We start from the raw sequence: 43,741 nt of genomic DNA, 5'->3' as shown, positions 1-43,741 counted from the left end.
AGCCCAACGCGGGGCAAGCCCGCTCGCCACAGGTGACTGTTTGCTCGTTCTATCTTTTAACTGACAAGTATTAGGGCTTGCCCCTCACTACTGTTGCGATTTCGGCAACAGTCATTATCTTGTTACACTCTGTATCGTACCGCTCGCCTGCGTTAATTTGACGCATCGATGAGCGCGACGGCAAAGACAGCTGACCCGCTTACCCGAATTTCCCTCGACATATTTCCAGGGCTCTACACTGGGAATCTGTCTTAAAGCCGCTGACTTCAGCGGCTTTTTTTTGCCGTAAAAAAAAGGCCAGGCACACCCCCACGACATTGGCCGTTTCCGATTGACCCAAGGAGCTCCACCGGTGAAGAACTCGCTGACGTTCACCCCGTTATTTCTCGCGATTACCGCAACGATCGTCCCTCTTGCCCATGCAGCAGACGCGCCCCCCGCCGACGGTTTTGTCGAAGGCGCCCACCTCAATATCAACACCCGCAACTACTACATGAACCGCGACCGTCGCGATCTTCATACCGATGACAGCAAGGAGTGGGGCCAAGGCTTTCTCGGCACCTTCGAATCCGGCTACACCCAGGGCACCGTTGGTTTCGGCCTGGACGCCCACGCCATGCTCGGCCTCAAGCTCGACGGGGGTGGCGGCACCGACGGTTCCAGCATCCTTCCGTATGGCAGCGGCAACGGCAAGGCACCCGGCTCGTTCTCCACGGCGGGCGGTACCTTGAAGATACGGGCGTTCGACACCGAGGTGAAAGCGGGCGACCTGTTCCTCAACAACCCGGTGATTGCCGGCGGCATGACCCGCATGCTGCCGCAGACCTTCCGCGGCGTGAGCCTGGTCAACCACAGTTTCGACGGCTGGATGCTCGAAGGTGGCCGGGCCAGTTTCACCAAGCTCTACAACCAGAGCGGCCATCAGCGCATCGGCACCAGCTACGGCGCACTGCCGGACCACGCCGATAGCCAGCACCTGGATTGGGCCGGTGTGTCGTTCAGCGCCATCCCGGGCCTGACCAGCAATCTCTACGCCTCTGAACTCAAGGACGTGTGGCACCAGTACTACTACGACCTGGACTACACCTACGCGTTGAACGACCTGATTAGCCTCAACCCGGGCCTGCACTATTACCACACCCAGGACACCGGCCAGTCGCTGCTCGGAGCCATCGACAACAACACCTACAGCCTGCATTTCACCGTGGGCGTGGGCAACCACAGCGTCACCGCCGCCTACCAGCGGGTCAACGGCAACACGCCGTTCGACTACATCACCCAGGGCGACAGCGTGTACCTGGACAACTCCCAGCAGTACTCGGACTTCAACGGCCCCAACGAACGCTCGTGGAAGCTCAAGTACGCCTATGACTTCGTCGGCCTCGGCATGCCGGGCCTGACCTCGGCGGTGTCCTACATCAGCGGCAAGACCGACCTGACCAAGGTCGACCCGCAAAGTCGTGGCTACAGCGCCTGGTACAGCGCAGACGGCAAAGACGCCAGGCACTGGGAACGGGATGTCGACCTGAAGTATGTGGTGCAAGGCGGCAAGGCCAAGGACCTGGCGGTGCGCCTGCAATGGGCGACCAACCGTGGCGGCCGGGGTTACTCGGCGGTGGATCGGGATGTGGATGAGTACCGCGTGATCGTCGACTATCCGATCAACGTGTTTTGACGCGCACAGTTTCTTTTTAACCAAGTATTTAATTTTCATCGGGTAGAACTAAACTGCCAGCATCGTCACCGCTGAAGTCTGCCCGATGAGCCCACGCCCTACTCGCACCTCACCTGCACACCCCGAACTTTTGCTGATGCTGGGCAGCGGCCTCACCGTCGTCCTGATTGTGATCATCGTCGCCGTCCTGTTGATACGCGAACACGCCAGCACCCTGCAGGCGGCCACGCGCTCAACCACCAACATTGCCCAACTGATCAATGCCGATGTGCTGCGAAACGTCGAGTTATACGACCTGGCCCTCAAGGGACTGATTGCCGCCACACAACGCAAGGACCTGTCACAGGTTGCCGCGAATATCCAACACCTGGTGCAGTTTGACTTGTCCACGGCGGCCCCTTTCAAGGGTGAGGTGCTTTTGTTGGACGCCACCGGAGCGGTGATCGCCGACTCCTCGACCCTGCAGCCCACTCCGCGCAATTTTGCCAACCGAGATTATTTCCAGGTGCATGCCAAGGACGCCCAGGCGGGCTTGTTTATCAGCCGACCGTTCCAGATCCATTGCGACTGCGACCAGGTCTGGCGCATGGCATTCAGCCGGCGCGTGTCGGGGCCCAATGGTGAGTTCGCCGGCGTTGCGGTCGCCACCATGCGCCTGGCGTATTTCGACCAGTTGTTCAGCACCCTGACGATCGGCAACGGCAGCAGCGTCAACCTGCTGAACAACAAAGGCATCCTGCTGGCTCAGCAACCGTTGCTTGAACGCGACATGATCGACAAAGACCTGAGCGAGCGACCGAACTTCAAACGCATGCTGCGCGATGGAAGCGGCAGCTTCCAGGCCGTCTCCACCGTCAGCGGCAAGGAGCGCCTGTACACGTTCACCAATGTCGGCGAACTGCCGCTGATCGTGGTGGTGGCGCTCCCCAGTGAAGACGTATTCGCCCCCTGGAAACGCGCCGCACTGCTCACCAGTGGCGCCACAGGCATCCTGTGTATCGGCTTGTTGTGGCTCACCTGGATGCTGCGCCGGGAACTGCGCCGGCGCTATCGTGCGGAGAGAGTGCTGTCAGAACAAGCAGCCACCGATGCCCTGACGGGCCTGCCCAACCGCCGCGTCCTTGACGAGCGCCTGCGTCTGGAATGGGATCGCGCCCAACGCTCCACAGAACCGCTGACACTGCTGATGATCGACGTGGACCACTTCAAGGCGTTCAACGACCGCCATGGCCACAGTGGCGGCGACGAAGCGTTGCGCACCGTGGCCCAGGTGATCGGCAACAATATCCGCCGCCCGGCTGACCTGGCGGCGCGCTATGGCGGGGAGGAATTCGCGGTGGTGCTGCCCGACACCGACGCCAAGGGCGCCTGGCTGATCGCCGAGCATATCCGCAGCAGCGTCGAGCACTTGCCACGGGTGGCGGAAGATGAACGGCCGATTACCGTCAGCATCGGCATGAGCACTTGGGACAAACGCAGCCGCATGTCATTGGAGGCGTTGATGCTGAGTGCGGACCAGGCGCTGTATGAAGCCAAGCACAGTGGCCGAAACTGCATTGTCGATGCCGCAACCTAGCCCCTGTAGGAGCGAGCTTGCTCGCGAAGAACGTCAACGATAACGCGGGCACCAGGTTTATTGCGGCGCACTCAGGTTTTTCGCGAGCAAGCTCGCTCCTACAGGGGGCGGCGCTGTTGCAACGGACATAAAAAAAGGCCACCCGAAGGCAGCCTTTCAAAACTAAAGAAAGAGAGTTGTTACTTACACCGCCGCAACGGGACGCATGTAAGAGATCGGTGCGGTGCTGGCATCTTCGAAGGTCACGACTTCCCAAGCGTCTGTCTGCTCAATCAACTTGCGCAGCAGCTGGTTGTTAAGGGCGTGGCCCGACTTGAAGCCTTTGAACTCGCCTATCAGGCTATTGCCCAGCAGGTAGAGGTCACCGATTGCATCGAGGATCTTGTGCTTCACGAATTCGTCTTCATAGCGAAGGCCGTCTTCGTTCAGTACACCATCCGCGTCGACCACAATGGCGTTTTCAACGCTGCCGCCGAGTGCGAGGTTGTGCTTGCGCAGGTACTCGATGTCACTCATGAAACCAAAGGTACGGGCGCGGCTGACTTCTTTTACGAACGAAGTGCTGGAAAAATCCACGCTTGCACTTTGGGTGCGGTCACGGAATACCGGGTGGTCGAAATCGATCTCAAAGCTCACTTTAAAGCCTTCGAACGGGACGAAGGTGGCGCGCTTGTCGCCGTCTTCTACTGTCACTTCCCGCAGAATGCGTATGAACTTCTTGGCTGCGTCCTGTTCTTCCAGGCCGGCAGATTGAATCAAGAATACGAAGGGTCCAGCGCTGCCATCCATGATCGGGACTTCGGACGCGGAGAGCTCGACGTAGGCGTTATCGATGCCCAAACCGGCCATGGCCGAGAGCAAGTGCTCCACCGTGTCCACTTTGACGTCACCGTTGACCAACGTGGTCGACATCGTGGTTTCGCCAACATTTTCCGCGCGAGCAGGAATCTGCACCACAGGGTCCAGGTCGGCACGCACAAACACGATGCCGGTGTCGACAGGTGCAGGCTTGAGGGTCAGGTATACCTTCTCCCCGGAGTGCAGACCTACACCTGTGGCACGAATAATATTCTTCAGGGTGCGTTGTTTAATCATGGCTTGGACCGCTTCAGCGCAAATTGCGAACTGGTATCAACAAAGGCTGGCGATAATAGCAGACCAGACCTTTGCTGAACACCAATCACCTTCATAGCCCTGATACATTCCATTAATCGGCCTGACGACGCAGGAAAGCCGGGATGTCCAGGTAGTCCAGATCATCTTGCGGATTCGGGCTACGGGACGCCGCAGCACCGGCCTGAGCCTGGTTGCGCATCACGGTCGGACGATCCAGGTCACGGTAGTTCACCGACGGCAGTTCCTGGCGCGAAGGCGCTGGAGCGGCAGCCGACTGGCTGGCGTGGCTGGTATGAACGGTATTGTCGATGACCTTCACAGGCTTCTCGATTTTCGCGCCCAGGCCAGTTGCAACCACGGTCACGTGCAGTTCATCGCGCATGTCCGGATCGATAACGGTACCGACCTTGACCATTGCGTGCTCGGAAGCGAAGGCTTCGATGATGCTACCCACGTCGGAGTACTCGCCCAGGGACAGGTCAGGACCGGCGGTGATGTTCACCAGGATGCCGCGTGCGCCTTGCAGGTTCACGTCTTCCAGCAGCGGGTTGCGGATGGCCGCTTCAGTGGCTTCGCGTGCACGGTTCGGACCGCTGGCGCAGCCAGTGCCCATCATCGCCATGCCCATTTCGCTCATGACAGTACGTACGTCGGCAAAGTCGACGTTGATCATCCCCGGGCGCTTGATGATGTCGGAAATACCGCGAACGGCACCGGCCAGTACATCGTCAGCCTTGGCAAACGCGGACAGCAGGCTCGCGTCCTTGCCCAGGATGGTCAGCAATTTCTCGTTGGGGATGGTGATCAACGAGTCAACGCTTTCAGACAGCAGACGGATACCTTCGTCGGCGATCTGCATGCGCTTGCGGCCTTCGAACGGGAACGGACGGGTCACGACGGCAACCGTCAGGATCCCCATTTCCTTGGCCACTTCGGCAATGATTGGCGCCGCACCGGTACCGGTACCGCCGCCCATGCCAGTGGTGATGAACACCATGTTGGTGCCTTGCAGCACTTCAGCAATACGCTCGCGGTCTTCCAGGGCGGCTTGACGGCCGACTTCCGGATTGGCGCCAGCGCCGAGGCCCTTGGTCACGGCTGTGCCCAATTGCAGGATGGTCCGCGCGCCGATGCTTTTCAGCGCCTGGGCATCAGTGTTGGCGCAGATGAATTCAACGCCTTCAATGTTGCTCTTGACCATATGGTTGACAGCGTTGCCGCCGCCACCGCCGACACCGATCACTTTGATGACCGGGCTGGCGGGGATGTTGTCTACGAGTTCGAACATGTTCCCTCTCCTTTCGTTTTCTCTAGTTTTTTCGCCTACTGCTTTTTTGCCGTGTTGCGGTGTTGCGGTAAATCGTTAGAAATTGCCTTTGATCCAAGCCTGCAACCGCTCGAACAACGGCGCTTTGGCTTCGTCGTCGCTGCGGTAGCTGTCTCGGTTGCTCGGGCCCGACAGGGAAATGCCATCGGTCTGCTTTTGCAGCCCGTACAACAGCAAACCCACACCGGTGGAATAAATCGGGTTGCGCACGACATCGCCCAGGCCCTTGACGCCATGGGGCACGCCCAGGCGCACCGGCATATGGAAGATTTCCTCGGCCAGTTCGACCGCGCCTTCCATCTTCGAGGTACCACCTGTCAGCACGATGCCGGCCGGGATCAAATCTTCGTAGCCGCTGCGGCGCAGTTCAGCCTGGATCAGGGTGAAGAGCTCGTCGTAGCGTGGTTCGACCACTTCGGCCAAGGCCTGGCGCGACAGTTCGCGCGGTGGACGGTCGCCCACGCTTGGCACCTTGATGGTCTCACCGGCACCCGCCAGCTTGGCCAGGGCGCAGGCGTAGCGAATCTTGATTTCTTCGGCGTACTGGGTCGGTGTACGCAGCGCCATGGCGATGTCGTTGGTGACCTGGTCGCCTGCAATCGGGATCACGGCGGTGTGACGGATCGCACCCTCGGTGAAGATCGCGATGTCGGTGGTGCCGCCGCCGATATCCACCAGGCATACGCCCAGTTCTTTTTCGTCGTCGGTCAGTACCGAGTAGGCCGAAGCCAGTTGCTCAAGGATGATGTCGTCGATTTCCAGGCCGCAGCGGCGCACGCACTTCTCAATGTTCTGCGCGGCGTTGACGGCGCAGGTCACCACGTGGACCTTGGCCTCCAGGCGTACGCCCGACATGCCCAGGGGCTCGCGCACGCCTTCCTGGTTGTCGATCACGTAGTCCTGCGGCAGGGTGTGCAACACGCGCTGGTCAGCCGGGATCGCCACGGCCTGGGCGGCGTCGAGCACGCGCTCGAGGTCGGCCGAGCTGACTTCACGGTCGCGGATCGCCACGATGCCGTGGGAGTTCAGGCTGCGGATATGGTTGCCGGCCACGCCGACGAACGCCGAGTGAATCCGGCAACCGGCCATCAGCTGCGCTTCTTCAATGGCGCGCTGGATCGATTGCACGGTGGACTCGATGTTCACCACCACGCCCTTCTTCAGGCCCCGGGACGGATGCGTGCCAATACCGACGATTTCGATCGTGCCGTCTTCCCCGACCTCGCCCACCAGCGCCACCACCTTGGAGGTGCCGATATCGAGACCGACGATCATTTTGCCGCTTTGCACGTTTGCCATGGGTCCTGCCTCTTCTTAATTCTTCGCGACAGCGGGTTGCGCTGCCGTGGGCGCAGCCGGTTCACGCCAGCCGACGGCAAGGCCGTTGGCGTAACGCAGGTCGACGCTCGCAATGTTCGTAATCTGTTCTTTCAAGGTCTTGTCATAGATGGCGATGAAGCGGCGCATCTTTTCCACCAGGTGGTCGCGTCCCAGCAACAACTCGATGCCCGGGCCGGAACTGCCTGCCCCGGTCGTCAAAAACCAGCTGCCCCGCTCACGCAGTTCCAGGCGTGCAATGGAGAAGCCCAGTGGCCGCAGCATCTGGCTCAAGGCCTGGTACTGCTGCATCACTTGCTGTTGCGCCCGCTGCGGCCCGAACAACTGCGGCAGGTGCTCGTAGTTGGCCAGCTCACGCGGCGTGAACGCCTGGCCCTGGTTGTTCAACAGCGCTTCGTCACCCCAACGGGCCACGGGCAGTTGTTCTTCCAGGCGGATCGTCACCTGGTCCGGCCAGACGCGACGGACTTCGGCATGGGCGATCCACGGCATCTGTTCCAGCTCCCGGCGCATGCCGGCCAGGTCGATGGTGAAGAAGCTCGCGGCGAGGAACGGCCCGATGCGCTGCTGCACCGCTTGCTGGCTGATGTAGCTCAAGTCGCCCTGCACGCTGATCTTGGTGATCGGCCGGTCGGCATACGGCAATAGACGCTGTGCGCCTTCGTAAGTGCCGAAGCCCAGCACCACCAGCAGCACCGGCCAGAACAGCGCCTTGATAAAACCAAAGTTGGCTTTCGGCAGGCGCGCCGACATCGGCTCTTTAGCCACCATTCGACTGGCACCCCGTGGCACCGGCTTGCGGCCGGGTGCGGGGGGCTGATGACGAAGCGATGCGCCTTTCATGTCTTAGCCTCGAGCCTCAATGCTTGCTGCGAGAATGGCCAGCACCAACTGCTGGAAATCCAGACCGGCGGCGCGAGCGGCCATAGGGACCAGGCTGTGGTCGGTCATACCGGGTGCGGTGTTGACTTCCAGGAACCAGAAATTCCCTTGGTCATCCTGCATCACGTCTGCCCGCGCCCAACCGGCGATACCCAGCGCCTCACAGGCTTTCGCCGTGAGGTCCATCAATTCCTGTTCTTTGGTTGCGTCAAGGCCGCACGGGATCCGGTACTGGGTATCGGAAGCCAGGTACTTGGCGTCGTAGTCGTAAAAGGTGTGGGGCGTGCCCAATGCGATGGGCGGCAATACCTGGCCACGCAGGGTGGCGATGGTGTACTCGGGACCCTGGATCCACTGTTCCACCAACACTTGCGAATCGTAGGTACTTGCCGCTTTCCATGCGTCGATCAATTCGGCGGCCGAGTTCACTTTGGCCATGCCGATACTGGAGCCTTCATGGGCTGGTTTGACGATCAAAGGCAGGCCCAGTTCCTTGGCTGCGGAAATACAATCGTCTTCGCTGCACAGGACACTGTGGCGCGGGGTTGGAATACCCAGGCTGTGCCACACCTGCTTGGTGCGCAACTTGTCCATCGCCAGCGCGGAAGCCAGGATACCGCTGCCGGTGTAAGGAATGCCTGCGCACTCCAGCAGGCCCTGCATGCTGCCATCTTCACCGCCACGACCGTGCAGGATGATAAAGGCGCGGTCGATCTTCTCGGCCTGCAGGCGGGCGAGGAAGTCATCGCCCACGTCGATCCCGAACGCATTCACGCCAGCGCTTTGCAGGGCTTCAAGCACGGCATTGCCGGACTTGAGCGACACTTCGCGCTCGGCGCTCTTGCCGCCGAACAATACCGCCACGCGGCCGAAGTCGGCAGGCGCGATGGTAGAGAACAGGGCGTCGTAATTCAGGGTCATTTCGACTTCCCCTGCGCGGCTGCAAACAGCGGGCTGGCGAGCAATTTCGGCGCAAGGCCGCCAATATCACCGGCACCCTGGCACAGCAGGATATCGCCGGCACGCAGCAACGGCTTGACGATCGGCGCCAGGTCCACGCCGCGCTCGATGTAGATCGGGTCCAACTGGCCACGCTGACGGATGCTGTTGCACAGCTTGCGGCTGTCGGCACCCGGGATAGGCTCTTCACCGGCTGGGTAGACTTCCATCAAGAGCAGCACGTTGGCATCGGCCAATACATTGACGAAATCGTCGTACAGGTCGCGGGTACGGCTGTAGCGGTGCGGCTGGTAGACCATCACCAGGCGACGCTCCGGCCAGCCACCACGCACGGCCTTGATCACCGCGGCGACTTCGGTCGGGTGGTGGCCGTAGTCGTCCACCAGCATCACGTCGCCACCTTCCACCGGCAACTGGCCGTAGACCTGGAAGCGACGGCCCACGCCGGCAAAGCACGACAGGCCTTCGACGATGGCCTCATCGCTGACGCCCTCGTCAGAAGCGATGCAGATGGTCGCCAGGGAATTGAGCACGTTGTGGTTGCCCGGCATGTTCACCGACACGTCCAGTGGCTCGCGGTCGGGACGCAGCACGGTAAAGAAGGTTTGCATGCCTTCCTGGCGCACATTGATCGCGCGCACGTCGGCGTCTTCGCTGAAGCCGTAGGTCACGGTCGGGCGCTTGACCAGGGGCAGGATTTCACGCACCACCGGATCATCCAGGCACACCACCGCCAGCCCATAGAACGGCAGGTTGTGCAGGAACTCGACGAAGGTTTTCTTCAACTTGTTGAAGTCACCGTCGTAGGTCGCCATGTGGTCGGCGTCGATATTGGTGACCACGGCCACCAGCGGTTGCAGGTGCAGGAAGCTGGCATCGCTCTCGTCGGCTTCGGCGATCAGGTAGCGGCTGGTGCCGAGCTGGGCATTGGTGCCGGCTGCATTCAGGCGGCCACCGATGACGAAGGTCGGATCCAGGCCACCGGCCGCGAACACCGAGGCAATGAGGCTGGTGGTGGTGGTCTTGCCGTGGGTGCCGGCAACGGCGATGCCGTGGCGATAGCGCATCAGCTCGGCCAGCATCTCGGCGCGTGGCACCACGGGAATGCGGCGCTCAAGGGCGGTGGCCACTTCCGGGTTGGACGTGTTCACAGCGCTGGACACTACCAGCACGTCAGCCTCGGTGGCGTTCTCGGCGCGGTGGCCGATAAAAATCTGTGCGCCAAAGGACTTCAGGCGATCGGTGACCGGCGACTCTTTCAAGTCGGAGCCCGACACCTGGTAGCCGAGGTTCAGCAACACCTCGGCAATACCGCACATGCCCACGCCGCCGATACCGACGAAGTGGATGCGGCGGATGCGGCGCATCTCTGGTTGCGGCATGGCTTTCTGATTCTCAACCATGGGCCACCTCCAGGCAGATATCGACCACGGTGCGGGTTGCGTCAGGCTTGGCCAGGCGGCTTGCGGTGCTCGCCATGCTGTTGAGTCGTTCCGGTTGCATCAAAACCTCGGTCAGGCGTGCGGCCAAATCGGCGGCGCCAGTCGTTCTTTGCGGCAGCAGGAAGGCAGCGCCCTCCCCGGCCAAATATTCGGCGTTGCGGGTCTGGTGATCGTCGATCGCATGGGGCAAAGGCACCAGTAACGACGGCAGCCCGGCAGCGGCCAGTTCACTGACGGTCAGCGCACCAGCGCGACAGACCACCAGGTCGGCCCAGCCATAGGCATGGGCCATGTCCTTGATGAAGGGCTGCACATTGGCCTCCACACCTGCCTCGCGATAACGCGCGGCGGTCACTTCATCGTGATGCTTGCCCGCCTGGTGGAAGATTTCCGGGCGCAATTGCACAGGCAATTGCGCCACCGCTTCCGGCAGCAATTTGTTCAGCGGCTCGGCACCCAGGCTTCCGCCCAGGACCAGTAGGTGCGCCTTGCGCCCGGCCAATGCTTCACGGGCGATGGCCATGAACAGCTCGGTGCGCACCGGATTACCGGTGGTGCGACGTTTGTCCGAGGCACTGAAGGTGTTGGGGAACGCTTCACACACCCGCGCCGCCAAAGGCACGAGCAAACGGTTGGCCGTGCCGGCCACGGCGTTCTGCTCATGCACGATCACCGGCACTCCCGCGAGCTTCGCGGCAACACCGCCAGGGCCTGTCACATAGCCGCCAAAGCCAAGCACACACACCGGCTTCAATTCACGAATGACCTTGCGCGCCTGCCACACCGCCTTGAGCAACACGAACGGCGCCTTGAGCAAAGACAACTTGCCCTTGCCACGCAGGCCGCTGACGTTGATCAGGTGCAGCGGCAGCCCGGCATTCGGCACCAGTTCGTTTTCAATGCCACGCGGCGTCCCCAGCCAGTGCACGGTGTAGCCACGGTTCTGGAATTCGCGGGCACAAGCCAGGGCCGGGAACACGTGGCCCCCGGTGCCGCCTGCCATGATCAGCACGTTAGCGCCCATGAGTCGGCTCCTCGGCGAAGTCGCTTTCGCTGAACTCCATCTCTTCGCTGCCCAGGTGGGTTCGACTCTCCCACTCGATGCGCAGCAATAACCCCAGGCAGGCGCAGCAAATCACCAACGAACTGCCGCCATAACTGAGGAACGGCAAGGTCAGGCCCTTGGTCGGCAGCAGGCCGACGTTCACACCGATATTGATCAGGAACTGGCCGATCCACAGGAACGACAAGCCATATGCCACATAAGCGGCAAAATACTGTTTGGCCTTCTCGGCCCACAGGCCGATGTACATGCCGCGCACACACACGAACACGAACAGCGCGACGGTACACAGCGAACCGACCACGCCAAGCTCTTCGGCGAGCACCGAGAACACGAAGTCGGTGTGCGCTTCCGGCAGGTAGAACTGCTTCTGCACGCTGTTGCCCAGGCCCACGCCCAGCCACTCGCCGCGCCCGAAGGCGATCAGCGCCTGGGTCAACTGGTAGCCGGAACCGAACTGGTCGGACCATGGGTCGGTGAAGGTGATCAGGCGCGCCATCCGGTAAGGTTGCGCTTGTACCAGCACGGTCACCGCAGCGACCGCCAGCACCACCATCAAGGTGAAGCGGAACAGGCCCACGCCGCCGAGGAACAGCATGGCCGCAGCTGCCCCCATCATCACGACGGTGGCACCAAAGTCAGGTTCCATCAGCAACAGGCCGGCCATGGGCAGCAGCACGATGAATGGCTTGAAGAAGCCCATCCAGCTTTCGCGCACTTCTTTCTGGCGACGCACCAGGTAACCGGCGAGGTAGATCACCACGAACACCTTGGCGATCTCGGACGGCTGCACGTTGAATGCACCGAAGCCGATCCAGCGCATCGAACCGTTCACCTCACGGCCAATGCCGGGCAGGATCACCATGACCAGCAAGCCAAAAGCACCGATCAGCATCAGCCAACCCAGGCGCTGCCAGGTGGCGATGGGGATCATCATGGTGACGATGCACGCCCCGAGGCCGATCACCAGGTACACCAGGTGACGGATCATCATGTACAGGGTGTTGCCCGACTGCACGGCGGCCACTTCGGAAGACGCCGAGGTGATCATCACCAGGCCCAGTCCGAGCAGCGCCAGGCAACCGGCGAGCATCGGGAAATCCAGGTCGATACCGCGCCCGGTAATAATCGGCGAAGGGTACGGCTTGATGATGTTGCGCAAGTTGATATTCATGCCAAGGCCTCCACGGCGCGAGCGAACAACTGGCCGCGCTCTTCGTAGTTCTTGAACATGTCGAGACTCGCACAGGCCGGCGACAGCAACACCGCATCGCCCGGCTGGGCCAAGGCCTTGCACTGGGCGATAGCGTTGTCCAGGGAGGTGGCGCGCACTTGCGGCACGGCGTCCCCCAGGGCGGCGGCGATCAGGTCGGCATCGCGGCCCATCAGCACCACGGCACGGCAATGGGCGGCCACCGGACCTTTAAGGTCCTTGAAGTCGGCGCCCTTGCCGTCGCCACCGGCAATCAGCACCAGCTTGCCCTTGATATCGGCCCCCAGGCCTTCGATGGCAGCCAGTGCGGCGCCGACGTTGGTGGCCTTGGAATCGTTGTAATAGCTGACACCATCGAGGTCACGCACCCATTGGCAGCGATGCTCAAGGCCGGCAAAGGAACGCAGGCTCGACAACATGGCGTCGAACGGAAGGCCAACGGCATGCCCGAGCGCCAAGGCCGCGAGGGCATTGGACTGGTTATGCGCACCACGGATTTTAAGTTCGCGCACGGGCATCAGGTTCTGGAATTCGAAGGCCAGGTATTTCTCGCCGTTCTCTTCGCGGATGCCAAAGGCCTTGAAGTCGGGTTTGCCCAGGCCGAAGGTCCAGCACGGCAAGCCCTCGCCCATCAGCGGACGGCTCAGGGCATCCTGGCGGTTGACCACCACTTGCCTGGCACCGCGGAAAATCCGGTGCTTGGCCAGGTGATAGGCCGGCAGGCCGCTGTAGCGGTCCATGTGGTCTTCGCTGACATTCAATACGGTGGCGACTTCGGCACCCAGGTCGTGGGTGGTCTCCAGTTGGAAGCTCGACAGCTCCATGACGTACAGCTCGACGTCGTCGCTGAGCAGGTCCAGCGCCGGTGTCCCGAGGTTGCCGCCCACCGCCACGCGCTTGCCGGCCGCAGCCGCCATTTCGCCGACCAGGGTGGTCACGGTGCTTTTCGCGTTGGAGCCGCTGATGGCCACGATCGGCGCCTTGGCGTGACGCGCGAACAGGTCGATGTCACCGGACAGCTTCACGCCACGCGCGGCTGCAGCTTGCAGGGCCGGTGTCGCCAAGGCCAGGCCGGGGCTCACGTAGAGCTCATCGGCACGGCACAGAAACTCCACATCCAACTCGCCACAACGCACTTCCACGTGCGGGTAGTCACGGCGCAGCGTGACCAGCTCCGGTGGATTTTCCCGCGTATCGGCCACGGCAAACGGCTTGCCCCGGTTCGCCAGGAAGCGAACCAGGGACATGCCGCTCTTGCCGAGGCCGACAACGATGCGGAAGTGGTCTGAAGCGATCAGGGACACTCGTTTCTACCTCAGTTTCAGGGTGGCAAGGCCGACCAGGACCAGAATCACGGTGATGATCCAGAAACGGACAATCACGCGCGGCTCAGGCCAGCCCTTGAGTTCAAAGTGGTGGTGAATCGGCGCCATGCGGAACACGCGGCGCCCGGTCAATTTGAAGGAGGCCACCTGGATGACCACCGACAGGGTTTCCATCACGAACACACCGCCCATGATGAACAGCACGATTTCCTGGCGAACGATCACCGCGATGGTGCCCAGGGCCGCGCCCAGCGCCAGTGCGCCAACGTCACCCATGAAGACTTGTGCGGGATAGGTGTTGAACCACAGGAAGCCCAGGCCCGCACCAATCAATGCGCCGCAGAACACAATCAGTTCACCGGCACCCGGCACATAGGGGATCAGCAGGTATTCGGCGAATTTCACGTTACCCGACAGGTAGCAGAAGATGCCGAGCGCACCGCCGACCATCACCGTCGGCATGATCGCCAGGCCATCGAGGCCGTCGGTCAGGTTCACCGCGTTGCTGGAGCCGACGATGACGAAGTACGTCAGTACGACAAAGCCAATGCCCAGTGGAATGCTGGCGTCCTTGAGCATCGGGATGATCAAGGTGGTTTCCACGGCGCTTGGCGCGGTGGTGTAGAGGAAGATCGCAGCGGCAAGGCCGAACACCGACTGCCAGAAATACTTCCAGCGGCTTGGCAGCCCTTTGGAGTTTTTCTCGATCACTTTGCGGTAGTCATCGACCCAGCCGATAGCGCCGAACAACAGGGTCACCAGCAACACCACCCACACGTAGCGGTTGTGCAGGTCAGCCCAGAGCAAGGTGCTGATGCCGATGGACGACAGGATCAATGCACCGCCCATGGTCGGGGTGCCAGATTTGGACAGGTGCGACTGCGGGCCGTCATTACGAACCGATTGACCAATTTGCAGGTTCTGCAGGGTGCGGATCATCCACGGCCCCAGGAACAGCGACAAAGACAGCGCAGTCAGCACACCCAGGATCCCGCGCAGGGTCAGGTACTGAAAGACCGCGAAGCCTTTGTGGAACTGTTGCAGATACTCAGCCAGCAGCAGCAGCATTAATGTTTCTCCGTACTTGAGCCACACAAGGCCGCGACGACGTTTTCCATCACCGCGCTGCGCGATCCCTTGATCAAAATGGTTGTGTGTTTGTCGTGTTCAGCCACGCCCAGCGCCTGGATCAACTCGGCCTGGGTCGCGAAATGCCGCGCGCCAGGGCCGAAGGCCGCGACGGCGTGAGCCATGTGCGGGCCAACGGCGTAGAGGGCGTCGACTTTATCGCTGGCGTAGACACCGACTTCGCGATGGGACTGTTCGGCCCAATCGCCCAGTTCGGCGATGTCGCCCAGCACCAGCACCTTGCGCCCGTCGAAGCCCTTGAGCAGGTCAATGGCGGCGCAGACCGAGGACTGGTTGGCGTTATAGGTGTCATCGATCACGCGCATGCCGTTGGTCGCCAGTTGCGCCACCGTGCGGCCCTTGACCGGCTGTACCGCACCCAGGCCGGTGGCGATACCGAACAGCGAAACGCCCAGGGCGTAAGCGGCAGCGGCGGCAGCCAAGGCGTTGGCGACGTTGTGGTTGCCCAGCAGATTCAACTGCACATGCTCACGCCCTTGCGGGGTGTGCAAGGTAAAGGACGGGCAGCCACGGGCATCGACGGTGATGTCGGATGCATGGAAATCGGCCGTGGCGTTCAGCACGGCAAACGTCAGGACCTTGCGACCGGCGGCACGTACACTCCAGGTCTCGAAGGCCTTGTCGTCCAGATTCAATACAGCGGTGCCCGAGGCATCCAGGCCTTCGAGGATTTCCCCCTTGGCCTCGACGATTTTCTCCGGGCCGCCGAACTCGCCCACATGGGCAGTCCCGGCGTTGTTGATGATCGCGACGTGGGGTTTGGTCAGCGCCACGGTGTAGGCGATTTCGCCGATGCGCGAAGCGCCCAGTTCGATCACCGCCGCCGTGTGTTCCGGGGCCAGTTCGAGCAGGGTCAACGGTGCGCCGAAATCATTGTTCAGGTTGCCACGTGTAGCGAGCACCGGCCCGCGCGTACGCAGGACACCGGCGAGCAGCTCCTTGACCGTGGTCTTGCCGCTGGAACCGGTGATGGCGGCCACGGGTTTATCGAAGGCCGCACGGTTCAGCGCCCCGAGCTGGCCCAGGGCCAGGCGTGTATCGGCCACCAGCAATTGCGGCAAGGTCGAATCCGCCACTTCGCGCTGCACCAAAGCACCGACGGCGCCTTTGGCGGCGACTTCATTCAGGTAGTCGTGACCGTCGAAACGCGGCCCGGCCAGGGCGACGAACAATTGGCCCGGCTTGATTGCGCGGCTGTCGATGCTGACACCGTTGAAACTGCAATCACCGGACAGCACGCGGCCCGACAGGGGCTGGGTCAGTTCGCTGAACTTCATGGCTTTAAGCATGGGCGGCCTCCCAGGCAGTCAAGGCGTGATCAGCCTCGACCAGATCGGAGAAGGCATGGCGTTGGCCGTTGATTTCCTGGTAATCCTCGTGGCCTTTACCGGCCAGGACCACCACGTCGTCAGCGCTGGCGCTGGCGATCAATTGGGCAATGGCCGCGCCACGACCGGCGACGAAGGCAACCTTGGACACATCCTGGAAGCCTGCGCGGATGTCAGCGAAAATCTGGCTCGGGTCTTCACTGCGCGGATTGTCGTCGGTGACGAGTACACCATCGGCCAGACGCTCGACGATTTCAGCCATCAACGGGCGTTTGCCACGGTCACGGTCACCGCCACAGCCAAACAGGCAGAGCAACTTGCCCTTGGCGTGGGGGCGCAGGGCCAGCAGGACCTTTTCCAGCGCATCCGGGGTGTGAGCGTAATCGACCACCACCAGCGGCTGCTTGCCCCCACCCAGGCGCTGCATGCGCCCAGCGGGGCCTTCCAGCTTCGGCAGCACGCGCAGGATTTCATCCAGGGCGTAATCCAGGCCAAGCAATGCGCCGACAGCAGCGAGGAGATTGCTCAGGTTGAAGCGCCCGAGCAAGGTGCTGCGCAAATGGTGTTCGCCTTGTGGCGTCACCAGCGTGGCACGCACGCCTTCGTCATTGAACTGGGCTTCGCGGCAATACAGGTACGCGCTGGCGTCTTCCAGGCTGTAGCTGATCAGGCGAGCTTCGTGGTCCTCGGCAGCCAGTCGGCGGCCAAAGGCATCGTCCAGGTTGACCACCCGGCACTTGAGGTCATTCCAGGCAAACAGCCTGGCCTTCTCGGCGGCGTAGGCCTCCATGGTGCCGTGGTAGTCCAGGTGATCGCGGGACAGGTTGGTCATCACTGCCACATCAAAGGCCAGGGCCGTCACACGCCCCTGATGCAGGCCGTGGGACGAGACTTCCATGGCGACCGCCTTGGCTCCGGCCTTTTTCAGGTCAGCCAGCGTCGCTTGCACGGCAATCGGGTTTGGCGTGGTGTGCAGGCCGCTTTGCAGCGCGCCATAGAAGCCCGTGCCGAGGGTGCCGACGATGCCGCAATGCTGGCCCAACAGGTCGAGGGCCTGGGCGACCAACTGGGTCACGCTGGTCTTGCCGTTGGTACCGGTCACGCCAATCAGGTTCAGGTGGCGGCTCGGGTCACCATAGAAGCGCCCGGCGATGTCCGACAGCTGCGCGGCCAGGCCCTTGACCGGAATCAACGGCACGTCAGTGATCGGCAGCACGGTCGCGCCTTCCACTTCATAGGCCACGGCCGCCGCACCGCGTTGCAAGGCATCGGCGATATGTGCACGGCCATCGTACTTGCCGCCCGGCACCGCGAGGAACAGGTCCCCGGCGCGTACGTTGCGGCTGTCCAGGCTCAACTCGCGAATCAGCAGATCGCGACCGGCGTGGGCAAAAATCTTGTTCAGGCTCAAGGACATCAGCCGCGCCCTCCATTGGCTTTGGCAGCAGCGGCCGGTGGTCCGGCGTTCGCTTGTTGGGTCGGCGGCAGGTTATCCGGCGTGATGTTCATCAGGCGCAGGGTGCCCGACATCACTTTGCTGAACACCGGCGCCGATACCAGGCCACCGAAGTAACCGGCTTTGCTTGGTTCATCGATCACAACCACGATGGCGTAGCGCGGGTCGCTCATCGGGCCGAAGCCGGCGAACAGCGAGCGGTAGGAGTTCTCGGCGTAACCCTTGGTACCCACCGACGTCTTACGTGCCGTACCGGACTTGCCTGCCACGTGATACGCCGGCACCTGGGCGCGGAATACACCGCGCGGCGCTTCGATCACTTGTTGCAACATGCCTTGCATGGTCTTGGCGACGTTTTCCGGGATCACCTGGGTGGCTTTCGGCGCTTCGTCAACGTGGATCAGGCTCAGCGGCACCATGCGGCCATTGTTGGCCAGCACCGAGAAGGCGTGGGCCAGTTGGATGGCGGTGACGGACAGGCCGTAGCCGTAGGAAAGCGTGGCCGTCTCGGCTTTTTTCCAGTCGCGATAGTTCGGCAGGTTGCCGACGCGCTCACCCGGGAAGTCGAGGCCGGTGGGTTGGCCCAGGCCGATTTTTTGCGCCAGGTGGTAGATGGTTTCGCCGCCAATATCGAAGGCCACCTTACTCATGCCCACGTTACTGGAGTTGATCAGGATACCTGTCAAATCCAGCACCGGCCCTTCGGTACGGGACACGTCACGAATGGTGTATTTGCCCAACTGCAGGGTGCCTGGATACACCTCGACCTTGTCGCTGGGCTTCCAGCGGCCGGTTTCCAGGGCAGCACTCATGGAGATGGCTTTCATGGTCGAACCTGGCTCGAACACGTCGATCATTGCACGATTGCGCATCATCGCCGGTTGCAGGTTGCGACGGTTGTTCGGGTTGTAGGTCGGCTGGTTGACCATGGCGAGGATCTCGCCGGTCTTCACGTCCATGATCACCAGGCTGCCGGCCTTGGCGCCGTTCTCGATGATCGCGTTGCGCAACTCGCGGTTGGCCAGGTATTGCAGGCGCAGGTCAATCGACAACGCCAAGGGCTTACCGGCCTTGGCGTTTTTGGTGACCTGGACATCCTTGATCAGTCTGCCGCGCCGATCCTTGATGACCTGTCGTTTGCCGGGGACCCCGGCCAGCCATTCATCGTAGGCCAGCTCCACACCTTCGCGGCCATGGTCATCGATGTCGGTAAAACCCACCATATGGGCGGTGGTTTCACCGGCCGGATAGAAACGACGGAATTCCTCGATGCCGTAGACACCGGGGACTTTAAGGTCGAGCACCTGCTGGCCCTGCTCGGGGGTCAGGCCGCGCACCAGGTAGATGAACTCTTTATTGGCCTGGGCTTCCAGGCGCTCGGCCAAGGCCTTCGGGTCCTGGCCCAGGGCGGCGGCGAGTTGCGGCCATTTGTCCTTGGCCACCTGCAGTTCCTTGGCGTTGGCCCACAGGGTAGTCACCGGGGTACTGACAGCCAGTGGTTCGCCGTTACGGTCAGTGATCAGGCCACGGTGCGCAGGAATCGGAATATGCCGCAGGCTGCGGGCATCGCCCTGGCCAATCAGGAAGTCGCGGTCAACCACTTGCAGGTCGATGATGCGCCAGGCGATCGCGCCGACCATCAGGGCCAACAAGCCCAGCACCAGACGGAAGCGCCACGGGTAAAGTGCACCTTCGAGCTTCATCATGGCGCCACCATGCGAACTTCGGCCGCGCCCGGGATGTGCATTTTCAGTTGCTCGGTCGCCAGCACTTCAATACGGCTGTGGGCCGTCCAGGTGCTCTGCTCCAGAATCAGCCGGCCCCACTCCGCCTGGGCTTTATCACGCACACTCAATTCCCCGTACAGGGTGTTGAGCAGTTGACGATTCCAATGGGCGCTGTAGGACACCGCAATCGCGGACACCAGCACGCCGATAAACAGCAGCAGCATAAAAAAGCTGCCGCCCGGAAGGGGCTTGGCGAAAAGCTTGCTCACCGCAACTTCTCCGCGACACGCATGACAGCGCTACGGGAACGTGGGTTGGCCTTGAGTTCGGCTTCGGAAGCGAACTGCGCTTTGCCATGGATTTTGATTTTTGGCACGAAGGCTTCGAAACGCACCGGCAGGTTGCGCGGCAGGTTGTCGGACTCGCCCTTGACCAGGCGGCGCATGAACAGTTTGACGATACGGTCTTCCAGGGAGTGGAAGCTGATCACCACCAGGCGCCCCCCCACTTCCAAGGCTTCCAGCGCGGCTTCGAGGCCGGCTTCCAGATCGCCCAATTCGTTGTTGACGTGAATACGCAGGCCCTGGAATGCGCGGGTAGCCGGGTTCTTGCCCTTTTCCCAGGCAGGATTGGCGACTTTCAGCACTTCGGCCAGGTCGGCGGTGCGCTCGAACGGCTGGATTTCCCGACGCTCGACCACGGCACGGGCCATGCGCCCGGCGAAGCGCTCTTCACCGTATTCCTTGAACACGCGGGCGATTTCTTCCACTGGCGCGGTGGCGATGAACTGGGCAGCACTGACACCACGGGTCGGGTCCATGCGCATGTCGAGCGGGCCGTCGTTCATGAAGCTGAAGCCGCGCTCCGGATCATCGAGCTGCGGCGAAGACACGCCCAGGTCGAGCAAAACCCCGGCCACCTTGCCCGCCATGCCGCGCTCGGCAACTTCCGCGCCCAGCTCGGCAAAGCTGCGCTGCACAACGACAAAGCGGCCGTCTTCGGCCGCTAGCGCTTGCCCGGTGGCAATCGCTTGGGGGTCTTTATCGAATCCGAGGAGCTTGCCGTCGGGCCCGAGCTGGCTGAGTATCAACCGGCTGTGCCCGCCTCTGCCGAAGGTGCCATCCAAATAGCAGCCATCCGCGCGTACGGCGAGAGCCTCAACGGCTTCGTCAAGCAGTACGGTGATGTGGTTAAAGCCGCTATCAATAGTCACAGGATCAAATCACGCAGTTCATCAGGCATGGCGCCCGGTTGTTGAATAGCAGCCAGGTCCGCTGCAGAAACAGCGTCCCAGGCATCTTCGTCCCACAATTGGAACTTGTTCAGTTGGCCCACCAGCATTGCGCGCTTATCCAGCTTGGCGTACTCGCGCAGACGCGGAGGCACCAGGAAACGACCGCTGCCATCGAGCTCGAGGTCGACGGCATTACCAATCAGCAAACGCTGCAGGCGGCGGTTCTCTTCACGCAATGAAGGCAAAGCGCGCAACTTGGTTTCAATCAACTCCCACTCATCGAGCGGGTAAACACACAAACAAGGGTCAACAGCATCGATGGTGATAATCAACTGCCCGGAACTTCGCGAAATGAGCTCGTCACGATACCGGCTCGGCATGGCGAGACGGCCTTTTGCATCGAGACTGATAGCGTTAGCTCCGCGAAACACAGATGCGTTTCTCCAAATTTTAGCGTTTTACGTTCAAAAAACCCACTTTGTGCCACTTTCCGCCACTTGCGCACACTATAGGAATGCGGCCACCACACCGTCAAGGCGCGGATTCAAGGAAAAGCCTTACAGAACGGAGATTTAGGAGCGTAAAGGGAGGAGAAACCAGAGTTCGGCGATGTTTTGGGCCCAACAAGCACAAATAGCTCAAAGAGCTATGGCTCAAAGTTAATGTAATTTATTAAGAGTAAGATTTTTTTGGTATTACGAAGATGCATCTGCCAATGATTCAGCAGGGAGGGATTCTTGCGTTACTACCGGTTTTCTGCCCGAGATTCGGACAGAAGGAAAAAGGTGGAGAGTCGATCTATAAGCCGGGTTCTGTCTTGAACAGTCATTCGTCTACGATGGCCATCACTGGACATCTTTAGCAACCTACCCGGTCCCAGCGCGGGCCACGCCTTGGGACCCTATTTGGTCTTGCTCCAAGTGGGGTTTACCTAGCCACGAACTGTTGCCAGTCGTGCGGTGCGCTCTTACCGCACCTTTTCACCCTTACCGGCACCGAAGTGCTTAGGCGGTTATTTTCTGTGGCACTTTCCGTAGGCTCACGCCTCCCAGGCATTACCTGGCACTTCGCCCTATGGAGCCCGGACTTTCCTCCCCCTCCTAATTTTCATAGAAGGCAGCGACTGTCCAATCGACTCTCCGCCGCGCAGGTTAACGGCACGAGGGACTTAGGACAAGTACTAAAAGCATAGCAGTGCCATCACCTTCAGACGAAATACCGGCTTACCCCCGGAACTATTCGGTTTTCTGTTTATCCAGCGCAACTTGATACAACACATTCTTGCGCACCCCGGTAATTTCCGCCGCCAGGGCTGCCGCGCGCTTAAGGGGCATTTCCTTGAGTAACAGATCAAGGATGCGCATGGCTTCGCTGCCCACCGCGTCTTCGGACTCTGGCGCACTCCAGCCCGCCACCAGCACCACGCATTCGCCTCGTTGCTGATTGCTGTCACCCTCGACAAACGCGCGCAACGCTTCCAGCGGCAGTCCCTTGAGGGTCTCGAAGGTCTTGGTAATCTCCCGCGCCAACAGTGCAAGGCGTTCACCACCGAACACCAGCTCCATATCCTGCAGGCATTCCAGAATACGGTGGGGAGCCTCATAGAAGATCAATGTACGCGGCTCTTCCTTTAACGCTTGGAGCCGAGCACGACGCCCGACCGCCTTGGCCGGCAGGAAGCCCTCGAAAATAAAACGATCGGAGGGCAATCCAGCTGCCGATAAAGCGGCGATCAGCGCGCATGCGCCCGGAACAGGCACTACATTGATACCCGCAGCACGCGCCTGGCGAACCAGGTGATAACCCGGGTCAGAGATCAGCGGGGTACCGGCATCGGAGATCAGCGCCACGTCATCACCTGCCAGCAGGCGCGTGATAAAACGACTGCCTTCTTCGCGCTCGTTATGCTCATGGCACGCAGCCAATGGCGTGCTGATACCGAAATGCTGCATCAGACGCTGGGAGTGCCGGGTATCTTCCGCCGCGATCAATTTAACGTCGCGCAACACTTTCAGCGCCCGCGCACTGATATCGTCCAGGTTGCCAATGGGCGTCGCCACGACAAAAAGCGAGCCTGCAGTGGAATTCAAAGGACCTGGAGCAGTCAAAACGCACACCTCGATGGTTGGCAAAAGCCACATTGTAGCGCGTAGACGCCTTGAAAATATGCCATCGAAGCCGATGCCTTTTCAGCCGTGCACAGCCAATCGCAACATTTACACGACCTAAATCGACAGTTTCACGCCAGTAACATCGCGCCTGGGCCAGTGCTTGGGTACAATTCCACGCTAATTTGATCGGTATCAGGACACTTACATGATCGCTTGCCTGCGGCTGCTCTCCGCCCTTTGCCTCGCTGCCTTGTTGGCCGCTTGCGCCAGCTCGCCCTCGTCCAGCCTTGGCGACCTTCCACGGACCCCGGATGCCAGTATCGAGCAACTGCTCGAACAGGCGACCACCGCCAAGACGCCAGAAAAGGCGGCCTTGCTGCGCCTGAGTGCGGCTGACATGGCCTACCGCCAGAACAACCCCGGCCGCTCGTCGCAGATCCTTGCGCAGGTGCCGCTGGATGTTCTCAAACCCGCCGCACAAATCTTTGCCAGCACCCTGGCCGCCGAACTGGCGATGACGCGCAACCAGCCCAAGGCTGCGTTGACCGCCCTGAACCACCCTAGCCTGCAAAGCCTGAAGGATCTGCCGCCCGAGCAGCAGATCCGCACCGGCACCGTGCACGCTCGCGCCTATGAAGCCGATGGCCAGACCCTGGCCGCGGCTCGCGAGCGTGTGGCCATGGCGCCATTGCTCAGCGGTGATGTCGCCAAGAGCAACCACGAAGCCATCTGGACGTTGATTGCCGCACTCCCGGCCGAGCAACTGCAAGCCAGCGGCAACCCGACAATGGACGGCTGGATCACCCTGGCCCAGGCCGTCAAGGGCGCTGGCACCCTGGAGCAACAACAGGCGGCGATCGACACCTGGCGCGCGCAGAACCCAGGGCACCCGGCGGCCGTGCAACTGCCAACCCCGCTGACCAAGCTCAAGGAACTCGCCAGCCAGCCCCTGAACAAGATCGCCCTGCTGCTGCCACAGGAGGGCCCGCTGGCGTCCGTCGGCAAGGCGCTGCGTGAAGGTTTCATGGCTGCGCATTACCAGGCTGAGCAAGCCGGCCAGCGACCGCCGGTGATCGAGTTCTACGACAGCTCGCGCCTGGCCTCCCTCGACGACTTCTACGCCAAGGCCCAGGCTGCCGGCGTGCAACTGGTCGTCGGTCCGCTGGAAAAACCACTGGTCAAACAGCTCAGCGCACGTCCGCAATTACCGATCACCACCCTGGCACTGAACTACAGCGAGACCGATCAAAGCCCGGCCCAGCTGTTCCAGTTCGGCCTGGCCGCTGAAGACGAAGCCCGCGAAGTCTCACGTCGCGCCCGTGCCGATGGCCTGCACCGCGCCGCTGCCATGGTGCCGCGTGGCGAATGGGGCGAGCGCGTCTACAAAGCCTTCCGCCAGGATTGGGAAGCCAATGGCGGCACCGTCGTAGGCGTCGAGTACGTCGACCAGCCGGTCGCCCTTGCACAGCAGATCGCCGACTTGTTCCAACTGCGCAAAAGCGAAGGCCGCGCCAAGAGCCTGCAAAGCACCGTCGGCACCGACGTGGCCGCGCAACCTTCGCGTCGCCAGGACATCGAGTTCATCTTCCTGGCCGTGACCCCGCAACTGGCCCAGCAGATCAAGCCGACCCTGAACTTCCAATACGCCGGTGATGTACCGGTGTACGCCACGTCCCACGTATTCAGTGCCAGCGGCGACAAGAACCAGTACCTGGACATGACCAACGTGATGTTCTGCGAAACCCCTTGGCTGCTCAACACCACCGACCCGCTGCGCAACCAGGTCGCCGCGCAATGGCCACAAGCCAATGGCAGCCTCGGCCGCCTGTATGCAATGGGTGTCGATGCCTACCGCCTGGCGCCACGCCTGGGTCAGCTCAAGGCCCTGCCGGATACACGGGTTGATGGCCTTTCGGGCAGCCTGGGTATCAGCCCCAACCAGCGCGTCGACCGCCAGATGCCATGGGCGAAATTCGTTGGCGGCGAGGTCCAGCGCCTGCCTGATACTCCACGCTGATGCCTGAGCGGTCCAGCGCAAAAAGCGGCAAGGATGCCGAACTTCAAGCTCTGAAATACCTGCAACAACAGGGTCTGCGCCTTCTGGCGCAGAACTGGTTGTGTAAACGCGGCGAGCTTGATCTGGTCATGCTTGACGGCGATACAGTAGTATTCGTCGAAGTCCGCTACAGAAAACACGCACAATGGGGTGGCGCGCTCGCCAGTATTGACGGGCGCAAGCGTCAGAAGCTGATACTCGCCGCGCAGTACTTCCTACTCAAGGAGCACCGCTGGTCTGACTCCCCCTGCCGTTTCGATGTGGTTGCCATGGAAAGCACACCGGCAGGCCTTGCTGATCTGACCTGGCTCAAAGACGCCTTCGACAGCTGATTCGCCGGACATTTTCACCACACACTTTTGCTCTTTGCTTTGCGGGCTGCACATACCTGTGCCAAACAGCCGCGCTACTTAAGGTCACACAGATGGACATGCAATCCCGAATTCGCCAGCTTTTCCAGGCCAGCATCGACACCAAGCAACAGGCGATGGACGTACTTGCACCGCACATCGAGCAAGCCAGTCAGGTCATGGTCAATGCCTTGCTCAACGAGGGCAAAATGCTTTCGTGCGGCAACGGCGGTTCGGCCGGCGATGCCCAGCATTTCTCGTCCGAACTGCTCAACCGCTTCGAGCGCGAGCGGCCGAGCCTGCCGGCCATTGCCTTGACCACAGATTCGTCGACGATCACCTCGATCGCCAACGACTACAGCTACAACGAAATCTTCTCCAAGCAAATCCGTGCCCTGGGCCAACCGGGTGATGTGTTGCTGGCGATTTCCACCAGCGGCAACTCGGCGAATATTATTCAGGCGATCCAGGCCGCACATGATCGTGAAATGATTGTCGTAGCATTGACCGGACGCGATGGCGGCGGCATGGCGTCGCTGCTGTTGCCCGAGGATGTGGAGATTCGCGTCCCGGCCACTGTCACCGCACGTATTCAGGAAGTCCATCTGCTGGCGATCCACTGCCTGTGCGATCTGATCGACAGCCAACTGTTCGGGAGTGAAGAATGACCGTTAAACGCCTCAGCCTATTGGCCATCACGCTATGCCTCAGCATCAGCGGGTGCAGCACGGCAATCACTGCGACACGTGACACCCCCATCCAGGACGACAAGGGCACCCGTACCTTTGGCAGCAAGATCGACGACTCGTTGATCGAAACAAAGGTCGAAGTCAACATCGCCAAGGCCTCGCCAGACCTGGGCAACGGCGCGTCGCGTATCGTCGTGACCAGCTTCAACGGCGTGGTACTGCTTGCCGGGCAAACACCGCGCGCCGACCTGAAAGCCCAGGCCGAACAAGCGGCCTCGACTGTTCAACGGGTCAAGAAGGTCCACAACGAATTGCAGGTGATGGACCCGATCACCCTGCTGGCTATCAGCAACGATGCCTTGCTGACCACCAAGATCAAGGCGCAGATGCTGACCGATAACGCGATTCCTGGCTCGCGCATCAAAGTCGTGACCGACAACGGTATCGTTTACCTGATGGGCTTGCTGACCCAGGCGGAAGCGACCCGTGCGGCCAACCTGGTGCAAGGTGTGTCAGGCGTACAGAAGATTGTGAAAGTGTTCGAATACATCGACTGATGCAAAGCCTTACAAAAAAGCCCCCTGCGCCCTTGGCGTGAGGGGGCTGATCGTTCCCACGCGATGGGAACGATCAAAATCAACAATCAAATACCCGTCGACTCAGACTTCGCTCACCAGTACGTCGGCAATACGAATGCTCAAGGCGGCGCCGGTCAGCGTCGGGTTCACGCAAGACGACGACGGCATCACGCTGGTGCCTGCAATAAACAGATTCGCGTGATCATGGCTGCGGCAATCGCGGTCAACCACCGAATCCTTCGGGTCATCGCCCATGATGGTAGTGCCCATGATGTGCTGACGGTTCTGGAAGCCGACGTCGGTACTGAGGATGTCCGCATCCAGCAACTTGGCGAACTGCTTGAAGTCCTCCAGCGCTTTCTCTTTACCGGCATGCCAATAGTCAGGAACGCTGTAGTAGATCTCTGGCACCGGCAGGCCGATGGCGTCGAACTTGGTCTTGCTCGGAGTGACGCGATTCTCTGGCAGCGGCAGGGTTTCGAAGTCGACCGCCCAGTTCAGCGAACGTGCCGACTGCAGGCGAATCTGCTCATCCAGCTTGGAACCCAACACGCCCTTGGCGATCAGGTTGGAGGTGATTTGCGATGTTGGCACGGTGTTGCGCACCTTGATCTTGTAGCCGGGGTAGTCCTTGCGGAACGCCCCGTCGCGGCTGTTCAGGTATACCAGCAATTGTGTGGGACCTTCGCCCGGCCACATGTCTTCCTTGGTCATCACATTCATGCTGATGCCGGTATGGTCCATCAGGTTGCGACCCACTTGGTCGGACGAGTTGGCAATGCCGTTGGGGTATTGCTCGGAAGTCGACATCAACAGCAACTTCGGCGATTCGATGCCATAGGCGGCCAGCACGAAATAACGCGCCGTCAGCTTGTGGGTCGATTTGTCGGGGCGCATGTACCAGACAGCGGTGATCTTGCCGTCCTCCCCCGCCTCGATTTTGTACACCACCGAGTTTTCCAGGACCTTGGCACCATGCCGCTCAGCCTCGTCGATGTGCATCGAACCGTCGTACTTGGCGGCAATCGGGCACACCGGGTTGCAGTTGTTATTGCCAGCGCACGGCGGTCGCTTGCCATACGGGCGAGTGGCGCGGCCGTTGGGCTCCAGGATTGGGTTATAGCCGCCCTTGCCGAGCATTTCCGAAAGACGGGTGAACATGTAGCTGGGCTTGAGCCCCTCCATCGGGTACGGGATCGAACGCGGCGGATAAGCCTCACCGCCTTGCCCGCTTTCGTCCTGGCCATCGACACCGGAGACGCCCAGCTCCGTTTCGGCGCGGGCGTAGAACGGCTCGAGCTCGTCGTAGCTGATCGGCCAGTCACGACCGCGGCCATACAGCGACTTCAAGCGAAAATCGTTCGGCAGCATGCGCCACAGCGATGAGCCGAAGTGCCAGGTGGTGCCGCCTACGACGCGCAGGTAAGAGGTGTTGTATTTGACCGGACCGACCTGTTGCAAGTAATCGCCATAGGTCGACGGCGCGTGCGGCAAGCTCGGGTATGGCGAACCGGCACCTTGCAATTTGGCGTTGGCCAGGGACAGCTTGACCGGCGCATTGCGGAAGGTTTCTACCACATCGCGGCGATTGACCCGAGGGCCTGCCTCAAGAACGATCACCGACTTGTTCGCCTTGGCCAGGCCGGTCGCAATCAACCCACCCATGACACCAGAACCGATGATGACTACGTCGGCATCGAAATCAGCGTTGCTCATAGTTTGAAATCCTGTGGCGCTTTAGGTTTGGGGCCCCATGAATCCGGGCCACCACCGTAAGTGGGGATGATGAGGGTGCCGCGGGTTGGCCGGTACATCAGCGCTTCGCTGTAGCCGATCAGTTCGGCGTCGGCCGGCTCGCCGACAATGCCCAGGTACCAGGCAGAAATGATGCTGGTGGCCGTCGCCTTCAACGAGGGATCGGCATCGGCCAGCGCCAGATATTCATCGACATGCTTGAGGCCGCGCTCGGCGATCAACTGCTTGAGGGCGATAGCGTTGGTCGAGAAGTTCGGCGCACGCTTGTCCAAGGCTGCGTAATAACGTGCCGCCAGCACCGCGTTGATCGGACGGCTGACCAGGAACTGTGACAGGGCGACAAAATCAGCATCTGACTGGGCGGCGGCCATGGCTGATTGCCAGGGCACCAGGCCGCTGACCAGCGCGGTCAGCCCCAGCGTGACCGAACCACGCAGCAGGCTGCGGCGTGAGAGCGCATTGATGGATGAGTCCATGGTTCAAACCTCCCGGCGTCGGCGACGGAAAAATAGGATCACCACCAAGGCAATCAGGATGCAGGCAACGAGGATCGCCGGAAGGGTGAACTTGGCCACCACTGCCAACGGTGCCTTGGGCCCGCCCTCGCGAACCTGGGCGACATCGGCAGCGGTCACGACCAACGCGTCGTTGCCGTAACGGGACAGGACATAGTTGCTCACATCGGCGATCTGCTGGTCGTTGAGACGATCGGTGAACAGTGCATCCGGGCCGAATGCCGGCATGTCGATGGCCACGCCATCCACTTCACGGTGCACGCCGTACACAATCGCGGCGATCAGATTGTCACTGCGACTGGCGGCGGTGTTATGAAACAGCGAGGGGTATTCACGGGTGCCCTGGCCATTGGCCTGGTGGCAGTTGGCGCAGGTGCCGCTGAAGATGTGCCAGCCCGCGTTGGCGTCGGGCTTGCCGCCGCGCAGGGTCAGCTCATCGGTGGAGGCCTGGCCGAACGCGTGGCGCGCCTTGGTCTCGCCGGTGTTGATCGGTGGAGTTTGCAACAGGTATGCGGCAATGGCCTTGAGGTCGACCTCGTCCAGATACTGCAGGCTATGTTCGACCGCTTCAGCCATCGGCCCGGCGGCCTGCGCCTTGCCTTCGACATGGCCGGTGCGCAGGTACGCCACCAGTTCATCGCTGGACCACGCACCGATCCCGCTGGTCTTGTCAGAGGTGATATTGGGCGCGTACCAACTGCCCAGTGCGCCGCCGGCAAGTGGCCTACTGTTATCGGCGGCCATCAGCACGTTGCGCGGGGTGTGGCAGGTATCGCAGTGAGCCAGGGCGTTGACCAGATAGTCGCCGCGATTCACTTCGGCAGATTTGCCGGGGTCCGGGGTGAAACGCTTCTGGCTATGAAACAACGCATTCCAGCCGAGCATCGAGGCGCGGATGCTGAATGGGAAGTCCAAGTGGGTCTTCTGCGTCATAGCGTCGACGGGCTGCACTTCGTGCATGAAATAGTGGTAGAGCTCTGCCACGTCAGCGTCGGTCATCTTCGCGTAGGACGTGTATGGCATGGCCGGATAGAGATGCGTGCCATCCGGCGTTACGCCGTCCCGAACTGCACGGGCAAATTGCTCGGCGGTGTAGGCGCCGATACCGGCGGACATGGACGGCGTGATATTGGTCGAATAAATCACCCCCATCGGCGAGCTGAGCGGGTAGCCACCCGCGAACGGCTTGCCGCCTGGCGAGCTGTGGCACGCCACACAATCCGCCGCGACAGCCAGGCGCTTGCCGGGTGACGCTGTGGTATCCAGCGCCTGGCCCTGTGCATTCCCGGCCATGCATACGACAAGCGTGAGTACGCCCGCCAAGGCATGTCTCATGCCTTTTCCCTTACCCGTTTTACGCGGCATGTCTTTTACCCTAGGCAACTGCGGTCATGATTTTCGAAGATTCGCAAAACGCTGGCGCGCATCGAATGATTCATGATGTTATCTGACGTCATATGACAAGAGAGCGCGAATATTTCACGCCAAGGAATATTTGGCAACACGTTAAAAGACAAAATGCCATCAATGTGTGTTTTTGGATAAACCGTCTAAAACAACGCTTTCAGCGCTAAGGTCATATTTTCGACAGTCACATTAATAACGATTTTTAAAAAAACGAACGATTTTCTATAAATTTTGGCGATGCTTGAGCGTATGTGCTGACATCTCCACGTTTGAGCAAAACTCAAAGCCAGCCTAAAAACAAAATATCTGTTTGATATATATACATATTTACAAACTTAACAGCGTATTTTTAAAAACGTTGAGGATTCGAAAAACACGTTCCTTTACACCTTAAAACCTCCCTTAACCCCACCAAAACCCCCGTTTTAGAGGCGTTTCAGCACCAAACACATCTAGCAAACCTTAAGTCCTGGATAAAACTGTCGATAGAGGTACGACAACTGCCGGCACCGACATAGGTGCAGGCCTTCACTCCGTTGATGAATCCACCTTTCTAGGGCAAACCGATGAGCTGGCTGAATGACGCAAAACTCTCGACCAAACTAATCACATCTTTCTCACTGTGTGCCCTGATCACCCTGGGTGTCGGCGTGCTGGGTAGCCGGGGGGTATCTGCGCTGTCGGAAAGCCTCAAGTCGGTGTTCAACAACAACCTGGTCTCGATCGCCAACACCGCTCAAAACAAGGTTAAGGCCGTAGGGCAAAGCCGCGATTTGTATCGCCTGTATATCGCCTACGCCAGCGATGCGCCCCAGGGTGTAAAGGATGAATTCCTCGCCTCGATGAACGCCAACCAACTGGCCAGCGAGAAAGCATTTTCCATGTATCGCCAGCGCCCCATGACGGCCGACGAGCGTGCGGCCGGCGACAAAATGGAGCGCGCTTGGCCGGTGTATCAAGCCATGGTGCAGCAGTACCTCACGCTGCTGAACGCCCGCGAATTTGATAAAGCCCGGACGCTGTTGTTCGGCGAGCTGCAAAAAGCCTATCGCGTCGTGATGGATGAACAGACCATCATTATCGACGCCAACGATCGCAAGGTTGCGGACAGTGCGGCAGACGCCACGGTGCAGGAGTCTTCGGCCAGGAACACGTTGTACTCGGGCATTGTCCTGGCGTTTATTGCAGCGATCACGCTAGGCCTGTTTATCAACCGCCTGATCAGCCGACCGATTGCCACCGCGGTGACCAGCGCACGGCGCATTGCCGACGGAGACCTGACCCAGGCCATCAGCAGCAGCCGCCGTGATGAAACCGGCCAACTGCTGAACGCCTTGGGCGATATGCAATCGAGCTTGAAACAAACGATCCAGCAAATTGCCAGCGCAGCAGATCAGCTGGCTTCAGCGGCGGAAGAACTGACCGCAGTCACCGACAACGGCAGTCGCGGCCTGGTTCGCCAGAACGATGAAATTCAGCAAGCCGCAACGGCGGTGACCGAAATGACCTCGGCCGTCGAAGAAGTAGCACGCAATGCCGTATCCACCTCCGAGGCCTCACAGGTCACCAGCGAGCAGGCCACCAACGGCCGCGACCAGGCACGCAAGGCCGTCGTCGCAATCAACCATGCCACCAACGAGATAGACACCTCGACCACCATGGTCAAGGACCTGGCCGGCCAGGTTCGGGATATCGGCAAAGTGCTGGACGTGATTCGCGGTATCGCCGAGCAGACCAATCTGTTAGCGCTCAATGCTGCCATCGAGGCCGCCAGGGCCGGTGAGCAGGGGCGTGGCTTTGCGGTAGTCGCCGACGAAGTACGCGCCCTCGCCGCCCGCACCCAGGCCTCGACCGGGGAAATCGAAGGCATGATCAATGCCGTGCAAACCAGTGCCGATCAGGCCGTGGGGGCCATGGGCAAGAGCCAGGCGCTGGTCAACGACACCCAGACCCTCGCCCAGGCCACGGGCGAAGCGCTGGAGCAAATCGCCGAGGGCATCTCCCAGATCAACGACCGCAACCTGGTGATCGCCACGGCGTCGGAAGAACAGGCCCACGTGGCGCGTGAAGTCGACCGCAACCTGGTGAATATCCAGGACCTGTCGACACAAACAGCGGCCGGTGCGCACCAGACCAATGCGTCGACCCAGGAGCTGTCGAACCTGGCGACTTCCTTCAACACCCTCGTCAGCCGGTTCCGCCTGTAAAACACCCGCCATCGCGTAGGCGGCAGTTGCAGTCACCCGCGACACCCTTGCCTCTAGCTAACACGCCCTTGGCCGGGCGTGCAGGAGACTTTCACCTCCAAGTCATTCAGTTCACCAGCACAGTGAGTCGAACAGCGCCCGCATGGAGCACCACAAAAAAAAGCGCCGCGCATTGACTGCGCGACGCCCCTTTTATCAGCTGAGAGTTACTGGTACTGCGAGTACGGGTTGCCCTGGAACTGGTTGTTTTGTTGTGGCGCCTGTTGCTGGGCACCTGGTTGGCCGTACTGCTGACCAGGGATCGGACCGAGGTTCACTTCGACACGACGGTTCTGCGCACGGCCGTTAACGTCGGCGTTGCTGGCAATCGGATTATCCGGACCGGCACCGCGCGCGCTCAGGTTGGCACCGTTGACGCCTTGCGAGGTCAGGTAGTTGGCCACGCTCTGCGCGCGACGCTGGGACAGGTCCATATTCAGCTGACGGCTGCCGGTACTGTCGGTGTAACCGACAATCTGGATGGTGTTCTGATTGAATTGCTTGAGGGAGTTGGCCAGGTTGTTCAGCGGCTGGTAGAAGCTGCTGGAGATCGCGTCCGAGTTGGTGGCAAATGTGATATTGCCCGGCATGATCAGCTTGATCTGGTCGCCCTGGCGCTGAACTTCAACCCCGGTATTGGCCATGCTTTCGCGCAGTTTCTTTTCCTGCTGGTCGGCATAGTAGCCATAGCCAGCCGCACCTGCACCGGCAACCACCGCGCCGATCAGCGCGCCCTTGCCACGGTTGTTATGGTCGATGGCCGCACCGGCCAGTGCGCCGGCCAGGGCACCAAGGCCGCCGTACTTGGCGGTTTTACTCATGCCGCCTTGCGATCCATTATTTGCCTGTCCCTGGCTGCCGTCATATGGATTAGGTGAAGCGCAGCCAGACAACAGGGCTACGGCGGTAGCGACAACAAGCAGACGACGCGGAGTGAACATGAAGGAAGCTCCTACTTTTGCATTCTGTGGTGCAGAGGACATAGGCAATGGACCTGTGCCGAGTTTGGAACGCGACAAACGGTAAAAATTCCGCAACCGCATCCAGAGCTGTAACAAAAAACTGGCCAGGATTACCGCTACAGAAACCGTAGCAGAAGCAGGCTGAACGCGACCTGTGTTTTTGCTACAGCAATTCTCCAGACACCACAGCGCCGAAAGCTGGACTACCGACGTCCCCTGCCCCATTACGCGCGCACAAAGGGATTCTCACGCATCTCATCCCCCAACCGCGTATCCGGGCCGTGACCGGTTACCACCGTCGCGCCTTCATCCAACGTATAGAGCCGCTGCTTGATCGAACGCACGATCGCCGCCTGGTCGCCGCCCCACAAATCCGTTCGCCCTACGCCGCGTCGAAACAAGGTGTCGCCAGCAATCAGGAGCTTGGCATCGGCAAACCAGAAACTCATCGAACCGGGTGTGTGCCCCGGCGTGTGCAGCGCCACGCCACAGCCGCAGGCCAACGCTTCATCATCGACCAGCCATTGGTCTGGCGAAGGCACCGGAGTGTAGGGCACACCGAACATCTGGCACTGCATTTCCAGGTTGTCCCAGAGAAACTGATCATCCTTGTGCAGGTGCAGGGTGGCACCGGTTTTCTCCTTCAACTGGCCGGAGGCGAGGAAGTGATCGAGATGGGCATGGGTGTGGATGATGCTCACCACCTTCAAGCCCAGTGCATCGAGGCGCGCCAGGATCAATTCGTGGTTGCCACCGGGGTCGACCACGATGGCTTTTTTAGTGATGGGGTCACCGATGATGGTGCAGTTGCACTGCAACGGGCCGACGGGAAAGGTTTCACGGATGAGAGTCGGCTTGGCGGTGGTCATGGGCGGTCCTCCAGTGCAAATGAATTATCGTTTTCCGGCGAGCATCGCCAAAATAATTGCACTATTAAACCAGACTGGGTGCGCTTCGCAGCCCAACGCGGGCAAGCTCGCCCGCCGTAAGGTTTACGTTTCAGCCAATCAACCTCAACTCTTGCGCCCGCGCCACCGCCTGGGTTCGTCGCTCCACCCCCAACTTGCTGTTGATATGGCTGGCGTGGGTCTTGACCGTATGCAGGGAGATGAACAGGCGGTTGCTGATTTCCTGGTTCGAGCACCCCTGGGCGATCAATTGCAGCACCGCCAATTCACGGGCGCTCAGGACTTCATGACCAGGCGACGGCTCCGCGACCGCAACGGCCGGCAGCAGCGCCAAGAGGCTCTGGTTCAGCAAGCCGTGAGGCTCTTTGCCAAGCTGTTCGCGCATCCACTGCGGGTAACCTTCGAGCAAACGCTGGAACGGCTGCAATGCCCCTCCCGAGCCGGCCTCCAGCGCCCGCGCCAACACCGGCCGCGCCTTGGCTTCCTGGCCGTTTTCCAGCAGCAGTTGCGCCTGCTGGGTCAGCGCCATCAGCGCAATCATTTGTCGCCCACTGTTGTGCGCCTGTTGCGCCAGGTCTTCAAGACGCTCCAACGCCGCATCCGCTTGATGGCGAATCGCATCGAGGGCGGCCTGTTGCAGCCCGATATGTTGCGGCAGGTGCGGATGAAACTCCGGCGCGGCAGCCGCGTGTTGACCATTGTAGGTTTGCCCCAGCCGCGTCAGCCAGGCATCAGCCAGGTCGGTGCGGCCCTGGGCCAGCCACAATTCGCATTTAATCAGGGTGATCATCGCCAGGTAGTAGATCGGCGGCACGTCCCAGATGTGCATCAAGCGCTCGGCCTCGGCCAGTTCGGCGAAGGCTTTGGGGAAGTCGTTGCGGCGCCCTTCGAAGTTGGCGATCACACAATGGCCGATTAGTACGCTGATGTCGCGACAGGCGCGCGCTTCAACCAGCCCGGCCCGCAGACGAGCAAGGCCGGCCTCAGGCTGATAGCGCGCCAACAGCAAATAACCTTCATAGAGCGACAATCGCGCACGCACGGCGTACAACCGCTGCGGCGCCAGGCCCTGCAGGCGTTGCAGGCCCTGGCGAACTTCATCGAGGGAACGCAGGATTTCGCCGCGCGCCTGCAACACTCGCGCACGGTCGTAATGGGCCAGCGCTTCGAACAGCGGGTTTCCGACCCGCTGCGCCAATTCCAGGGACTCGCGGTTCAGGCCGCGGGCGCGCCACAGGTCGGCGTCGACAATGGCCAGGTTGGACAAGGTCGACAGGCACATCAAACGCTGGCCATAGCGACGCTGCGGCAAACTTTCCAGGGCTTCGCTGCAATAACGCTGGGTCAACTCGCGGTCACCGCGGCCACGCGCGATAATCCCGCTGAGCGCCAGCCACTGGGCCAGCATCGACTTCTGCGCCGTGGCCGACGGTGCCGGCAGGAAGCGACTGAGGTAACTGGACAACTCTTCCGCCGCATCCAACTGGCACGCCAGCCCCAGGGCCCAGCTATAGAGCACGATCAACCGGGGTGTACTGATCAGCAGGCTATCGGGCAAGTCCATTTTCCAGCGCAGCAGCATGCCGACGTTCTGTTCGGCCAGCAGTTGCTCTTCGGACAGGTTCTGTACCAGGTTGGCGGCCACATCCAGATGGCCGGCACGCAATGCCTGTTCCACCGCCTCATCGATCAAGCCTTGCGCGTTGAACCAGCGGCAGGCCCGCAGGTGCAGGCTGGCCGCCGGTAACAGCGCGGTACTGGTGGCGCGGCGCGTGCGCAGCAGGTCCGAAAACAGATGGTGGTAACGGTACCAGTGACCCTGCTCGTCCAGAGGTACCAGAAAGACCTGGTGGGCTTGCAGGTAGCGCAGGATTTCCGCGCTGTCATGGGCTTCGCGCACGGCGTCGCACAGCTCGCTGCAAAAGCGTTCCTGAGGGGCAGTATCGAACAGAAAGGCCTGCACTTCGGGCGGCAGGCAATCGATCACCTCTTCGAGCAGGTAATCACGGATCAGCCCTTCCCCGCCGTGCAGGCTTTGCGGCAAAGAGCCTTCGTTACCGGCCTCGGAGGCGGCGAGCAGCCAGAAACGCAGCCCGGCGACCCAACCCTCGCTGCGGCGGATCAGGTTATCCAGCGCCTCGCCACGCAATGAACTGCTGTGGCGATCCAGCACGGCCAGGGATTCGTCGTGAGTCAGGCGCAGATCCTGTTCATGCAGCTCCAGTAGATGGCGTGACAAGCGCAGGCGCGCCAGGTGCCAGTCCGGGCGCTGGCGGCTGGTGACCAGCACCACCAGGCCATCGGGTAAATGATTGAGGAAAAATTGCAGGCAGCGATCCAGTACCGGGCCCTGGGCCAGATGGTAGTCATCCAGTACCAGCAACAGCGGCGTGCGCGTGGACAAATGCACGGCCAGCTCATCGAGCAGGCCATCGAGCCATTCTTCAAAGGCAAAGGGTTGATGACGCTGGCGCATTTTCAGCAGCCCCAGGGACTGGGCGCCGATTTGCGGGAAGTATTGTTGCAGCCCGTCGAGCAGGCGCTCGAGGAAACGGCCAGGGTCGTTGTCCCGGGGGCTCAGGCCCAGCCACAGGCTTTGCCAATGGGCCGGCAAGCCCTGGCAGAACTCCACCGCCAATGAGCTCTTGCCGAACCCCGCGGGTGCACTGACCAGCAACAGTCGCCCGTCCAGCCCTGCACTCAGCCGTTCGCACAGACGGGGGCGCAGCACGTAGCCGTCAGGCAGCGGCGGCCTGTAGAAGCGACCTTCCAGGGACGGGACGACCGCGTTGGAAGGCCCCTGGATTCGAGACAGATCAGTCATCGCCGGGCTCTTGTAGAAGGCTGTTATCGGCATTGCAGATGTCCGCAGACTAGCGGTAAAAGCGGAGGGTTTGTAGATCTTTGCAACAATTGACTGAAAATAACTGCGACAAGAAATATCGCCACAACCAAAAAGTGAGAGGGGGCTTGCTCCCGACAGCGGCGGACCAGTCAATGCATGCGCTGACTGTCACACCGCTATCGGGAGCAAGCCCCCTCCCACATTGAAGCACTAGTGCAATTTAGCGAACACCGTCCTGGCGCAGGGCCGCGGGGGTGAAATCGCTGGTGGTGGCGGTGAAGCCGAAATCATAGGCCTGCTTCTCTTCGTTCTTCATGCCCAGGGCCAGGTAGCGGCCGGACTGCAGGTCGTAGAGCGTTTCCAGGGCGTACCACGGCACTTGCTTGTCGTAGTAGTTCTCGGCATGGGCTTCGGCGACACGCCACAGTTGGCCACGACCGTCATAGTGATCGATCACGGCCGCTTGCCAGGTGTCTTCGTCGATGAAGAAGTCACGCTTGGCATAGATGTGGCGCTGGCCTTCCTTCAGGGTCGCGACCACGTGCCAGACGCGGCGCAGCTCATAGCGTGCGAGGTCCTGGTTGATGTGGCCGGCCTTGATGATGTCGACGTACTTGAGCTTAGGATCGTCGATCTTGTAGCTGTTGGAGGCGATGTAGATTTCTTTCTTGCCTTCCAGCTTCCAGTCGTAGCGGTCCGGTGCACCGTTGTACATATCGAGGTTATCGGAGGTACGCAGGCCATCGGCAGCGGTACCCGGCCCGTCATACGACACCTGCGGTGCGCGGCGCACACGACGCTGGCCGGCGTTGTAGACCCACGCCGAGCGTGGCTCCTTCACCTGGTCCAGGGTTTCATGCACCAACAGCACACCCCCGGCCAGTCGGGCCGGCGCGGTCACTTGCTGCTTGAAGTAGAACAGCACGTTGCCTGGGTTTTTCGGGTCGAAGTCCTTCATTTTGTCGCGGAACACGAACTGGTCTTTGAAATACACCAGGCTGAACGAGCCGTTGGTTTGCGGCGTGGCCTGGGTCACCAGGCGGGTCACGCTGCCGCCGCGATAACGGGTGATGTGGTTCCAGATCACCTCGACGCCGCTTTTCGGAATCGGGAACGGCACGGCGGTTTCAAAGTTTTCCAGGCCGTTACCGCCAGACACCAGGTTGGTGTTGGTGGCGTTCTTCTTGATGGCGGCAAACACATCGGCCGGCACGGTGGCGCCGCGATGGGTCGGGTAGACCGGCATCTTGAAGGTGTCCGGGTAGCGCTTGAACATCGCGTACTGCCCAGGGGCCAGCTTGTCTTTGTACTGCTCGACGTTCTGCGCGGTGATGGTGAATTGCGGTTGTTCACTGGCGTATGGGTTGGCCAGGAAACCACGGGCATCGACCGCGCCGGCATTGGTCGGCAGCGGCGACCACTTAGGAATGGTGCCTGCCGCGTTACCGGCCATTTCGGCGCCCATCGGAGTCAGGGTCGTGCCCAGCTTGGCAGCTTCATCCGCCGAGACTGCCGCCATGACGTTGCTCGCCAGGATCGACAGCCCAAGCACACCGACGTGCAACAGACTTTTAGTTATTTTCATGTTCTGATTCTTCCTGAAAACATACTGCTAATGAGAGTGTGCTTAGAAGTTCATGCCCGCGCTCAAGGCGATAAAATCACGATCGTCCACGGTGCTGAACTTGCCACCAAAGAAGTTGGTGTAGTTCAAGCCCACGGTGTAGGTGTTCTGGTACTCAGCGTCCACACCCAAACTGACTGCCTTGCGACCTTCCTCGAAGTTGCCGCCAGGACCAGGCGAGTAACCTTTGACGTCGTGGGACCACGCCACGTTCGGCTTGAGGTTTACACCGGCAAATATATCCGGGTACTCCCAAATGGCGCGTCCACGGTAGCCCCATGAGGTGGCCGTGGTGAAACCATCGTTATCGCAGTACTTGGATACATTACTGGCGTCAGCACCCGGGCCAGCCCCGCCGATAGTGGATGGGTTGAGGATTTGCGCGCAGGTATTACGGCCGCCGGTAGACGGCAAAGCACCAGGCCCGAAGACAGGATCGCGGCCATAACGAACCTTGGACTTGCTCTCAAGCCCGCCCACATGCGTTACACCCACTTCGCCCACCAGAGTCAAGCGACTGGCCCCCATCACCTGATCGAAAAAGTGCGTCAGTGTGGTCTGGAACTGAGTGATTTCCTTACGACGGTAACCATTCAAGTCCTGCCCCTTGGCACCGGTGAGTAAGGAGGCATTCGAAAATGTGCCACCCAGATCTTTGACGCCCGCATAAAGGATGTCGGTCGTATTGAGCTGTACCGGTGCGTTAGGACGATAGCTGAGTTCCCCGCTCCAGGCCGTCCCCGTGGGCAATGTGGTCGAGAAGCTCAAACCGTACAGACGAATATCTTCTGGGTACTCGATAAAATACTTGGAATTACCAGCGATAAACACCGGCGCCAACGTGCCAAAGGCGGGTGCAATTGCATAAGCGGAGGCAGGAGCCGCGGTTGCGCTGAAGATCGGCGCACGACTGTGATAGTTCATGAAATAGGCGCCGAACTCGGTGTCCAGCGGCTCAAAGTTGTAGTGCATGGCCACACCAAACTGGCCGCTGTCACGCGCATCCCGATCACCGCCTCGACGCACCAAGGTACCTTCTTCGTTGGTGTCCACGCCCCGAGCAGCGAACTGAGCGAGTGCCCCGCGACCCGGCGCGGTGGCCGCAATAGTCGAACGCTTGGCCAGCAGACGCAGGTTATCGCTGCAACCGTCTGAAACCACATCCGGCTGGGAGAAGAACGTCCCGCAGTTATCGGTAACGGTCTGGTCCCACTCCAATTGGTAGAACGCTTCAGCCGACAGGTTATCGGTCAGCGTCTGCGAAACGTAGAACATGTTGACGGGAATCAAGCCTTCCTTGATTTCGGCTCCTGGCCGACGGAACGCAGACACGTCTATCGGGTTAATGGAGTTGATGCCGCCACCAATAAACGTACTTTCCCCCCAACTGACCACCTGCTTACCGAACCGCACGTTGCCCGGCTGATCGGCGATGGTGTAGTTGTGGTAGATAAATGCATCGAGGATCTGCCCGCCGGAGGACTTGGCGCCCTCTTTGCGGTTGTCATTGCTGACGTTCTTGAAGTCCAAGTCTTCATTTTGCAGTGCGAAGTCATACCAGTACTTGCCCCGCACAAAGATGCCGGTATCGCCATATTTCAATTCGAGGTCATGGACACCCTTGAAGATCTTCGAGAAGGCATCGCCCTTGTCGAAGTTCAAGTGACCGTCATCGGAGGTTTGCGACAACCCCTTGCCACCGTTGTTGACGCCGATTAGGCCTTTATTTCGACCCGCCGTCGACCAACTCGCCCCCACCGACAGCGACGAGTCAAAGCTCCCTTCGATTTCACCGATATTGAAACTGACGCCGAATGCGGGCCCGGCGAGCGTAGAGGCGAGACTGACGGCCAGGGGCAGTCGCGCCCGGCGCCAGAACTGGTTTACTGAGGTCATCGACGCTACTCCATGTGCATTATTGTTATGGCAGTGAGTTCTTTCTGTGATGCATGTAACGGCCGGAATACAACGATTCCAATGCCGCCCGGCAACCGGGCCCCCATGGCCCGAAGCGCAACATCCTTGAAAAACTCTGAGGGGGACTATAGCCAGCAGGGGGTACCGCTTGATCCCTCTAAAGTGTGATTTGCACCACCAACCCGTCTACCACAGCCCTTTCGCCACGCCGACGAAGGCCGGCGCGGAAAGGATGGCTGAAAATGGGCAAATCACAAGTGAAGCGTTGAGATAGAGCGCTGCCGTGCCCCGAGGGCACGGCAAATCACCTCAAAGGGTGGACAGGAACGTACTGTTGTTGGCTTGCCATTCGATGATGTCAATGCGGATACGTTTTTTGTCGAGCTTGCCGACACTGGTCTTGGGAATTTCCGTAACAACGGCGATCTGGCTCGGAATCGCCCACTTGCTCAAATGGCCCAATTCGACAAAAGGCTTGAGGTGTTCCTTGAGCTCGCGGGCCCCTATCACATGGCCATCACGCACCACCAACAGGGCAAACGGGCGCTCGCCCCACTGCGGGTCGGCGATGCCCACCACCGCTACTTCGCGTACCGCCGGGTGGCGGCTGACCAGGTCTTCGAGCGCCAGGGAGGAGATCCACTCGCCGCCCGTCTTGATCACATCCTTGATGCGGTCGCGGATGTCGATCACGCCAAACGCGTCGAGGGTGGCTACGTCGCCGGTGTGCATCCAGCCACCGTCCCACAGCTCGGCGCCCTTTTGCGGTTCGTTGTAATAACCCTCGGTCAGCCACGGCGCGCGCAGCACCAGTTCGCCCTGGGACTCGCCGTCGGCGGGCAGGAAATTCCCCTCAGCGTCCATGATCGCCGCTTCCACTAAGGGCCCGGGCACGCCGGCCTTGATGCGGTAGGTGGTGCGCTCGTCCTCGGTGCCGGCCATCAGCTCGTCATTGAGGTGGGCGCAGGACACCAACGGCCCGGTCTCGGACATGCCGTACGCAGCGGTCAGCTGAATCCCACGGGCCTTGGCCGCTTCATACAGCGTGCGGTTGAGGGCACTGCCGCCGATGACGATTTTCCAGCCGCCAAAATCAACGCCCTGGGCCGCCTTGGCGTTGAGCACCATTTGCAGGATGGTCGGCACACAGTGGGAAAAGGTGACCTTTTCCTTGCGCCACAGCTCCACCAGGTATTCCGGGTCATAGCGGCCGGGGTAGACCTGCTTCAGGCCGAGCATGGTCGCCACATACGGCAGGCCCCAGGCATGCACATGGAACATCGGCGTGATCGGCATATACACATCGTTGGTGCCCAGCAGACGCACGCTGTCGACACAGCCCATGATGGTCGCCACGCCGATGGTGTGCAGCACCAGTTGGCGATGGGTGAAGTACACACCCTTGGGATTGCCGGTGGTACCGGTGGTGTAGAAGGTGGTGGCGACGGAATGTTCGTCGAAGTCCTGGAAGTCGTACTTCGGGCTGGCAGCGGCCAACAGGGTTTCGTACTCGCCCACCAGGTTGGGCAGCTCGGCGGTTTTTTCGGCCGCGTCAGTCAGCAGCAACGTCTTGTCGACTGTGGTGAGCTGCCCGGCAATGGCCTGGTAGAGCCCCACGAAGTCGCTATTGACCAGCACAAAGCGGTCCTCGGCGTGGTTCATGGTGTAGAGAATCTGCTCCGGCGACAGGCGCACGTTGATGGTGTGGATCACCGCGCCGATCATCGGGATGGCGAACATGCACTCCAGGTAACGGTGACTGTCCCAGTCCATCACCGCCACGGTATCACCGGCCTTGACCCCGGCTTCCGTGAGCACATTGGCCAGGCGCGCGACCCGTTCGATCAGCGTGGGGTAGGTGTAGCGCAGCTTGTCGCGATAGATGATTTCCCGGGTCTTCTCGTAGCGGGTACCGGACATCAACAGGCGCTTGATCAACAGCGGATATTGGTAGGCGCCTTCGGCGGGCGGGATAACACGGGTCTGCAACATACGAATCCCTTTTTATGACTGCACGGTCTTGGCTTGAAGACCTGCACTGTAGAGAGGTTATGTTTCAGCCAAATCAGCCAAAGGAATGATTTGTAGAGGCAGGGGAATGCTAGCTTTGAGCCATTATTCGCCTCACCAACTCAGCAAATAGGATCAGGAAGCAACCTTCATGGAAAGGCGAACCTTCCGACATTCGCCACGGATAGCAACTCTTTACTCTCTGTGACTTCGCCAATCCAGGGACTTATGGATGTCTCTGGGTTGCCCTATTGCAGACCTCGAGTGAAGCACCATGGCGAATTTGTTTTCTCGGCTATTTGAGCTCTTCAGCCCTGGTAGGGAAGAGCCGATTTACGTGTCGGACCCTCCGACGCGGCAGACGTCCCCGGCTCCGTCTCAACCGCTTGCGCAATCAGGTGACGACGCACTGACGCCATTGAAGAACTGGAGCCATCCCTTTAAGGACAAAAGCAACTCACTGCTTCAATTAACCCAAATGGCCAAGGCAGCAGCCGGTTACTACCCATTGGGCCGCAATGGCCTTTGGCACGGCGGGGTGCATTTCGACAGCGGCACAGCCGGTACCCTGGATCAATCCAGCGTGCATTGCCTGGCCGACGGAGAAGTGGTGGCCTATCGCATCGACGAGCTCTCGCCGACCACCACTTACTTCACTGAAGAACTGTGTGTAGCGAAGCCCTTCTCACGCAACTTTGTACTGGTCCGCCATCGCCTCGATGCACCCAGGATTGAGGGGAGCCCGGACGTACCGCCGAGCTTGATCTTTTATAGCCTGTATATGCACCTGCAGGACTGGGCGGTTTATCGGAATGACCCTTCCATCCTTCGCCCGGCATTTTGGCCCGAGGGGCAGACCCGCCTGGTCAAGATGACGGTCAGGGATGTTCGCGCGGGCCCACCTGAGCAACGTGGCCTGAATGTGCGTAACCAGGCACAGGGCGGCAAGGTCTTGGC

33 protein-coding genes, 1 other RNA gene and 2 pseudogenes are annotated in these 43,741 nt (G+C 60.6%); 9 read left to right on the top strand and 27 right to left on the bottom strand.

The genetic code is table 11. The features are described 5' to 3' along the window. The first annotated feature begins 352 nt into the window (after window positions 1-352). Window positions 353-1,675 carry an OprD family porin gene (locus ACODSV_RS25420; RefSeq protein ID WP_150095503.1) on the top strand — a complete coding sequence of 441 codons (1,323 nt, stop codon included), beginning with the start codon at window positions 353-355 and terminating at the stop codon, window positions 1,673-1,675. 85 nt (window positions 1,676-1,760) lie between these two features. After that, the gene (locus ACODSV_RS25415) at window positions 1,761-3,251 is read left to right on the top strand and encodes a GGDEF domain-containing protein (protein WP_150055132.1); all 1,491 of its coding nucleotides are present in this window, start codon (window positions 1,761-1,763) and stop codon (window positions 3,249-3,251) included. Between the two features lie 183 nt (window positions 3,252-3,434). Here ACODSV_RS25415 and lpxC read toward each other — a convergent pair whose 3' ends face one another. The 18 genes from lpxC to rsmI form a co-directional block, all read right to left on the bottom strand. Continuing rightward, a complete protein-coding gene (lpxC, locus tag ACODSV_RS25410; RefSeq protein WP_003171886.1) occupies window positions 3,435-4,346 on the bottom strand; it encodes a UDP-3-O-acyl-N-acetylglucosamine deacetylase in 912 nt (303 codons plus the stop codon). Window positions 4,347-4,458: 112 nt separating this feature from the next. Next, window positions 4,459-5,655, bottom strand: a complete 1,197-nt coding sequence (ftsZ, locus tag ACODSV_RS25405) for a cell division protein FtsZ (RefSeq protein WP_024073523.1) — start codon at window positions 5,653-5,655, stop codon at window positions 4,459-4,461. Window positions 5,656-5,730: 75 nt separating this feature from the next. After that, entirely contained in the window at window positions 5,731-6,993 is a 1,263-nt protein-coding gene (ftsA, locus tag ACODSV_RS25400) for a cell division protein FtsA (RefSeq protein WP_024073522.1), read from the bottom strand. A gap of 15 nt (window positions 6,994-7,008) precedes the next feature. Next, the gene (locus tag ACODSV_RS25395; RefSeq protein WP_069075283.1) at window positions 7,009-7,875 is read right to left on the bottom strand and encodes a cell division protein FtsQ/DivIB; all 867 of its coding nucleotides are present in this window, start codon (window positions 7,873-7,875) and stop codon (window positions 7,009-7,011) included. Window positions 7,876-7,878: 3 nt separating this feature from the next. Then, window positions 7,879-8,835, bottom strand: coding sequence for a D-alanine--D-alanine ligase (locus ACODSV_RS25390; RefSeq protein WP_150054797.1), 957 nt, complete (start codon window positions 8,833-8,835; stop codon window positions 7,879-7,881). After that, window positions 8,832-10,277 (bottom strand): UDP-N-acetylmuramate--L-alanine ligase, encoded by a 1,446-nt coding sequence (gene murC / locus ACODSV_RS25385; RefSeq protein WP_024073519.1) that lies wholly within the window; start codon window positions 10,275-10,277, stop codon window positions 8,832-8,834. Before murC ends, ACODSV_RS25390 begins: the two co-directional genes overlap by 4 nt. Continuing rightward, window positions 10,270-11,340, bottom strand: coding sequence for an undecaprenyldiphospho-muramoylpentapeptide beta-N-acetylglucosaminyltransferase (gene murG, locus ACODSV_RS25380; RefSeq protein ID WP_024073518.1), 1,071 nt, complete (start codon window positions 11,338-11,340; stop codon window positions 10,270-10,272). The genes murC and murG overlap by 8 nt, the downstream gene beginning before the upstream one ends. After that, a complete protein-coding gene (gene ftsW, locus ACODSV_RS25375) occupies window positions 11,330-12,553 on the bottom strand; it encodes a putative lipid II flippase FtsW (RefSeq protein WP_024073517.1) in 1,224 nt (407 codons plus the stop codon). The genes murG and ftsW overlap by 11 nt, the downstream gene beginning before the upstream one ends. After that, a complete protein-coding gene (murD, locus tag ACODSV_RS25370) occupies window positions 12,550-13,896 on the bottom strand; it encodes a UDP-N-acetylmuramoyl-L-alanine--D-glutamate ligase (protein WP_150054947.1) in 1,347 nt (448 codons plus the stop codon). Before murD ends, ftsW begins: the two co-directional genes overlap by 4 nt. Window positions 13,897-13,902: 6 nt before the next feature. Further along, window positions 13,903-14,985, bottom strand: a complete 1,083-nt coding sequence (gene mraY, locus ACODSV_RS25365) for a phospho-N-acetylmuramoyl-pentapeptide-transferase (protein WP_003171875.1) — start codon at window positions 14,983-14,985, stop codon at window positions 13,903-13,905. Further along, window positions 14,985-16,355: a UDP-N-acetylmuramoyl-tripeptide--D-alanyl-D-alanine ligase gene (locus tag ACODSV_RS25360; RefSeq protein ID WP_150054946.1), complete on the bottom strand. Its 1,371-nt coding sequence runs from the start codon at window positions 16,353-16,355 to the stop codon at window positions 14,985-14,987. The genes mraY and ACODSV_RS25360 overlap by 1 nt, the downstream gene beginning before the upstream one ends. Beyond that, a complete protein-coding gene (locus ACODSV_RS25355) occupies window positions 16,348-17,811 on the bottom strand; it encodes a UDP-N-acetylmuramoyl-L-alanyl-D-glutamate--2,6-diaminopimelate ligase (RefSeq protein WP_150095464.1) in 1,464 nt (487 codons plus the stop codon). The genes ACODSV_RS25360 and ACODSV_RS25355 overlap by 8 nt, the downstream gene beginning before the upstream one ends. Continuing rightward, the gene (locus tag ACODSV_RS25350; protein ID WP_168232483.1) at window positions 17,811-19,553 is read right to left on the bottom strand and encodes a peptidoglycan D,D-transpeptidase FtsI family protein; all 1,743 of its coding nucleotides are present in this window, start codon (window positions 19,551-19,553) and stop codon (window positions 17,811-17,813) included. Before ACODSV_RS25350 ends, ACODSV_RS25355 begins: the two co-directional genes overlap by 1 nt. After that, a complete protein-coding gene (gene ftsL / locus ACODSV_RS25345; protein WP_003171871.1) occupies window positions 19,553-19,846 on the bottom strand; it encodes a cell division protein FtsL in 294 nt (97 codons plus the stop codon). Before ftsL ends, ACODSV_RS25350 begins: the two co-directional genes overlap by 1 nt. Beyond that, window positions 19,843-20,790, bottom strand: a complete 948-nt coding sequence (gene rsmH / locus ACODSV_RS25340) for a 16S rRNA (cytosine(1402)-N(4))-methyltransferase RsmH (RefSeq protein WP_010213048.1) — start codon at window positions 20,788-20,790, stop codon at window positions 19,843-19,845. The genes ftsL and rsmH overlap by 4 nt, the downstream gene beginning before the upstream one ends. Then, window positions 20,787-21,242 (bottom strand): division/cell wall cluster transcriptional repressor MraZ, encoded by a 456-nt coding sequence (gene mraZ, locus ACODSV_RS25335; RefSeq protein WP_003171868.1) that lies wholly within the window; start codon window positions 21,240-21,242, stop codon window positions 20,787-20,789. Before mraZ ends, rsmH begins: the two co-directional genes overlap by 4 nt. 354 nt (window positions 21,243-21,596) lie before the next feature. Next, window positions 21,597-21,950, bottom strand: an RNA gene (gene rnpB, locus ACODSV_RS25330) — RNase P RNA component class A. Between the two features lie 96 nt (window positions 21,951-22,046). Further along, a complete protein-coding gene (rsmI, locus tag ACODSV_RS25325; protein ID WP_024073512.1) occupies window positions 22,047-22,952 on the bottom strand; it encodes a 16S rRNA (cytidine(1402)-2'-O)-methyltransferase in 906 nt (301 codons plus the stop codon). Window positions 22,953-23,127: 175 nt separating this feature from the next. On the opposite strand from rsmI, the gene ACODSV_RS25320 reads away from it, so the two are divergent. From ACODSV_RS25320 to ACODSV_RS25305, 4 genes are all read left to right on the top strand, one after another. After that, entirely contained in the window at window positions 23,128-24,939 is a 1,812-nt protein-coding gene (locus tag ACODSV_RS25320; RefSeq protein ID WP_150054945.1) for a penicillin-binding protein activator, read from the top strand. After that, window positions 24,939-25,310 (top strand): YraN family protein, encoded by a 372-nt coding sequence (locus ACODSV_RS25315; protein WP_024073510.1) that lies wholly within the window; start codon window positions 24,939-24,941, stop codon window positions 25,308-25,310. Before ACODSV_RS25320 ends, ACODSV_RS25315 begins: the two co-directional genes overlap by 1 nt. 92 nt (window positions 25,311-25,402) lie before the next feature. After that, window positions 25,403-25,996: a phosphoheptose isomerase gene (locus tag ACODSV_RS25310; protein WP_024073509.1), complete on the top strand. Its 594-nt coding sequence runs from the start codon at window positions 25,403-25,405 to the stop codon at window positions 25,994-25,996. After that, on the top strand, window positions 25,993-26,574 hold the full coding sequence (locus tag ACODSV_RS25305; protein WP_150054944.1) for a BON domain-containing protein: 582 nt from the start codon (window positions 25,993-25,995) through the stop codon (window positions 26,572-26,574). Before ACODSV_RS25310 ends, ACODSV_RS25305 begins: the two co-directional genes overlap by 4 nt. 102 nt (window positions 26,575-26,676) lie before the next feature. Here ACODSV_RS25305 and ACODSV_RS25300 read toward each other — a convergent pair whose 3' ends face one another. Genes ACODSV_RS25300 through ACODSV_RS25290 form a run of 3 tightly spaced genes read right to left on the bottom strand, consistent with a single transcriptional unit; the run spans window position 26,677 to window position 30,200 of the window. Continuing rightward, window positions 26,677-28,311: a GMC family oxidoreductase gene (locus ACODSV_RS25300; RefSeq protein WP_150054943.1), complete on the bottom strand. Its 1,635-nt coding sequence runs from the start codon at window positions 28,309-28,311 to the stop codon at window positions 26,677-26,679. Continuing rightward, on the bottom strand, window positions 28,308-28,826 hold the full coding sequence (locus tag ACODSV_RS25295) for a sugar dehydrogenase complex small subunit (protein ID WP_150054942.1): 519 nt from the start codon (window positions 28,824-28,826) through the stop codon (window positions 28,308-28,310). The genes ACODSV_RS25300 and ACODSV_RS25295 overlap by 4 nt, the downstream gene beginning before the upstream one ends. Window positions 28,827-28,829: 3 nt before the next feature. Further along, a complete protein-coding gene (locus tag ACODSV_RS25290) occupies window positions 28,830-30,200 on the bottom strand; it encodes a cytochrome c (RefSeq protein ID WP_150054941.1) in 1,371 nt (456 codons plus the stop codon). A gap of 638 nt (window positions 30,201-30,838) precedes the next feature. Between ACODSV_RS25290 and ACODSV_RS25285 the strand changes: the two are divergent. Both ACODSV_RS25285 and ACODSV_RS25280 read left to right on the top strand, forming a co-directional pair. Next, a pseudogene (locus ACODSV_RS25285) lies at window positions 30,839-31,624 on the top strand (MCP four helix bundle domain-containing protein); the annotation flags it as partial. Further along, the gene (locus ACODSV_RS25280) at window positions 31,616-32,479 is read left to right on the top strand and encodes a methyl-accepting chemotaxis protein (RefSeq protein ID WP_411741569.1); all 864 of its coding nucleotides are present in this window, start codon (window positions 31,616-31,618) and stop codon (window positions 32,477-32,479) included. The pseudogene ACODSV_RS25285 and the gene ACODSV_RS25280, both read left to right, overlap by 9 nt. 206 nt (window positions 32,480-32,685) lie before the next feature. Here the strand turns inward: ACODSV_RS25280 and ACODSV_RS25275 are convergent, their stop codons facing one another. The 6 genes from ACODSV_RS25275 to ACODSV_RS25250 form a co-directional block, all read right to left on the bottom strand. After that, on the bottom strand, window positions 32,686-33,459 hold the full coding sequence (locus ACODSV_RS25275; RefSeq protein WP_150054939.1) for a YiaD family glycine zipper/OmpA-like lipoprotein: 774 nt from the start codon (window positions 33,457-33,459) through the stop codon (window positions 32,686-32,688). A 245-nt stretch (window positions 33,460-33,704) separates the two neighbouring features. Beyond that, window positions 33,705-34,349 (bottom strand): MBL fold metallo-hydrolase, encoded by a 645-nt coding sequence (locus ACODSV_RS25270; RefSeq protein WP_024073506.1) that lies wholly within the window; start codon window positions 34,347-34,349, stop codon window positions 33,705-33,707. Window positions 34,350-34,479: 130 nt separating this feature from the next. Beyond that, on the bottom strand, window positions 34,480-37,212 hold the full coding sequence (locus tag ACODSV_RS25265; RefSeq protein WP_150054937.1) for a winged helix-turn-helix domain-containing protein: 2,733 nt from the start codon (window positions 37,210-37,212) through the stop codon (window positions 34,480-34,482). A gap of 241 nt (window positions 37,213-37,453) precedes the next feature. Next, complete coding sequence (locus tag ACODSV_RS25260; RefSeq protein ID WP_024073504.1) at window positions 37,454-38,818, bottom strand: DUF1329 domain-containing protein; 1,365 nt, start codon at window positions 38,816-38,818, stop codon at window positions 37,454-37,456. 42 nt (window positions 38,819-38,860) lie between these two features. Next, entirely contained in the window at window positions 38,861-40,753 is a 1,893-nt protein-coding gene (locus ACODSV_RS25255; protein ID WP_150054220.1) for a DUF1302 domain-containing protein, read from the bottom strand. Window positions 40,754-41,083: 330 nt separating this feature from the next. Further along, window positions 41,084-42,766: a fatty acid--CoA ligase gene (locus tag ACODSV_RS25250; protein ID WP_150095585.1), complete on the bottom strand. Its 1,683-nt coding sequence runs from the start codon at window positions 42,764-42,766 to the stop codon at window positions 41,084-41,086. 496 nt (window positions 42,767-43,262) lie between these two features. Between ACODSV_RS25250 and ACODSV_RS25245 the strand changes: the two are divergent. Then, window positions 43,263-43,741 (top strand): annotated as a pseudogene (locus ACODSV_RS25245) (hypothetical protein); the annotation flags it as partial.

The sequence above is a fragment of the Pseudomonas sp. FG86 genome, from assembly GCF_057808775.1.
This window is presented reverse-complemented; position numbering and strand designations above follow the sequence as displayed.

What these genes read in the sequence shown, in the direction of transcription:
- ACODSV_RS25415 (WP_150055132.1), top strand. Translation starts at nt 1,761, where the DNA reads ATGAGCCCACGCCCTACTCGCACCTCACCTGCACACCCCGAACTTTTG.
- lpxC (WP_003171886.1), bottom strand. Translation starts at nt 4,346, where the DNA reads ATGATTAAACAACGCACCCTGAAGAATATTATTCGTGCCACAGGTGTA.
- ftsZ (WP_024073523.1), bottom strand. Translation starts at nt 5,655, where the DNA reads ATGTTCGAACTCGTAGACAACATCCCCGCCAGCCCGGTCATCAAAGTG.
- ftsA (WP_024073522.1), bottom strand. Translation starts at nt 6,993, where the DNA reads ATGGCAAACGTGCAAAGCGGCAAAATGATCGTCGGTCTCGATATCGGC.
- ACODSV_RS25395 (WP_069075283.1), bottom strand. Translation starts at nt 7,875, where the DNA reads ATGAAAGGCGCATCGCTTCGTCATCAGCCCCCCGCACCCGGCCGCAAG.
- ACODSV_RS25390 (WP_150054797.1), bottom strand. Translation starts at nt 8,835, where the DNA reads ATGACCCTGAATTACGACGCCCTGTTCTCTACCATCGCGCCTGCCGAC.
- murC (WP_024073519.1), bottom strand. Translation starts at nt 10,277, where the DNA reads ATGGTTGAGAATCAGAAAGCCATGCCGCAACCAGAGATGCGCCGCATC.
- murG (WP_024073518.1), bottom strand. Translation starts at nt 11,340, where the DNA reads ATGGGCGCTAACGTGCTGATCATGGCAGGCGGCACCGGGGGCCACGTG.
- ftsW (WP_024073517.1), bottom strand. Translation starts at nt 12,553, where the DNA reads ATGAATATCAACTTGCGCAACATCATCAAGCCGTACCCTTCGCCGATT.
- mraY (WP_003171875.1), bottom strand. Translation starts at nt 14,985, where the DNA reads ATGCTGCTGCTGCTGGCTGAGTATCTGCAACAGTTCCACAAAGGCTTC.
- ACODSV_RS25360 (WP_150054946.1), bottom strand. Translation starts at nt 16,355, where the DNA reads ATGCTTAAAGCCATGAAGTTCAGCGAACTGACCCAGCCCCTGTCGGGC.
- ACODSV_RS25355 (WP_150095464.1), bottom strand. Translation starts at nt 17,811, where the DNA reads ATGTCCTTGAGCCTGAACAAGATTTTTGCCCACGCCGGTCGCGATCTG.
- ACODSV_RS25350 (WP_168232483.1), bottom strand. Translation starts at nt 19,553, where the DNA reads ATGAAGCTCGAAGGTGCACTTTACCCGTGGCGCTTCCGTCTGGTGCTG.
- rsmI (WP_024073512.1), bottom strand. Translation starts at nt 22,952, where the DNA reads ATGTGGCTTTTGCCAACCATCGAGGTGTGCGTTTTGACTGCTCCAGGT.
- ACODSV_RS25320 (WP_150054945.1), top strand. Translation starts at nt 23,128, where the DNA reads ATGATCGCTTGCCTGCGGCTGCTCTCCGCCCTTTGCCTCGCTGCCTTG.
- ACODSV_RS25315 (WP_024073510.1), top strand. Translation starts at nt 24,939, where the DNA reads ATGCCTGAGCGGTCCAGCGCAAAAAGCGGCAAGGATGCCGAACTTCAA.
- ACODSV_RS25310 (WP_024073509.1), top strand. Translation starts at nt 25,403, where the DNA reads ATGGACATGCAATCCCGAATTCGCCAGCTTTTCCAGGCCAGCATCGAC.
- ACODSV_RS25305 (WP_150054944.1), top strand. Translation starts at nt 25,993, where the DNA reads ATGACCGTTAAACGCCTCAGCCTATTGGCCATCACGCTATGCCTCAGC.
- ACODSV_RS25300 (WP_150054943.1), bottom strand. Translation starts at nt 28,311, where the DNA reads ATGAGCAACGCTGATTTCGATGCCGACGTAGTCATCATCGGTTCTGGT.
- ACODSV_RS25295 (WP_150054942.1), bottom strand. Translation starts at nt 28,826, where the DNA reads ATGGACTCATCCATCAATGCGCTCTCACGCCGCAGCCTGCTGCGTGGT.
- ACODSV_RS25290 (WP_150054941.1), bottom strand. Translation starts at nt 30,200, where the DNA reads ATGAGACATGCCTTGGCGGGCGTACTCACGCTTGTCGTATGCATGGCC.
- ACODSV_RS25280 (WP_411741569.1), top strand. Translation starts at nt 31,616, where the DNA reads ATGCAATCGAGCTTGAAACAAACGATCCAGCAAATTGCCAGCGCAGCA.
- ACODSV_RS25275 (WP_150054939.1), bottom strand. Translation starts at nt 33,459, where the DNA reads ATGTTCACTCCGCGTCGTCTGCTTGTTGTCGCTACCGCCGTAGCCCTG.
- ACODSV_RS25270 (WP_024073506.1), bottom strand. Translation starts at nt 34,349, where the DNA reads ATGACCACCGCCAAGCCGACTCTCATCCGTGAAACCTTTCCCGTCGGC.
- ACODSV_RS25265 (WP_150054937.1), bottom strand. Translation starts at nt 37,212, where the DNA reads ATGACTGATCTGTCTCGAATCCAGGGGCCTTCCAACGCGGTCGTCCCG.
- ACODSV_RS25260 (WP_024073504.1), bottom strand. Translation starts at nt 38,818, where the DNA reads ATGAAAATAACTAAAAGTCTGTTGCACGTCGGTGTGCTTGGGCTGTCG.
- ACODSV_RS25255 (WP_150054220.1), bottom strand. Translation starts at nt 40,753, where the DNA reads ATGACCTCAGTAAACCAGTTCTGGCGCCGGGCGCGACTGCCCCTGGCC.
- ACODSV_RS25250 (WP_150095585.1), bottom strand. Translation starts at nt 42,766, where the DNA reads ATGTTGCAGACCCGTGTTATCCCGCCCGCCGAAGGCGCCTACCAATAT.